Origin of the sequence: Pseudonocardia adelaidensis (genome assembly GCF_039543345.1) — a bacterium.
GTDB classification, from domain to species: Bacteria; Actinomycetota; Actinomycetes; order Mycobacteriales; family Pseudonocardiaceae; genus Pseudonocardia; species Pseudonocardia adelaidensis.
Window position 1 is genome coordinate 1 of sequence record NZ_BAABJO010000041.1, and the last position, 56,718, is coordinate 56,718.

At 73.9% G+C, this 56,718-nt stretch carries 52 protein-coding genes and 1 tRNA gene (1 of these 53 only partly in view); 36 read left to right on the top strand and 17 right to left on the bottom strand.

Going from position 1 to position 56,718, the window contains the following annotated elements:
• The coding region (locus tag ABEA81_RS36425; RefSeq protein ID WP_345611773.1) for an integrase core domain-containing protein at positions 1-115 on the top strand (115 nt) is incomplete at its 5' end.
• Positions 116-128: 13 nt separating this feature from the next.
• On the opposite strand, the gene ABEA81_RS36430 is transcribed toward ABEA81_RS36425, so the two are convergent.
• Entirely contained in the window at positions 129-749 is a 621-nt protein-coding gene (locus tag ABEA81_RS36430) for a helix-turn-helix domain-containing protein (RefSeq protein WP_345611650.1), read from the bottom strand.
• 118 nt (positions 750-867) lie between these two features.
• Between ABEA81_RS36430 and ABEA81_RS36435 the strand changes: the two genes are divergently transcribed.
• The gene (locus ABEA81_RS36435) at positions 868-1,767 is read left to right on the top strand and encodes an EamA family transporter (RefSeq protein WP_345611652.1); all 900 of its coding nucleotides are present in this window, start codon (positions 868-870) and stop codon (positions 1,765-1,767) included.
• 1 nt (position 1,768) lies between these two features.
• Here ABEA81_RS36435 and ABEA81_RS36440 read toward each other — a convergent pair whose 3' ends face one another.
• Positions 1,769-3,355 carry a dolichyl-phosphate-mannose--protein mannosyltransferase gene (locus ABEA81_RS36440; RefSeq protein WP_425570809.1) on the bottom strand — a complete coding sequence of 529 codons (1,587 nt, stop codon included), beginning with the start codon at positions 3,353-3,355 and terminating at the stop codon, positions 1,769-1,771.
• A gap of 48 nt (positions 3,356-3,403) precedes the next feature.
• Between ABEA81_RS36440 and rsmI the strand changes: the two genes are divergently transcribed.
• The 5 genes from rsmI (at position 3,404) to ABEA81_RS36465 (ending at position 8,174) form a co-directional block, all read left to right on the top strand.
• A complete protein-coding gene (rsmI, locus tag ABEA81_RS36445) occupies positions 3,404-4,258 on the top strand; it encodes a 16S rRNA (cytidine(1402)-2'-O)-methyltransferase (RefSeq protein ID WP_345611653.1) in 855 nt (284 codons plus the stop codon).
• A 43-nt stretch (positions 4,259-4,301) separates the two neighbouring features.
• Positions 4,302-4,802, top strand: coding sequence for a LysR substrate-binding domain-containing protein (locus ABEA81_RS36450; protein WP_345611654.1), 501 nt, complete (start codon positions 4,302-4,304; stop codon positions 4,800-4,802).
• 66 nt (positions 4,803-4,868) lie between these two features.
• Positions 4,869-5,972: a hypothetical protein gene (locus ABEA81_RS36455; protein WP_345611656.1), complete on the top strand. Its 1,104-nt coding sequence runs from the start codon at positions 4,869-4,871 to the stop codon at positions 5,970-5,972.
• Positions 5,969-7,579 carry a substrate-binding domain-containing protein gene (locus ABEA81_RS36460; RefSeq protein WP_345611658.1) on the top strand — a complete coding sequence of 537 codons (1,611 nt, stop codon included), beginning with the start codon at positions 5,969-5,971 and terminating at the stop codon, positions 7,577-7,579. Before ABEA81_RS36455 ends, ABEA81_RS36460 begins: the two co-directional genes overlap by 4 nt.
• Positions 7,572-8,174, top strand: a complete 603-nt coding sequence (locus ABEA81_RS36465) for a hypothetical protein (protein ID WP_345611661.1) — start codon at positions 7,572-7,574, stop codon at positions 8,172-8,174. The genes ABEA81_RS36460 and ABEA81_RS36465 overlap by 8 nt, the downstream gene beginning before the upstream one ends.
• A 103-nt stretch (positions 8,175-8,277) precedes the next feature.
• On the opposite strand, the gene ABEA81_RS36470 is transcribed toward ABEA81_RS36465, so the two are convergent.
• The 3 genes from ABEA81_RS36470 to ABEA81_RS36480 all read right to left on the bottom strand — a co-directional run bounded on the left by ABEA81_RS36470 (position 8,278) and on the right by ABEA81_RS36480 (position 11,214).
• Positions 8,278-9,333: a polysaccharide lyase family 7 protein gene (locus ABEA81_RS36470; RefSeq protein WP_345611663.1), complete on the bottom strand. Its 1,056-nt coding sequence runs from the start codon at positions 9,331-9,333 to the stop codon at positions 8,278-8,280.
• 205 nt (positions 9,334-9,538) lie between these two features.
• Complete coding sequence (locus ABEA81_RS36475) at positions 9,539-10,735, bottom strand: cation:proton antiporter (RefSeq protein ID WP_345611664.1); 1,197 nt, start codon at positions 10,733-10,735, stop codon at positions 9,539-9,541.
• Positions 10,735-11,214, bottom strand: coding sequence for a cation:proton antiporter regulatory subunit (locus ABEA81_RS36480; protein WP_345611666.1), 480 nt, complete (start codon positions 11,212-11,214; stop codon positions 10,735-10,737). The genes ABEA81_RS36475 and ABEA81_RS36480 overlap by 1 nt, the downstream gene beginning before the upstream one ends.
• Before the next feature lie 41 nt (positions 11,215-11,255).
• Between ABEA81_RS36480 and ABEA81_RS36485 the strand changes: the two genes are divergently transcribed.
• From ABEA81_RS36485 to ABEA81_RS36540, 12 genes are all read left to right on the top strand, one after another.
• Positions 11,256-11,819: a Uma2 family endonuclease gene (locus tag ABEA81_RS36485; protein ID WP_345611667.1), complete on the top strand. Its 564-nt coding sequence runs from the start codon at positions 11,256-11,258 to the stop codon at positions 11,817-11,819.
• A gap of 44 nt (positions 11,820-11,863) precedes the next feature.
• Positions 11,864-13,657 carry a methionine--tRNA ligase gene (gene metG, locus ABEA81_RS36490; RefSeq protein ID WP_345611669.1) on the top strand — a complete coding sequence of 598 codons (1,794 nt, stop codon included), beginning with the start codon at positions 11,864-11,866 and terminating at the stop codon, positions 13,655-13,657.
• Positions 13,658-13,718: 61 nt separating this feature from the next.
• Positions 13,719-14,594, top strand: a complete 876-nt coding sequence (locus ABEA81_RS36495; protein WP_345611671.1) for a TatD family hydrolase — start codon at positions 13,719-13,721, stop codon at positions 14,592-14,594.
• Between the two features lie 208 nt (positions 14,595-14,802).
• Positions 14,803-16,914, top strand: coding sequence for a transglycosylase family protein (locus ABEA81_RS36500; RefSeq protein ID WP_345611672.1), 2,112 nt, complete (start codon positions 14,803-14,805; stop codon positions 16,912-16,914).
• 16 nt (positions 16,915-16,930) lie between these two features.
• A complete protein-coding gene (gene rsmA, locus ABEA81_RS36505) occupies positions 16,931-17,785 on the top strand; it encodes a 16S rRNA (adenine(1518)-N(6)/adenine(1519)-N(6))-dimethyltransferase RsmA (RefSeq protein WP_345611674.1) in 855 nt (284 codons plus the stop codon).
• A 53-nt stretch (positions 17,786-17,838) separates the two neighbouring features.
• Positions 17,839-18,801 (top strand): 4-(cytidine 5'-diphospho)-2-C-methyl-D-erythritol kinase, encoded by a 963-nt coding sequence (locus tag ABEA81_RS36510; RefSeq protein WP_345611676.1) that lies wholly within the window; start codon positions 17,839-17,841, stop codon positions 18,799-18,801.
• Complete coding sequence (locus tag ABEA81_RS36515) at positions 18,801-20,609, top strand: ABC-F family ATP-binding cassette domain-containing protein (RefSeq protein ID WP_345611678.1); 1,809 nt, start codon at positions 18,801-18,803, stop codon at positions 20,607-20,609. Before ABEA81_RS36510 ends, ABEA81_RS36515 begins: the two co-directional genes overlap by 1 nt.
• A 265-nt stretch (positions 20,610-20,874) precedes the next feature.
• A complete protein-coding gene (locus tag ABEA81_RS36520; protein ID WP_345611680.1) occupies positions 20,875-22,305 on the top strand; it encodes a HAMP domain-containing protein in 1,431 nt (476 codons plus the stop codon).
• A complete protein-coding gene (gene pgsB / locus ABEA81_RS36525) occupies positions 22,302-23,498 on the top strand; it encodes a poly-gamma-glutamate synthase PgsB (RefSeq protein WP_345611682.1) in 1,197 nt (398 codons plus the stop codon). Before ABEA81_RS36520 ends, pgsB (ABEA81_RS36525) begins: the two co-directional genes overlap by 4 nt.
• A complete protein-coding gene (locus tag ABEA81_RS36530) occupies positions 23,498-23,980 on the top strand; it encodes a poly-gamma-glutamate biosynthesis protein PgsC/CapC (RefSeq protein WP_345611684.1) in 483 nt (160 codons plus the stop codon). Before pgsB (ABEA81_RS36525) ends, ABEA81_RS36530 begins: the two co-directional genes overlap by 1 nt.
• Positions 23,977-24,999: an NlpC/P60 family protein gene (locus tag ABEA81_RS36535; RefSeq protein WP_345611686.1), complete on the top strand. Its 1,023-nt coding sequence runs from the start codon at positions 23,977-23,979 to the stop codon at positions 24,997-24,999. The genes ABEA81_RS36530 and ABEA81_RS36535 overlap by 4 nt, the downstream gene beginning before the upstream one ends.
• Positions 24,996-25,886 (top strand): hypothetical protein, encoded by an 891-nt coding sequence (locus ABEA81_RS36540; protein ID WP_345611687.1) that lies wholly within the window; start codon positions 24,996-24,998, stop codon positions 25,884-25,886. Before ABEA81_RS36535 ends, ABEA81_RS36540 begins: the two co-directional genes overlap by 4 nt.
• 99 nt (positions 25,887-25,985) lie before the next feature.
• Here ABEA81_RS36540 and ABEA81_RS36545 read toward each other — a convergent pair whose 3' ends face one another.
• Complete coding sequence (locus tag ABEA81_RS36545; protein WP_345611689.1) at positions 25,986-26,969, bottom strand: LacI family DNA-binding transcriptional regulator; 984 nt, start codon at positions 26,967-26,969, stop codon at positions 25,986-25,988.
• 365 nt (positions 26,970-27,334) lie between these two features.
• Between ABEA81_RS36545 and ABEA81_RS36550 the strand changes: the two genes are divergently transcribed.
• The 5 genes from ABEA81_RS36550 to ABEA81_RS36570 all read left to right on the top strand — a co-directional run bounded on the left by ABEA81_RS36550 (position 27,335) and on the right by ABEA81_RS36570 (position 33,082).
• Positions 27,335-28,807, top strand: coding sequence for a HAMP domain-containing protein (locus ABEA81_RS36550; protein WP_345611690.1), 1,473 nt, complete (start codon positions 27,335-27,337; stop codon positions 28,805-28,807).
• Positions 28,804-29,997 (top strand): poly-gamma-glutamate synthase PgsB, encoded by a 1,194-nt coding sequence (gene pgsB / locus ABEA81_RS36555; RefSeq protein ID WP_345611692.1) that lies wholly within the window; start codon positions 28,804-28,806, stop codon positions 29,995-29,997. The genes ABEA81_RS36550 and pgsB (ABEA81_RS36555) overlap by 4 nt, the downstream gene beginning before the upstream one ends.
• Positions 29,997-30,479: a poly-gamma-glutamate biosynthesis protein PgsC/CapC gene (locus tag ABEA81_RS36560; RefSeq protein WP_345611776.1), complete on the top strand. Its 483-nt coding sequence runs from the start codon at positions 29,997-29,999 to the stop codon at positions 30,477-30,479. Before pgsB (ABEA81_RS36555) ends, ABEA81_RS36560 begins: the two co-directional genes overlap by 1 nt.
• On the top strand, positions 30,476-31,501 hold the full coding sequence (locus ABEA81_RS36565) for an NlpC/P60 family protein (RefSeq protein ID WP_345611694.1): 1,026 nt from the start codon (positions 30,476-30,478) through the stop codon (positions 31,499-31,501). The genes ABEA81_RS36560 and ABEA81_RS36565 overlap by 4 nt, the downstream gene beginning before the upstream one ends.
• A gap of 93 nt (positions 31,502-31,594) precedes the next feature.
• Positions 31,595-33,082, top strand: a complete 1,488-nt coding sequence (locus tag ABEA81_RS36570; RefSeq protein WP_345611696.1) for a glycosyltransferase family 39 protein — start codon at positions 31,595-31,597, stop codon at positions 33,080-33,082.
• A gap of 4 nt (positions 33,083-33,086) precedes the next feature.
• On the opposite strand, the gene ABEA81_RS36575 is transcribed toward ABEA81_RS36570, so the two are convergent.
• Entirely contained in the window at positions 33,087-33,524 is a 438-nt protein-coding gene (locus ABEA81_RS36575) for a nuclear transport factor 2 family protein (RefSeq protein ID WP_345611697.1), read from the bottom strand.
• Between the two features lie 83 nt (positions 33,525-33,607).
• Between ABEA81_RS36575 and ABEA81_RS36580 the strand changes: the two genes are divergently transcribed.
• The gene (locus tag ABEA81_RS36580) at positions 33,608-34,165 is read left to right on the top strand and encodes a TetR/AcrR family transcriptional regulator (RefSeq protein WP_345611699.1); all 558 of its coding nucleotides are present in this window, start codon (positions 33,608-33,610) and stop codon (positions 34,163-34,165) included.
• 290 nt (positions 34,166-34,455) lie between these two features.
• Here the strand turns inward: ABEA81_RS36580 and ABEA81_RS36585 are convergent, their stop codons facing one another.
• Positions 34,456-35,799 (bottom strand): dipeptidase, encoded by a 1,344-nt coding sequence (locus ABEA81_RS36585; RefSeq protein ID WP_345611700.1) that lies wholly within the window; start codon positions 35,797-35,799, stop codon positions 34,456-34,458.
• 43 nt (positions 35,800-35,842) lie between these two features.
• Here ABEA81_RS36585 and ABEA81_RS36590 point away from each other — a divergent pair, with 43 nt between their 5' ends.
• Complete coding sequence (locus tag ABEA81_RS36590) at positions 35,843-37,519, top strand: fatty acyl-AMP ligase (protein WP_345611702.1); 1,677 nt, start codon at positions 35,843-35,845, stop codon at positions 37,517-37,519.
• Here the strand turns inward: ABEA81_RS36590 and pth are convergent, their stop codons facing one another.
• The 4 genes from pth to glmU all read right to left on the bottom strand — a co-directional run bounded on the left by pth (position 37,520) and on the right by glmU (position 41,504).
• The gene (gene pth / locus ABEA81_RS36595; RefSeq protein WP_345611704.1) at positions 37,520-38,104 is read right to left on the bottom strand and encodes an aminoacyl-tRNA hydrolase; all 585 of its coding nucleotides are present in this window, start codon (positions 38,102-38,104) and stop codon (positions 37,520-37,522) included.
• 1 nt (position 38,105) lies between these two features.
• Complete coding sequence (locus tag ABEA81_RS36600) at positions 38,106-38,756, bottom strand: 50S ribosomal protein L25/general stress protein Ctc (RefSeq protein WP_345611705.1); 651 nt, start codon at positions 38,754-38,756, stop codon at positions 38,106-38,108.
• Positions 38,757-39,021: 265 nt separating this feature from the next.
• Positions 39,022-39,993, bottom strand: a complete 972-nt coding sequence (locus tag ABEA81_RS36605) for a ribose-phosphate diphosphokinase (RefSeq protein WP_345611707.1) — start codon at positions 39,991-39,993, stop codon at positions 39,022-39,024.
• 5 nt (positions 39,994-39,998) lie between these two features.
• The gene (gene glmU, locus ABEA81_RS36610) at positions 39,999-41,504 is read right to left on the bottom strand and encodes a bifunctional UDP-N-acetylglucosamine diphosphorylase/glucosamine-1-phosphate N-acetyltransferase GlmU (RefSeq protein ID WP_345611709.1); all 1,506 of its coding nucleotides are present in this window, start codon (positions 41,502-41,504) and stop codon (positions 39,999-40,001) included.
• A gap of 242 nt (positions 41,505-41,746) precedes the next feature.
• Here glmU and ABEA81_RS36615 point away from each other — a divergent pair, with 242 nt between their 5' ends.
• Both ABEA81_RS36615 and ABEA81_RS36620 read left to right on the top strand, forming a co-directional pair.
• Entirely contained in the window at positions 41,747-42,220 is a 474-nt protein-coding gene (locus ABEA81_RS36615; protein ID WP_345611710.1) for a L,D-transpeptidase, read from the top strand.
• 140 nt (positions 42,221-42,360) lie between these two features.
• A complete protein-coding gene (locus ABEA81_RS36620) occupies positions 42,361-42,798 on the top strand; it encodes an OsmC family peroxiredoxin (RefSeq protein ID WP_345611712.1) in 438 nt (145 codons plus the stop codon).
• Positions 42,799-43,237: 439 nt separating this feature from the next.
• On the opposite strand, the gene ABEA81_RS36625 is transcribed toward ABEA81_RS36620, so the two are convergent.
• Positions 43,238-43,308 (bottom strand) — tRNA-Gln (locus ABEA81_RS36625).
• 183 nt (positions 43,309-43,491) lie between these two features.
• Between ABEA81_RS36625 and ABEA81_RS36630 the strand changes: the two genes are divergently transcribed.
• The 5 genes from ABEA81_RS36630 to ABEA81_RS36650 all read left to right on the top strand — a co-directional run bounded on the left by ABEA81_RS36630 (position 43,492) and on the right by ABEA81_RS36650 (position 48,550).
• Complete coding sequence (locus ABEA81_RS36630; RefSeq protein ID WP_345611713.1) at positions 43,492-44,430, top strand: acyl-CoA desaturase; 939 nt, start codon at positions 43,492-43,494, stop codon at positions 44,428-44,430.
• A gap of 243 nt (positions 44,431-44,673) precedes the next feature.
• Entirely contained in the window at positions 44,674-45,897 is a 1,224-nt protein-coding gene (locus ABEA81_RS36635) for a class I SAM-dependent methyltransferase (protein ID WP_345611778.1), read from the top strand.
• Complete coding sequence (locus ABEA81_RS36640; RefSeq protein ID WP_345611715.1) at positions 45,894-46,772, top strand: sugar phosphate nucleotidyltransferase; 879 nt, start codon at positions 45,894-45,896, stop codon at positions 46,770-46,772. The genes ABEA81_RS36635 and ABEA81_RS36640 overlap by 4 nt, the downstream gene beginning before the upstream one ends.
• Before the next feature lie 13 nt (positions 46,773-46,785).
• Positions 46,786-47,466, top strand: coding sequence for a PIG-L deacetylase family protein (locus ABEA81_RS36645; protein WP_345611717.1), 681 nt, complete (start codon positions 46,786-46,788; stop codon positions 47,464-47,466).
• 58 nt (positions 47,467-47,524) lie between these two features.
• Entirely contained in the window at positions 47,525-48,550 is a 1,026-nt protein-coding gene (locus tag ABEA81_RS36650) for an NAD-dependent epimerase/dehydratase family protein (RefSeq protein ID WP_345611719.1), read from the top strand.
• A gap of 101 nt (positions 48,551-48,651) precedes the next feature.
• Here ABEA81_RS36650 and ABEA81_RS36655 read toward each other — a convergent pair whose 3' ends face one another.
• On the bottom strand, positions 48,652-49,110 hold the full coding sequence (locus ABEA81_RS36655) for a hypothetical protein (protein ID WP_345611721.1): 459 nt from the start codon (positions 49,108-49,110) through the stop codon (positions 48,652-48,654).
• A 130-nt stretch (positions 49,111-49,240) separates the two neighbouring features.
• Between ABEA81_RS36655 and ABEA81_RS36660 the strand changes: the two genes are divergently transcribed.
• Positions 49,241-49,513: a DUF2277 domain-containing protein gene (locus ABEA81_RS36660; RefSeq protein ID WP_345611723.1), complete on the top strand. Its 273-nt coding sequence runs from the start codon at positions 49,241-49,243 to the stop codon at positions 49,511-49,513.
• On the opposite strand, the gene ABEA81_RS36665 is transcribed toward ABEA81_RS36660, so the two are convergent.
• A complete protein-coding gene (locus ABEA81_RS36665) occupies positions 49,431-50,624 on the bottom strand; it encodes an MFS transporter (RefSeq protein ID WP_345611780.1) in 1,194 nt (397 codons plus the stop codon). The genes ABEA81_RS36660 and ABEA81_RS36665 overlap by 83 nt on opposite strands.
• A 98-nt stretch (positions 50,625-50,722) precedes the next feature.
• Here ABEA81_RS36665 and ABEA81_RS36670 point away from each other — a divergent pair, with 98 nt between their 5' ends.
• Positions 50,723-51,220 (top strand): Lrp/AsnC family transcriptional regulator, encoded by a 498-nt coding sequence (locus tag ABEA81_RS36670; protein WP_345611725.1) that lies wholly within the window; start codon positions 50,723-50,725, stop codon positions 51,218-51,220.
• A gap of 78 nt (positions 51,221-51,298) precedes the next feature.
• Here the strand turns inward: ABEA81_RS36670 and ABEA81_RS36675 are convergent, their stop codons facing one another.
• The gene (locus ABEA81_RS36675) at positions 51,299-52,528 is read right to left on the bottom strand and encodes a PQQ-dependent sugar dehydrogenase (RefSeq protein ID WP_345611726.1); all 1,230 of its coding nucleotides are present in this window, start codon (positions 52,526-52,528) and stop codon (positions 51,299-51,301) included.
• A 72-nt stretch (positions 52,529-52,600) separates the two neighbouring features.
• Between ABEA81_RS36675 and ABEA81_RS36680 the strand changes: the two genes are divergently transcribed.
• Positions 52,601-55,927, top strand: coding sequence for a S41 family peptidase (locus ABEA81_RS36680; RefSeq protein WP_345611728.1), 3,327 nt, complete (start codon positions 52,601-52,603; stop codon positions 55,925-55,927).
• 134 nt (positions 55,928-56,061) lie between these two features.
• On the opposite strand, the gene ABEA81_RS36685 is transcribed toward ABEA81_RS36680, so the two are convergent.
• Positions 56,062-56,718, bottom strand: partial view of an LLM class flavin-dependent oxidoreductase gene (locus ABEA81_RS36685; RefSeq protein WP_345611730.1) — the 3' portion only. It continues 288 nt past the right edge of the window; 657 of the gene's 945 nt are visible here — the last part of the coding sequence; its start codon lies off the right edge, out of view — the gene reads right to left on this strand; its stop codon occupies positions 56,062-56,064.

Below are 56,718 nucleotides of genomic sequence, written 5' to 3' on the forward strand. Positions count from 1 at the left end.
CAGCAACGCCGAGCGCGCTGCCGCGCTTGCCTCATGGGTCAAGTACTACAACACTCGACGCCGCCACAGCGCACTCGGCGGGCTCCCACCGATCAGCCGCCTGCCACCAACCTGATGGCCGAGTACAGCTAGGGCGGCGGGAGCTCGGCCTCGGCGATGCTCGTCGGGGGCACGAGGCCGGCGTCGCCGGGCTGCAGCACCACCATGACGAACCGGACCGGCCCGTCTCCGATGCCCGAGTAGCGGTGCGGCGCATGGGCCTGGAAGAGCACGGTGTCACCGGTGTCCAGGTGCTGCTCGGTGGCGCCGACGCGAAGGCCGAGGCGGCCGGACAGCACCGACAGCACCTCCTGGGTGCCCATCGGGTGGGCCTCGCCGTCGAAGCCGTCGCCGGGCTGCAACGTCCAGTCCCACAGCTCGACGACGTCCGGCGGGTCGGTGCCGATCCGGAACACGGCGTTGCTGCCGGCCGCGCTGCTCCACAGCCTCGCGGCTTCGGCGGCCCGCCTGATCACGACCCGCGGCTCCGCGTCGCCGTCCACGAGCGACGCGACGCCGACCCGCAGCGCCGCGGCCAGGGAGACCAGGGTGGCGATGCTCGGGTTGCCGCGCGCGGTCTCGATCTGGATGACGGTGCCGCGGCTGACGCCGGCCGCGGCGGCCAGCGCGTCGATCGTCATCCGCCGCTGCTGGCGCAGGGCGCGCACGTTGCGGCCGACGGCCGTGGCCACGTCCTCCGGGGACTGCATGCGGACAGTCTGCCGTACCTCGGGGGATAGTTCGTTGTACTCCGGTGCTCTCCTCGGCTAGCGTCAACTTCGCTGTCCTGTCGAGTCCGCTCCGTTGAACCCCCGAACCGAGGTCGCAGTGTCCGTGCCGTTCGCCCTGCCGTCCGCCGTCACCTACGGCATCGCCGACTTCAGCGGCGGGCTCGCGGCACGACGAGCGCCGGTCCTGGTCGTCACGGTGGTCGCGCAGGCCGCCGGGCTGCTGAGCCTGCTGCTCGTGATCGGCGTCGTCGCGGGGCGGCCGTCGGCGGCCGCGTTCGGCTTCGGGGTGCTCGCCGGGATCGCCGGGGCCGGTGGGCTGCTGCTGTACCTGAGGGCGCTCGCCGTCGGGCCGATGGGCGTGGTCGCGCCGCTGTCGGCGGTGATCGGCGCGGGGCTCCCGCTCGCCGTCGGGCTGGTGGGTGGTGAACGGCTCGGGCCGGTGGGGGTGTTCGCCGTCGGCCTCGCGCTCCTCGCCATCCTGCTGGCGACCACCGGCACCCGGAACGACCGGGCCGCCACCACCGGCGTGCTGCTCGGCCTCGCCGCAGGCGCGGGCTTCGGCCTGTTCTTCGTCGGGGTGCACGCCGCCCCCGCCGACTCGGGGCTGTGGCCGCTGCTCGCCGGCCGGCTCGCCTCGGTGACGCTGCTCACCGGGCTCGTCCTCCGCCACCACCTGCCGCTGCCCACCCGCAGCCGTGCCGCGAGCCGCACGCCCGGAACGGGAGGGTCCGCTGGCGCGACGGAGCGGGATGCCCGCTCGCGTGGGCGCACCCTGGCGCTGATGGTGGTGAGCGGCGTGTTCGACACGGTCGCGAACGTGCTGTTCCTCGTGGCCGCGCGCGTCGGCGACCTGGGCATCAGCGCCGTGGTGGTGTCGCTCTACCCGGTGGTCGTGGTGCTGCTGGCCCGCGTGGTGCTCGGCGAGCGCCTCACCCGCACCCAGCTGCTGAGCGCCGTGCTCGCCCTGACGGCGAGCGCCTTGCTGAGCGCGGCCTGACCTACTGCCGCCAGGACGGCAGCCAGAGCTGGGTGTCCCACATCTGCGGCGTGATGGGCACGCCCATGAGGATGGGCCACAGCCAGGCGAAGTTCGCGACGACCAGTCCCGTCCAGAGGCCGACGACGAGCAGGCCGGTCTGGCGGCGCTCCCGCCCGGCGCCGGCCGGGCCGAGCACCGCGCCCATGGCCAGCACGGTGGCGAGCACCAGGAACGGCGCCACCGGCGCCATGTAGAAGTAGTACATCTGGCGGGCCATGTTGGCGAACCAGGGCAGGATGCCCGCCGCGTACGCGAGCAGCACCGCGGCGTAGCGCCAGTCGTAGCGGGTGAGCGTCTGCCACAGGGCGAAGCCGAGCACGATGACCGCGGGCCACCACAGCGCCGGGGTGCCGATGAGCATCACCGCGCTGATGCAGTCGCTGCGCCCGCAGCCGGTGACCCGTTCGCCCGATGCGTAGTAGTACAGCATCGGGCGCAGCCCCATCGGCCACGTCCACGGCTTGGACTCCCACGGGTGCACCCCACTGGCCTCTGTGGTCAGCCCGGCGTGGAACTCCAGCACCTTGCCGCTGTAGTACCACAGCGAGCGCAGCGCGTCGGGCATGAACGACCACGGTCCGCCGGTGCCCACGTCGATGCCGACGGCGTAGCGGTCGGTGGCGGTCTCGCTGCGGAACCACCCCCACCACGACCCCAGGTAGGCCAGCACCGGGACGACGGCCAACGCCCACACGGCGGGCCCGAGGTCGCGGCGCAGTGTGCCGACCCACGGCCGCAGCACCCCGGCGGCGCGGCGGGCGTCGACGTCGAAGAGCAGGACCAGCAACGCGAAGCCGGCCACCCAGTACGACCCGGACCACTTGACCGCGCAGCCCCAGCCCAGCAGCGCACCGGCCAGCAACCGCCACCACCGCACGCCCAGCCGCGGCCCGTACGGGGTGTCGCCGATGCGGCCCTCGGTGAGCACCAGCGCCATCCGGGCGCGCACGTCGTCGCGGTCGCACAGCACGGCGGCGAACGCGGCGAGCACGAAGAACGCCGAGAAGCTGTCGAGCATCCCCATCCGCGACTGCACGTGCGAGAGGCCGTCGCAGATCAGCAGGATGCCCGCGATCCCGCCCAGCAGCGTCGAACCGGTGAGCCTGCGCGCGACCCGGATGACCAGCAGGACCGTGAGCACGCCGGCCAGCGCCGACGCCGCGCGCCAGCCGAACCCGTCGTAGCCGAACAGGTACTCGCCCACGGCGATGAGCTGCTTGCCCAGCGGCGGGTGCACCACGAGCTCGTAGCCCGGGTTGTCCTCCACCCCGCCGTTGCGCAGCATCTGCCACGCCTGCGGCACGTAGTGCTTCTCGTCGAACACCGGGGTGCCGCCGTCGGTCGGGTAGCCCAGACCCGCGAAGCGCACCACGCCCGCAACCAGCGTGAGCGAGATCGTGACGATCCAGCCGCGCAGCCGGTCGGTCGGCGGAGGGGGCCCCAGCACGGCGGTGGGGTCGAGCGGGCGTTGCGGCACGTCCGGGCTGGTGCCGAGCGGCCGGACTCCCGCGATGGGCGGCTCGCCCGCGGCCTGCCGGGTGCGCACCCCCTCGACCCCCCGGCTGACCACGCACCCGATCGTAGGCTGTGGCCCGTGTCCACTGGCTCAGGTCCCGGGCGGCTGGTGCTCGCCGCCACCCCGCTCGGCGACGCCCGCGACGCCTCGGGGCGGCTGCGCGATGCGATGGCCACGGCGGACGTCGTCGCCGCGGAGGACACCCGGAGGTTCCGCTCGCTCGCGGCCGCGCTCGGCGTCACCGTCGCCGGGCGCGTGATCAGCCACTACGACGCGGTCGAGGCCGCCCGGTTGCCCCGCCTGCTCGACGACGTCCGGTCCGGCCGGACCGTGCTCGTCGTGACCGACGCCGGGATGCCCGCCGTGTCCGACCCCGGCTACCGGCTGGTCGCCGCCGCCGCGGCGGCCGACCTCCCGGTCACGTGCCTGCCCGGTCCGTCGGCCGTGACCACGGCGCTCGTGCTGTCCGGCCTGCCGGCCGAGCGGTTCTGCTTCGAGGGCTTCGCCCCGCGCCGCGACGGCGAGCGGCGGCGCTGGCTGGCGGGCCTCGCCGCCGAACAGCGGGCGGTGGTGTTCTTCGAGTCCCCGCACCGGCTCGCCGACACCCTCGCCACGGCCGTCGACGTGCTCGGTGCCGCTCGTTCGGCCGCCGTGTGCCGGGAGCTGACCAAGGTGCACGAGGAGGTGCTGCGCGGGCCGCTGGGCGAGCTCGCGGGGTGGGCGGCCGATGGCCCGGTCCGCGGAGAGATCACCGTGGTGCTGGCCGGGGCGGCGCCCGCGGAGGCGCCCAGCGTCGAGTCGCTGGTGGGCGCGGTGCAGGAGCGGGTGGCCGACGGCGAGCGCATGAAGGACGCGGTGGCCGCGGTCGCGGAAGCCGCGGGCGTCAAGAAGCGGGAGCTGTACGCGGCCACGCTCGCCGCCGGCGGGTCGTGAGTGGATACGAGTGCTCCGGCACCCGTATCCACTCACGGCCAGGATGTGCAACGCATCAGGGTCAGGTGGGGCCTTAGCCCGCGCCCGTGCGCTCGATCGCCTCGGCGATCCCGGTCCCGGACGGGTGCGGCTGTTCCCGGTGGCGCGCGGCCCGATGGTCCTGCTGTGCCACCCCGGGCACCCCGTGGCGACGGGCGAGCCGACGTGGGCCGACCTCGGCGCCCAGGTCTTCGTCGACTTCCCGCCCGAGTGGAGCATCCGCGAGCTCGGCGACCGGGCGTTCGCCCAGGCCGGGCAGCCGCGCGAGGTGGAGCTCGAGGTCGACGACGTGCACGGCCTCATCGACCTCGTCCGCCACCGGCTCGGCGTCGCGATCGTCCCGGAGTCGGTGGCCCGCAAGAAGAGCGCGGCAGGTCTCGCCGTCCGGCCGCTGCCCGGCGCCGTCGAGATCGACTGGGAGGTGGCGGCGCGGTCGGCGCCGACGAGCGGGCGGGCCCCGCGGCGCTGGAGCTCTGCCGCATCGCCCGGGCGAGCACCGGGGTGAGCTGCCGGCACGAAGTCGGGGCCTGAAGTTCACTGCTCGTTCAATCGAACGGGCGACGATCACGACATGACCGCTCCGGCGGGCCGGCGTTCCGGCAGGCGGGTCCTCAGCTGGTTGCTCGCGCTCGCCCTGCTGGGCGTGATCGGGTTCGTGGTGCTCCGCGACATGGGCGGGCGGGAGCCGGATCCACCGGCGCCGACGGTGGTCACCGGTGTCATCGGCTCGGAGAAGGCCGCGTTCTTCGGTGACGAGCGTGTGCGGGCGGCGTTCCGGGCCCACGGCCTCGAGCTGCGGGTCGACCCGGCCGGATCGCGCCAGATCGCCACCACCGTGCGGCTCGACGGCTACGACTTCGCCTTCCCCTCCAGCTCGCCCGCCGCCGACAAGCTGCTCGCGCAGCACCCCGTCGCGCGGACGTACGCCCCGTTCTCCTCCCCGATGGCGGTCGCGACGTTCGCGCCGATCGTCGACCTGCTCAGGCAGGCCGGCGTCGTCGCGCCCGGCAGCACCACGTTCGACGTTCGCCGGTACCTGGACCTCGCCGCCGCCGGCACGCGGTGGGACCAGCTGCCGGGCAACACCGCCTTCCCGGCGCGCAAGGACGTGCTGCTCTCGACGACCGCGCCGTGCCAGTCCAACTCCGCGGCCATGTACCTCGGCATCGCCTCCTACGTGGCGAACGCCGACGGGGTGGTCGCCGACCGGGCCGTCGCCACGCGGGTGACCCCGGCCGTCCAGCCGCTCTTCCGCGACCAGGGCTACCTGCCGCCGACCACGGAGGTGCTGTTCGAGGACTACCTCTCGGCCGGGATGGGGCGGGTCCCGATGGCGCTGGTCTATGAGGCGCAGTACCTCGCCGAGGAGCTCTCTGCGGACCCGGTGCTGCCCGCCGACGGACAGCTGCTCTACCCGAGCCCGACGATCTTCTCGCGGCACACGCTCGTGCCGCTCACCCCGGCGGGCGACCGCGTGGGGGAGCTCCTGACCACCGATCCGCAGCTCGTCGCGCTCGTCGCGGAGCACGGCTTCCGGCCCACCGACCCCCGCGCCTTCGCCGCCGCGTTCCGGGACCGCGGGTTGCTGGAACCGCCGCCGCTCGTCGACGTGGTGGAGCCGCCGTCCTTCGACACCTTGGAGGGGATGTTGACGTTGCTCGGGTGCACCCCGTGAGGCGGGTCGCCGTCGCGGCCGTCGCGGCACTCACGCTCGTGGCCGGATGCGGTGGCGGCGAGGGGAGCGCGCCGCCGGTGGACGTGGGGCCGTCCGACGCCCCGGTCACGTTGCGCGTGCTCGCGGGCAGCGAGCTCCTCGACCTCGAACCGGTGCTCGCCGACGCGGGTGAGGCCACCGGGGTGCGGATCCAGCTCGACCCCGTCGGCACCCTCGACGGCGCGCAGGCCGTGGCGTCCGGGGCCGTGGAGGCCGACCACGACGCGATCTGGTTCTCCTCCAACCGCTACCTCGCGCTGCAACCCGGTGCCCAGGCGCGGCTCGGCACCGCGACCGACATCATGTCCTCGCCCGTGGTGCTCGGCCTGCGGCGGTCGGTGGCAGAGCGGCTCGGCTGGGTCGGCCGTCCGGTCACCTGGGCGGAGATCGCGGCGGCGGCGGGCGCGCGGCGGTTCACCTACGGGATGACGGACCCGTCCGCGTCCAACTCGGGCTTCTCCGCCGTGGTCGCCGTGGCGACGGCGCTGGCAGGTGCCGGGTCGGCGCTCACGCTGCAGCAGGCGGAGTCGACGGTGCCCGCCCTGCGCGACTTCTTCGCCGCCCAGACCCTCTCCGCCGGGTCGTCGGGTTTCCTGCAGGAGGCGTTCGTCCGGCGGGCCACCGGCGCCGATCCCGGCGAGCCGGTCGACGGCCTGATCAACTACGAGTCCGTGCTGCAGGGGATGAACGCGGACGGCTCGCTCCCCGAGCCGCTCGAGCTGATCCGGCCCGCCGACGGTGTGGTCACGGCCGAGTACCCGTTCACCGTGCTCGCCGCCGCACCGCCGGAGGCGCGGGACGCGTACCGCAGGCTCGTCGAGCACCTGCGCACGCCGGACGTCCAGCGCGCGATCGCCGAGCGCACCCACCGGCGGCCCGCGTTGCCCGGCGTCCTTCCCACCCCGGCGGACACGGCGGTCGAGCTGCCGTTCCCGGCGCAGGCCGACGTCGTCGACGCGCTGCTCACCAGCTACTTCGACAAGCTGCGGCGGCCGTCACGCACGATCTACGTACTGGACACGTCCGGCTCCATGAACGGGGACGAGCGCATCGGCGCGCTGCGGCGCTCGCTCGCCGGGCTCGCCGGGGCGGACTCGTCGCTCACCGGCCAGTTCCGCCGGTTCCGGGGCCGGGAGCAGGTCACGCTCCTGCCGTTCTCCTCCGCGCCGGCCTCGCCGGAGACGTTCACCGTGGCCGAGGACGACGCGGGCCCGGACCGGCAGCGGATCGCCGACGCCGGAGCAGCCCTCCAGCCGGGCGGCGGAACGGCGATCTACGACAGCCTGCGGGAGGCGTACCGGATCGCGGACGAGCAGATCGCCGCCGACCCCGACCGCTTCACCTCGATCGTCCTGATGACCGACGGTGAGAACACCAGCGGTACCGATCTCGACGGGTTCCGCGCCTTCGCCGGCTCCCGGCCGGCGGTGCCGGTGTTCTGCGTGCTGTTCGGGGAGAGCAACGCCGAGGAGATGGAGGAGGTCGCCCGGCTCACGGGCGGCCGCACGTTCGACGCGCGCACCGCACCGCTCGCGGAGGTCTTCAAGGAGATCCGCGGGTATGTCTGACCGGATCCGCCGCTACCTCGGCTCGCGGAAGAACATCGCGGGCATGGTCGGCGCGCTGACCGGCGTCGGGTTGCACCTCGCCGGCGTGATCGGCGACATCTGGCCCGTCGTCGCGGCCGGGCTGTACGGGGTGGGTGCGCTCGTCGGGCCGGGCGACCCGCCGCCCGACCCGACCGGAACCCGCCTGACCGACGCGCTGCGCTCGGAGGCCGCCGCACTGCTGTGGCGGGTGCAGGGTCAGTCCGGTGCGCTGCCGGAGGGCGCGGCCGCGCAGGTCGGCCGGATCATCGGCGCCGTCCGGCTGGCGCTCGACCGGCTCGACCAGGTGGCCGACCGGGAGACCGACCGGATCGCGGCACCCGAACGCCTCGCCGACGCGGCCGAGATCGTCCGCGTCGAGCTGCCCGAGTGCCTCGAGACCTACCTCGGCCGGGCCCCGACGACCCCCGAGGAGCCGGCGGCCCGGGAGCTGCTGGCCCAGCTGGGGCTGGTGGCCGGACGGGTCGATCGGTTGGTCGCGCAGGTCCCCGACGTCCACGCGCGGCGGGCCGAGGACCTGACGCGGGAGATGCGCCGGCGGCACGAGCGGCCGTAGGTCGCCGCACACACCGCGGCGGTGCGGCACACATGGCCCGGCATGCGTGCAGAGCCCACACGTTGTGTGTGGTCACGGGCCGGGGTGCGGCTGCCCGGTCGACTCAGCTGTGGGTGATCTTCAGTCCGTAGATCACGACCTGGCCGACGTCCGACGCGTCGGCGCCCTTGCTGGGGTTGGAGTTCACGTACGCGCCGGCCTTGAAGTAGTTCCCGGATCCATTGATGGGGAGGGTGGCCCTCAGCGCACCGTTGAACCAGACCTTCACCTCGCCCCCGGCGGACTGGATCTTCACGCGGAACCGCTCGCCGAGCTTGTAGGCGGGGTCGAGCACGACGTCCTTGTCCCCGTCGGCGTACTTCACCGTGAGCCGGCTCCCGGACAGGTGGATCTGCATGACGTCGTCGTCGCCGCCGTGGATCTGGGCGGAGATGACGTCCGGCTTGGTGGCGGGCGTCTTGGTGATCGCCTCTTCGAGCTCCATCGTGTGCGTGCCGGAGTTGCCGTCCCAGCCGGCGTTCTCGCCGCCGATCATCTCCCGCAGCTCGGAGCGCGGGTAGTGGCTGTTCTCCGTGGTGGCGCCGCCCGCGTTCGCGGTGAACACGACGCCGTCCTTCGCGTCGTTGAGCTGGAACCACTTGCTGGTGTAGGTGGCGAGGTCCTTGGTGTCGATCGTGTCCGGGTGGCCCTCCGACCCGGTGGGCAGGGTGAGGTACCACTTGCTGGGGTCGATGATCTCCGCGGGGAACCGGGCGGCACGCGCCACGGCGGCCCCGAGCCCGTCGCCCTCCTGCCCGTCCTGCTTCTTCTCGGCGTCGTCCTCGGGCGGTGCCTCGGAGGTGGGCGGTGGCGCCTCGGTGGTCGGCTCGGGCTCGGGCTCGGGGGGCAGCAGCTCGGGGACGGGCAGCTCCGGCGTGGGCAGGTCCGCCAGGTCGCGCGAGGCGAGGTTGACGTCCTTCTCCGCGGGCGGGCCGAGCGCGCCCGCGACCGAGAGCATGCTGCCGATGACTGCGATCACCGCCGCCATGGCGACGGCGACGAGGATCGTGCTGTGGTGCGGCGCGGAACGCGCGCCGCGCGTGTGGTCGCCCTGCTCCGACTGCTGTTCGTACGGAGCGGACGGCGCGCGGCGGGTTCCGGGGAAGCGGTGCCGGGCCACGAACCTGCCTTCCGGATCGACGACCGGCTCCGGACGGCCGGCTCGGGGGTGCCGGGCGGGGTGGGGAGTCCCCGTGTCCGTTTCGTGACCGGTCCGGTCGAGAGGAAAGCTATCCGCGAGTTCGGCACCGGTTGCCTGCGCACCGGCGAGAGGAATGATCTCTGCGATGAGCGGTTCCCGTACTAGGCCATTCGGCCTAACGGGGTCAGTTGCCGGCAGAAGGGGCCGGAGCCGTCGACGGGCGGCGGGCCCGCACCCACCGCGCCGCGGGCTCCACCAGCCGCGCGGCCACCGGGCCGATCACCGCCATCAGGAGCACGTAGGTGGTGGCGAGCGCGGTCAGGGTGCTGTCCACGGCGGCGTACCCGACGGCCAGCCCGGCGATGACGATGGAGAACTCCCCGCGTGCGATGAGCGCGGCCCCAGCCCGGGCTCGCCCCAGTGCGCCGATGCCCACCCGCCCCGCGGCCCACCAGCCGGTCACCAGCTTCGTGAGCGTCGTCGCGACTGCGAGGACGACGGCCCAGCCGAGCACCGGCGGGATCGACGCCGGGTCGGTGTTCAGCCCGAAAACCACGAAGAACACCGCGGCGAACAGGTCGCGCAGCGGTTCGAGCAGCTTGGTGGCGTTCTCCGCGGTGGACCCGGAGATGGCGATGCCGAGGAGGAACGCGCCGACCGCCGCCGAGACCTGCATCGCGGAGGCGAAGCCCGCCACCAGCAGCGCGAGGCCCAGCACCTTGAGCAGGAACACCTCGCGGTCGGGCGAGTCGACCACGGCGGAGACGAACCGCCCGTAGCGCAGCGCCACCACCAGCACCACGGCGAGCACCGCCACCGAGATCCCGACCGCGCCGAGCGCGCCGGTGAGCGTCACCCCGACCAGCACCGCGGTGAGGATCGGCAGGTACAGCGCCATCACGAGGTCCTCGAACACGAGGATCGACAGCACCACCGGGGTCTCGCGGTTGCCGAGCCGGCCGAGGTCGCCGAGCACCTTCGCGACGATCCCGGACGACGAGATGTACGTGACCCCGCCCATGACGAGCGCCCCGACCGGCCCCCAGCCGAGGATCAGCGCCACGGCCGCGCCGGGCACCGCGTTCAGCACGACGTCGAGCACGCCCGCCGTCCACGAGCGGCGCATGCCGTCGATCAGCTCGCTCGCCGAGTACTCCAGGCCGAGCAGCAGGAGCAGCAGGATGACGCCGACCTCGCCCGCGATCGCCGTGAAGCCCTCGATGCCGTGCAGCGGCACCACGCCGCCCGTGCCGAAGAACAGGCCGCCGAGCAGGTAGAGCGGGATGGGGGAGAGGCCGATCCGGCCGGCCAGGCGGCCGAGGAGCCCGAGCGAGAAGAAGACGGCCCCGAGCTCGACCAGCTCGAGAGCGGTGTCGGCCATCAGCCGCCGCGCTTGAGGATCTTGATGGCGTTGTCGAGCCCCTCGGACGTGCCGACCGTGACCATGAGGTCGCCCGCGGTCAGGGTGAAGTCCGGCGTCGGGCTCGGGTGCACCTGTCCGGCGCGCATCACGGCGACGACGGAGACGCCCGTGCGGGTGCGCAGGGCGGTGTCACCCAGCGTGCGGCCGTCGAACGGCGGGCCGACCGGCAGCTGCCGGGTGTGGATGCCGGGGAGGTCGCGGTGCTCCTCCCTGAGCTGCGCGACGAGCTGCGGGGCGCCCAGCAGGTTGGCCAGCGCGCCGGCCTCCTCGGCGGTGAGCGGGAGCTCGGCGAGGCACGCATCCGGGTCATCGGACTTGGAGACGATCAACTCGATCTTGCCGTCCCGGTGGGTGACGACGCCGATCCGCCGGCCGTTGCGCAGCGCGAAGTCCTTGCGCACACCGATGCCGGGCAGGGGCGTGACCTCTACGTTCACGTTCGCCCACGGTAGTCGACGCAGGTCGCTACCCTCTGCCCATGCGGGTCGTGATGTACGAGGCGCCGCCTGACGTCGAGGCGATGCTCGCCGAGCGCCGCCGGCTGGGCCTGGACAAGCGCGACGAGATGTGGGACGGGGTACTGCACATGGTCCCGCCGCCGGGAGAGGCGCACGCCGAGTTCAGCAGCGAGTTCTTCCTGGCGGTGGGTCACCTGGCGAAACGACGTGGGCTCGTTCCACGGATGGAGACGGGACTTTTTCGCGCCGTTGATGACTACCGGGTGCCGGACCAGCTGTACCGCCGTCCTGATCAGGGCAGTGACCGCGGGGCGGAGGGTGCGGAGCTCGTTGTCGAGGTCCGGTCGCCGCGGGACGAAACCTACGAGAAGATCGACTTTTACAGCGGGCTCGGCGTTCGCGAGATGATCGTCGCGCACCCGATGGAGCGGCGGGTCGAGCTGGTCCGCGCCGTGGGAGGCCGCTTGATGCCGGTCCAGCCCGGACCCGACGGCGCGCTCGGGTCCGAGGTGCTCGGGATCACCCTCCGCACGATCGACGGCAAGCTCGAGATCACCTGGGACGGCGGGTCGGCCACCGTCTGACCGGGCCCGAAACCCGGATGCGGCCCGGGCATAGGCTGGAGCGCATGAGCTCCCACGTGCTGACCGCCGTGGCCTGGCCCTATGCCAACGGCCCGCGGCACATCGGACACGTCTCCGGCATCGGTGTGCCCTCCGACGTGTTCTCCCGGTACCAGCGCATGGTCGGCAACCGGGTGCTCATGGTCTCGGGCAGTGACGAGCACGGCACCCCGATCCTGGTGCAGGCCGAGAAGGAGGGCCTCACGCCGCAGCAGACCGTGGACAAGTACCACCGCGTGATCGCGGAGGACCTGCGCGGGCTCGGCGTCACCTACGACCTCTACACCCGCACCACCACCGGCAACCACTCCGACGTCGTGCAGCAGATCTTCCTGGCGCTGCACCGCAACGGGTACGTGGTGCCGAAGACCACCACCGGGGCGATCAGCCCGTCCACCGGCCGCACGCTGCCCGACCGCTACGTCGAGGGCACCTGCCCCATCTGCGGGTACGACGGCGCGCGCGGCGACCAGTGCGACAACTGCGGCAACCAGCTCGACGCCGCCGACCTGATCAACCCCCGGTCGCGGATCAACGGCGAGGTGCCGCAGTTCGTCGAGACCGAGCACCTGTTCCTGGACCTGCCCGCGTTCACCGAGACGCTCGGCAAGTGGCTGGCGTCGAAGACGGGCTGGCGGCCGAACGTCCTGAACTTCACCAAGAACCTCGTCGACGACATGCGGCCGCGGCCGATCACCCGCGACCTCGACTGGGGTGTCACGATCCCGCTCGACGGGTGGCGCGAGCAGCCGCTCAAGAAGTTCTACGTGTGGTTCGACGCGGTGATCGGCTACTTCTCGGCGAGCGTCGAGTGGGCCCGGCGCACCGGCGACCCCGATGCGTGGAAGGCGTGGTGGAACGACCCCGCGTCCGAGCTCGTGTACTTCATGGGCAAGGACAACATCACCTTCCACGCCCAGATCTGGCCCGCTCTGCTGCTCGGCCACAACGGGCAGGGCGACCACGGCGGCGAGCCGGGGCCGTACGGGGAGCTGAACCTGCCGTCGGAGATCGCCTCGAGCGAGTTCCTCACCATGAGCGGTTCGAAGTTCTCCACCTCGCGCGGCACCGTGATCTACCTGAACGACTTCCTGCGCGAGTACGGGCCGGACAGCCTGCGGTACTTCATCGCGGCGGGCGGACCGGAGACGCAGGACGTCGACTTCACGTGGGACGAGTTCGTGCGCCGGATCAACTTCGAGCTGGCCAACGAGTGGGGCAACCTCGTCAACCGGTCGATCTCCATGGCCCACAAGAACAACGGAGCCGTCCCGGCGCCCACCGCGCCCGCGGCCGCCGACGCCGAGCTGCTGGCGCTGTCGAAGGCCGCGTTCGACACCGTGGGCGGGCACCTCGCGCGCTCGCGCTTCCGGGCCGGCATCAGCGAGGCGATGAAGGTCGTCTCCGCGGCCAACCGGTACCTGTCCGACCAGGAGCCGTGGAAGCTGAAGGACGACCCGGGCCGCCGCGACGCGGTGCTGCACACCGCGCTGCAGGTCGTCCAGGACGCCAACACGCTGCTCACACCGTTCCTGCCGCACTCGGCCCAGCAGGTGCACGAGGCGCTGGGCGGCACCGGGGTGTGGGCATCGCAGCCGGAGCTGCAGGACGTCGAGGACCTCGACATCCCCGGCCGCATCAACCCGATCCTCACCGGCGACTACACCAAGGAGCAGGCGCGCTGGGAGTCCACGCCGATCGAGGTGGGCCGCCCGCTGGAGAAGCCCACCCCGATCTTCCGGAAGCTCGACCCCGATCTCGCCGAGACGGGACCCGAGTGGGCTCCGATCGCGAAATGAGGTCGTGAGTGAATACGAGTGCTATAGCCCTCGTATCCGCTCACGGGGGCCGGAGGCCCGGGTGAGCGAGCGCCGGGAGGCGCCGCCGCCCCCGGAGCCGCTGCCGGTTCCGACCGTCGACGCGCACACCCACCTCGACGCGTGCGGATGCGTGAACGCGGAGGACGTGCGCGCCGCGATGGACCGGGCCGCGGCGGTGGGCGTCACGCGTGCGGTCACCGTGGCCGACGACCTCGCCTCGGCGCGGTGGGTGGTGCAGGCCGCGCAGTGGGACGACCGGGTCGTGGCCGCCGTCGCGCTGCACCCGACGCGCACGGCCGCGCTCACCGAGGACGACCACGCCGAGATCGAGCGGCTCGCCCGCGACCCGCGGGTCGTCGCGGTGGGGGAGACCGGCCTCGACTACTACTGGGACTACTCGCCGCCCGTCGCCCAGCAGGAGTCGTTCCGCAGGCACATCGACCTCGCCAAGCGCCTCGGCAAGCCGCTGATGATCCACGACCGGGACGCCCACGACGACGTGCTGCGCATCCTGCGCGAGGAGGGTGCACCGGACACGGTGGTGTTCCACTGCTTCTCCGGCGACGCCGCCATGGCCCGTGAGTGCGCCGACGCCGGTTACGTGCTGTCGTTCGCGGGCCCGGTCACGTTCCGCAACGCCCGCGCGCTCCGGGAGGCGGCGGCCGTCGTGCCGGAGGGGCAGCTGCTCGTCGAGACGGACGCTCCGTTCCTCACTCCGCACCCGCACCGCGGGAGGGCCAACGAGCCGTACTGCCTGCCGTGGACCGTGCGTGGCCTCGCGGACCTGCGGGAAGTTCCGGACGACCGGGTGGCGGCCGCCGCCGGCCACAACGCCGAGCGGGTGTTCGGGCTCGCCGAGCTGCCGCCCGCCGCGGTGCCCGGGGCACCCACCGGCGACACCTCGCGCTCGGCGTAGGGCGCGGGCCGTTCGGCGCTGCCCGCGTGTCGGGATTAGACCTCGGTGCTCACAGCCCGTTACGGTTCTGTGATCGCAAGCCGGGGTGGGGAAACGCTCCCCAGCTAGAGCGGGCACGGTGGTCCGGGGCGCTCCCCCTTGATCACGGCCTCCGGGCCACCGTGACCGCGACTCCTCCCCTGCCCGGTCCGACGAGGTCTGGAAGCCCGTGGTCGACGTCCCAACGCGTGCTCGGCGAGGTGCCGAAGCCCGCGCCCGGCTCTCCGACGCGGAGGCCGGGGACGACCCGTACGCGGCCTGGTACGCGGGCGGTGACCCGGAGGCTCCCGAGGCGGTCGTCACGTCGGCGCTGGAGGTCGTGCCGCCGGCCGCGCCCGCGGCCCGGTCCACCCTCACGCGCTCGCGGGCCCACCGCCGCGCCCAACCGGCCGGGCCCGACGACCGGGGCATCGCCACCGGGCAGTTCCGGCCGATCGTCACGCGCCCGACGGACGGCTCGGCCGACGACGCGTCCGCCGACCCCGTCACCGGGGAGCTGCCCGCCGTCGCCCCGGACGACGTCACCGGCCCGCTCCCGGTCGTGCCGGCCGAAGACCCGGCACGACCGCCGATCGTCGAGCACGGCACCGGCGCCCGCCCCGCCGTCGAGCAGACCGGGCGTCGGCGCGCGGCCCGGCACACCGGTGCGTATCCGGCAGCAGGTCGCACCGGCACGCACCCCGTGGCCGCCGGCACCGGCGCGCACCCCGCGGTCGAGCGCACCGGGTCGCAGGCCGCCGCGCCGTCCGTCGACCGTGCCGGTGGGCCGCCCCGCGCGGGCGCCACCGAGATCACCGGCCCCCAGCCCGCCATCGGTGACGCCGACCGGGCCGTCGGCACCTCCTCCCGGCACGGGTCCGGCGCGCCGGAGCTGCCGCGCGTCACCGCTCCGGCCTGGACGGCGTACCTGAACGACGCGCCCACCGGGCCGATGCCGGTGATCACGGACGAGTCGTTCACGCACCCCTTCGGGGCGGTCACCGCGCCGGTCGAGGTCGTTCCGGCGGCACCGGCGCCCGCCGAACCGGCGCCCGCCGAGCCTGCCGAACCCGCAGCGCCCGCCGCACTGGCACCCGCACCCGTCGCGCCCCGGCCGCGCCCCGCCCCCGCGCCCGACGTCGTGCCCCGGCGCTCCCGCCGCGACCGGCGCCTGGCCGAGGAGGCCCCGCAGCGCGGCGGCCTGCTGTTGCGCTTCACGGTCGTCGCCGTCGTGCTCGCGATGCTCGCCGGCGGGGCGGCCGCGCTCGCCGTCGACAAGACGATCACGGTGACGATAGACGGCAAGGACCGGATCGTGCACACCTTCGCGGGCGACGTCGCATCGGCGCTCGAGGCGGCCGGCATCGACGTCACGCCGCAGGACCGCGTCGAGCCCGCACCGTCCACCGAGATCGTCGACGGCGACGAGGTGATCTTCACCCACGCCCGCACGCTGACCCTCGTGGAGGGCAGCTCGCAGCGCGACCTGCCGATCCCCGCCACCACCGTGGAGGAGGCGATGCAGATCCTCGGGCTGGAGGCCAGCCCGATCCAGATGTCCGCCTCGCCGTCCACGCAGATCCCCCTCGACGGGTTCCGGCTGGAGCTGCGCGTCCCGCGCACCGTCACGTTCACCGACGGCACGGGGGCGCCCGGGCCGGTCACCACGATGTCCGGCACGGTCGCCGGGCTGCTGGCCGAGAAGGGCATCCAGCTCGGGCCGGACGACGTCTCGGTCCCGTCGGCGGACACCCCGCTCACCGAGGGCCTCGACGTCCACATCGTGCGCAACGGTGAGGGCGAGGTGGTCGAGGTCCGGCCGATCGCGCCGCCGGAGCAGGTCATCGAGGACCCGGAGCTCCCACGGGGCAAGCGGGTGGTCGTCGACCGCGGGGCCCCCGGCGAGCGGACCGCGATCATGCGCGTCTACGTGCAGAACGGGCAGGAGACCCGTCGCGAGCAGGTCCGGGCCGGCAGCGTGACGCAGCCGAAACCCCGGGTCGTGCGGCTCGGCACGAACGACAGCCTCAGGGCTCCCGTGGTGGCCGACGGCAGCGTGTGGGACCGCCTCGCGAAGTGCGAGGCCACCGGGAACTGGGGGGTCAACTCCGGCAACGGCTACTACGGCGGCCTCCAGTTCGACGCCGGCACCTGGCGCGCGTACGGCGGCACCGACTACGCCCCGCTCCCGCACCAGGCCTCGCGCGAGGAGCAGATCGCCGTCGCGTCACGGGTGCGGGACGACCGGGGCGGCTACGGCGCGTGGCCTGCGTGCTCCCGCCGGCTCGGCCTGCCGCAGTGACCGTCATCCTTCCCGGGTGAGCGACGCGCAGTCCCGGCTACTGGGGCCCGCCGAGGTGCGGGCGCTGGCCGCCCAGCTCGACCTGCGGCCGACGAAGCGGCTCGGGCAGAACTTCGTGCACGACCCGAACACGGTGCGGCGCATCGTGAAGGCCGCGGAGCTGGAACCGGACGACGTGGTCGTGGAGGTCGGCCCGGGGCTCGGGTCCCTGACGCTCGCCCTGCTGCCGGCCGTGCGGGCCGTGCACGCCGTGGAGATCGACCCGGTGCTCGCGGCTCGCCTCGCCTCGACGGCCGCAGACCGGGCCCCCGCGCTCGCCGACCGCCTCACGGTGACCGCCGCCGACGCGCTCCGCCTGCGCGCGTCGGACCTGCCTCCGCCCGTCCCGACGGCGCTCGTCGCGAACCTGCCCTACAACGTCGGTGTGCCGGTGGTGCTGCACCTGCTGGCCGAGCTCCCGCTGCTGCGGCGGGGGCTGGTGATGGTGCAGTCCGAGGTGGCCGAGCGGCTCGCCGCCGCACCGGGCAGCCGGGCGTACGGGGTGCCGAGCGCGAAGCTCGCCTGGTTCGCCGCGGCCCGCCGCGCCGGGCCGGTTCCGCGCGCGGTGTTCTGGCCGGTGCCCAACGTCGACTCCGGCCTGCTCGCGTTCGACCGCCGCGACCCGCCGCCGGGTGACCGCGAGACCGTCTTCCGCCTGATCGACGCGGCGTTCGCCCAGCGCCGCAAGGCCCTTCGCTCCGGGCTCGCGGGCTGGGCGGGCTCCCCGGCCGCCGCCGAGGCGGCCCTCCGCGCCGCCGGCATCGACCCCCTCGCCCGAGCCGAGACCCTCTCCGTCGCGGACTTCGCCCGCCTCGCCGCGGCCCGCGGGTGAGGCGGCGAGGCGGGTCGCGGCACGTCCGGGGTGGACGCACGTAGGGTTGACCGGTGCTCGCCGCCGTCCCACCACCGGTCACCGTGCGTGTGCCTGCCAAGATCAACCTGCATCTCGCGGTCGGGCCGCTGCGCGCCGACGGCTACCACGACCTCGTCACCGTCTTCCACGCGGTGAGCCTGTTCGACGAGGTCACGGTCGCGGCGAGCGATGCACCGGGGATCGAGGTGCACGGCGAGGGCGTGTCCGAGGTACCGGCGGACGAGACGAACCTCGCATGGCGGGCCGTCCAGGTCCTCGCCGAGAAGGCCGACCGCGAGCCGGACGTGCGACTGGTGCTGCGCAAGGGCATCCCGGTGTCGGGCGGCATGGCGGGCGGCAGCGCGGACGCGGCGGCGGCGCTCGTGGGGCTCTCGGCGCTGTGGAAGCTCGACCTGTCCCGGGACGAGCTGTCGGTGCTCGCCGCCGAGCTCGGCAGCGACGTCACGTTCGCGCTCTACGGGGGCACGGCCGTCGGCACGGGGCGCGGCGAGCAGATCGTCCCGGTGCTCTCGCGGCACACGCAGCACTGGGTGATCGCACTGCACCGCGGCGGTCTCGCGACGCCCGCCGTGTTCCGCGAGCTCGACCGGCTGCGCGGCGACGGCCCGCCGGCGGAGCGGCCCGTGGAGCCGGTGCTGGAGGCGCTCGCAGGCGGCGACCCGCGGCAGCTGGCGCTCAGCCTCGGCAACGACCTGCAGGCCGCGGCCGTGAGCATGGCCCCCGACCTGCGCCGCACGCTGCGCGCCGGGGTGGCGGCGGGTGCGCTCGCCGGGTTGGTGTCCGGCTCCGGCCCCACCTGCGCCTTCCTGTGCACGGGCGCGGAGGCGGCGCTGGACGTGGCCACCGAGCTGGCCGGGGTCGGCGTGTGCCGCACGGTCCGCATCGCGCACGGTCCCGTCCCCGGTGCGCGCGTGGTCGACCACGACCCGCCCACCAGCCCGCCGCCCGCATCCTGGCCCCCGGTGCGTGCCTGATGGCCGGCCAGAACCTCGTCAACCTGGAAACCGTCACCGCGCACGTCCCCGGCGACGCCTCCCGGGTGTTGCTGAACGGTGTGTCGCTCGGGGTGGAGCAGGGCGAACGGATCGGCGTCGTCGGGCTCAACGGCGGCGGCAAGACCACGCTGCTCGACATCATCACCGGCATCCGCCGGCCCGACGGCGGCCGCGTCAGCCGCCTCGGCGGCCTCAACCTCGCCCACCTGACCCAGTCCGACGTGCTGCCCGAAGGCGCCCGCGTGCGGGATGTCGTACTGGCCGCGTGGGCCGGTGCCGCGGAGCACGAGTGGGCGGGCGACCCGAAGGTGCGCGACGTCCTCGACGGGCTGGGCATCACGTCGACGCTGGCTCCGCAAGCTTCGCTCGGTGACCTCGACCGCGGCGTCGAGGGCCTGTCCGGCGGCGAGAAACGGCGCGTCGCGCTCGCGGCCACGCTCGTCGGCGACCCGGACCTGGTCGTGCTCGACGAGCCCACGAACCACCTCGACGTCGAGGGCATCACGTGGCTCGCCGAGCACCTGATCGCCCGCCGCTGCGCGGTCGTGGTCGTCACGCACGACCGGTGGTTCCTCGACGCGGTCTGCACACGCACGTGGGAGGTCGCGAACGGCCGGGTCGAGAGCTACCTCGGCGGCTACGCCGACTGGGTCTACGCCAGGGCCGAGCGCGCCCGGCAGGCCGACGCCGCCGAGGCCCGCCGCCAGAACCTCGCCCGCAAGGAGCTGGCGTGGCTGCGCCGCGGGGCGCCCGCCCGCACGTCGAAGCCGCGGTTCCGGATCGAGGCGGCGGAGGCGCTGATCGCCGACGTGCCGCCGCCCCGCAACGCGGTGGAGCTGCTCGGTTTCGCCACCAACCGGCTCGGGCGCACGGTGCTGGAGCTGGAGGACGCCACCGCGGTCGTGGCCGGGCGCACGCTGCTCGACCGCGTCACCTGGCGGGTCGGCCCCGGCGACCGGATCGGGATCGTCGGCGTCAACGGCTCGGGCAAGACCACGCTGCTGCGCAGCCTGAGCGGCGAGCGTCCGCTCGACGGCGGGCGGCTGGTGCGCGGGCGCACGGTCCGGCTCGCCCAGCTCACGCAGGAGCTCGTCGACCTGCCCGCCGGCATGCGGGTGCTGGAGGCCACCGAGCAGGTCTCGAAGTACGTGCGGCTCGGCAAGGCGGAGCTGTCGGCGTCGCAGGTGCTGGAGCGGCTGGGCTTCCCGGCGGCGCGACAGTGGACACCGGTCGGTGACCTGTCGGGTGGCGAGCGGCGGCGCCTGCAGCTCACCCGGCTGCTGATGGCCGAGCCGAACGTCCTGCTGCTCGACGAGCCCACCAACGACCTCGACGTCGACACACTCACCCAGCTCGAAGACCTCCTCGACGGCTGGCCCGGCACGCTCGTCGTCGTCAGCCACGACCGCTACCTCGTGGAACGGGCCTGCGACACGGTGGTCGCACTGCTCGGGGACGGGAAGATCACCCACCTTCCCGGCGGGATCGACGAGTACCTGCGGCGACGCGCCGAGGCCGCCGGCACCCCCGCGGCCGCCCCCGCGCCACAGGCGAGGCCCGCGTCGAACGCGGCCCAGCAGCGCGCCGCCCGCAAGGAGGCCGCCCGGCTGGAGCGGCGCATGGAAGCGCTCGCCGCCACCGAGGAGCGGCTGCACGAGCAGCTCGCGGAGGCGGCCACCGACCCCGAGCGGCTGATGGCGCTCGACCGCGAGCTGAAGGCCGTGGTCACCGAGCGGGAAGCGGTGGAGCTGGAGTGGCTCGCCGCCGCGGAGCTCGCCGAGTCCTGAGCGGTTCCACCCCGGTTGGGTGACGCCCGCGACCGGATGCGACCGTGTGTCTACTCACGATGACCGGACGCTGCGTCATTCGGGCTACAGCGTCACGCTATCGTGACGACTTGGACCTGTGCTCGTGACATGACGGGGCCGGCGGGGTGGACACCGACGTCCGCCACGCACCGCCGGCAGCCCGAGGAACGTTCGAAGGGACAGCTCGTTGAGCACCCCCTGCTCCCCGCCGACGATCCCGTTGCCCGCGCAGACGATGCCCGACATGCGGTTCCCCCCGTTCCCGGAGCCGCGGTCGTCGTCCGGGGTGAGCGGTGGCCCGCTCGTCGCGCTGGCCGCGCTGCTGGCCGGCGCCGCCGCGCTCTCGGCCATCGCGCTGCTCGGGGGCGGTTGGCCGGACTGGTGGATTCCGGGCGGCCTCGCCCTGGTGGCCCTCGCCGCGTACGCGCTGCTGTGGGGCGCACTCGTGCGTCCGGTCCGGCGGTTCGCCGCGGCGATGGCCCGCATGGCCGCCGAGGACCGGGTCGACGTGGTCCCCAGGGCCCGCACCGCCGAGCTCGACCGCATCGCGGTGGCGCTGTACCGGTTCCGCCGCGTCCGGCCCGGGCGCCGGGGCGCCCGCGTCCATCACCGGGTCCCGCTCGCCGCCGCGCTGTGCCTGGTGGCCGTGCTCGTGCTGGGCTGGGCGATACCGGCCGCGGTCGCTACGGTCGGCGGCGTCGAGCCCAGGACCGACGCCGTCATCCGGGAGGCGGCCGTGAGCGCGGCCGCCGAGGCGGAGGACCTGCACGGCGCGCTGCGCGCCGGGTTGGAGCGCGTGCAGCAGGCCGCGGGCCTGCCGACCGGCGGCGCCGTCACCGACCCCGCCGCCACCGCGACCCAGGTGCTCGAGGCCGAACCGCTCTTCCGCTCGGTCACGGTCGTGGATGCGTCCGGTCGGCCGGTCGTGACGGCCGGGACGCCGGCGACCGCCGAGATCGAGGTCCCGCCCGGGGGCCCGCGGGTGGTGCAGGCGAACAACGCCGGGAGCGAACCGCTCGTGCGCGCATCCGCCCCCATGTGGGACGGCTCCAGCGCGCTGGTGGCCGAGTTCGACCCGCGCGCGCTGAACGCCGTGATCCGCGGTCCGGGCGGGCACACCCAGGTGGTCGACGGGCAGCAGGCCACCGTGCTCGACAGCGGCGGGTACACGGCGTTCGCGCCGCTGGACGACCCGGCGCTCGGGGCGCTCGCCGCCGCCGCGTCCGGGGGCGCACCCGCCGCGGACGCCGCCGGGGACGGACGGGTGGCCGCGGCCCAGCGTGTCGCGGCGACCGGCACCCCGACCGATCTCGGCTGGGTGCTCGTCGAGGACCAGGACGTCGCCGTCGCCGCGTTCGCGAGCGACGGGAACCGGCGCGCGGCGCTCGTGGCGATCGTCGCGGCGGCGAGCATCGCCTGCGCGGCGCTCGGCTGGACGGCGGTCACGGTCGTCGCGCCGGCCCGCAGGCTCGTCCGGCACGTCGAGCGGCTCGCGGCCGGGGAGACACTTGCGCCGCTCGCCCCACAGCGCCTCGACGAGATCGGCACGTCCGTCGAGGCCACGAACCGGCTGGCGGCCACCCGCACCGTCGGGGCGCCGCCGAGCAACCGGGTGATCCGGGGCGGCGCCCGGCCGCTGGACACGCGCGGACCGAGGGCGGTGGCCCGCGCGTGACGTTCCTGTTCGGCGTGTACGTCGCGGGTTGCCTGCTGCTGTTGCTGGCCGGTGTGGTCGAGCAGCGCAACCACCACCGGCGGCTGCACTCGATCCCGCAGCGGATCGTCGTGAACGGCATCCGCGGCAAGAGCTCCATCACCCGGCTCTGCGCCGGCGCCATGCGGGGCGGCGGGTTGCGGATCGTCGCGAAGACGACCGGCACGGCGGCCCGCTTCATCCTCCCCGACGGCACCGAGGAGCCGGTGCACCGCAAGTTCGGGATCGCCAACGTCGTCGAGCAGATCGGCATCGTGCGCCGGGCCGCGGCATGGCGGCCGGACGCGCTGGTGATCGAGTGCATGGCGGTGCTGCCCGACCTGCAGGAGATCAACGAGCGGAAGCTGGTGCGCTCCACGATCTGCGTGATCTGCAACGTCCGCGAGGACCACCTCGACGAGATGGGGCCGACCCTGGACGACGTCGCCCGCTCGCTGTCGCGGTCGATGCCGAAGGGCGGGATCTGCGTCACCGCGGAGCGCGACCGGCTGCACATCCTGCAGGAGGAGGCCGACCGGCGCGGCTGCCGGCTGGTGGCGGTGGACCCGGAATCGGTGCGGGACGACGAGATGGAGCGGTTCCGCTGGATCACGTTCAAGGAGAACGTGGCGATCGCGCTGGCCGTCGCGCAGCTCACCGGGATCGGGCGCGGCGAGGCGATGGCGGGCATGGTGGCGGCGCGCCCCGACCCCGGCACGGTCACCGTCGAGACCTACGCCACCGACCGCGGCCGGATCGCGTTCGCCAACGTGTTCGCCGCGAACGACCCCGAGTCGACGCTGATGAACATCGCGTTGCTGCGCGACCGCGGGATGATCTCCGCTCCGCTGACGATGGTGATCAACTGCCGGCCGGACCGCGTCGAGCGCAACGGGCAGATGGGCGAGCTCACGGGCCAGGTGCGCCCGCAGCGGATCGTGCTGATCGGCGAGCAGACCCACACCGCGCGCGGCCGCGTGCCGCGCGACCTCGCGGATCGCGTGGTCGACCTCGGCGGCGCGCTCGACCTGAACGCGTTCCTTCACGCGGTCGCGATCGGGCCGGACGGCACGGGCTCCGTGGTCACCGCTGGCAACATCCACGGCCAGGGCGAGGTGTTGCTGTCGCGGATCGCCGAGCTGCCGCGACCGCGCGCCGACGTCAGGGCCGCCTGATGCTGGCCGGTTCCCTCGCTCCGCAGGCCGCCACCGTCGCGCTCGCGATCGGCCTGCTGTTCGCACTCGTCTGCTACCTCACCACGAACCTCTCGCCCGGCGGCATGATCACCCCCGGCTGGCTCGCGCTCACGCTGGTGGAGGACGCGCGGAAGGTGGCGGTGATCGCCGCCGTCACGGTCGTCACCTACTTCTGCCTGCGCGGCCTGCAGCGCGCCGTGATCCTCTACGGCAAGCGGCTGTTCGCCGCGGTGATGATGCTGTCGGTGCTGCTGTCGACCGGCCTGTTCCTCGTGGTGCAGCGCGACTACCCGCTGATCTTCGCCCACGAGACGCTCGGGTTCGTCATCCCGGGCCTGGTGGCCTACCAGCTCGTGCGGCAGCCTGCGGTGGCCACCGTGCTGGCGACGTCGGCGGTGAGCCTCGCGAGTTACGGCGTGCTGGCGAGCGGGCTGGTGCTCGGGGCGGTGACCGCTCTGTGACAAGGGGGTCCGGGCTCAGGGCCCGGCGCGTCCTCATGGGCGTGCTGGCGGTCGTCGTCGGCGTCAGCGGGATCGTGGTCGGCCGGCTCCGCGACGAGCCCGTGGCGCCGGGGCAGGCACCGTCGCGGGTCGCGGCCGCCTCGGCCGACCTGCGCTTCCTGCGCCGGGACGCGCCGGCGGGCACCACCGTCGTCGACACCGCGGGCACGGTCCTCGCCACCCTCACCGACGGCGCCCGCACGGCCACCCTCGACGGGCCGGAGCGGACGTTCGCCGAGCCGCAGTTCGGCGGCGTACCGGTGACCACCCGGGTCTGGGTCCGGCTCCTGCCCCACGAGTGGAGCGCAGGCGCGGAGGGGGAGCCGTGGTTCCGGCCGTGGCTGCAGCAGAACCTCGACAGCACGGAGCCGGACGTCCTGGGTGTGGCCGCCGAGTACCTCGACAAGGCGCCCGATGCGCGGGACGCCGACGGCGTGCGCGTCCGCGGCGACGCGCGGTTCGGCCCGCCCGGCCCCAACGGCGGGCCGTCCCCCGAGAACTCCGACTTCTTCGACTACCTCGGCATCCGCTGGCGCTTCGCGGACGACGTGGCGCGCCGGCCGGACCCGGAGCGCTACGGGGCCGTGGACTGCTCGGGGTTCGTCCGGCTCGTCTACGGCTACCGCGAGGGCTACCCGCTGGTCGCCACCGAGAAGCGCGGCCCCGGGCTGCCGCGGCGCGCGCGGTCGATGTCCGAGGTCGGCCCGGGGGCCGTCGTCCTCCCCGACACCGGCGCCCCGCCGTCGAACCTCGCGGCGCTGCAGGCCGGGGACCTGCTCTTCTTCGACCTGGACCAGGCGCCCGACCGCCGGATCGACCACGTCGCGATCTACCTGGGCCGGGACGCCGCCGGGCAGCACCGCTTCGTGTCCAGCCGGCGGATGGCCAACGGCCCGACGCTCGGCGATCTCGGCGGCACCTCCGTGCTGGACGACGGCGGGCACTACGCCAGGTCGTTCCGGGCGGCGAAGCGGCTGTGACCCGGACGCGCACCATGGTGGGCGTGCTCGTCCTCCTCGCGATCGCCGCGGTCGCGGCGCTCCTCGCCGTGTTCACGCCCCGCGGGGCGCCGCCTGCGCCGCCGTCGCTGGAGGCGCACGTCAGGGACTTCACCGACCGGCTCAGCCCGCGCGGTCCCTACCGCCCGCCGCAACCCGCAGAGCGCGACGCCGTGGTCGAGGCCGTGGCGGTGCTGGTCGGGTCCGGGACGGACCGGGCCGCCCAGGGGGCGCTCCAGGACGCCGGGTTCACCGTCGGGACCGCCCGGAACGCGGCGGGCGCCGAGTTCCTCGTCGCCCGCAGCGATCCGGAGTCGGAGCGGTCGTGGGGCCTGATCGCGCTCCCGCTGGGCCGGACGCCGCGGCTGCTCGTCGAGGTGCCCCACCCGAACGCCGACTACGACACCGAGAACGTCGGCACGGCCGTGCTCGCCGAGGCCCCGGACGCCGTGTACCTGCAGGCCGGGGCGCACCGCAGGGCCGACGACGAGCGCGCCGACGTCGCGCACGAGGAGGACTCGCTGTTCCACGCGCTGGCGGTGGACCTCAGCACCCGGCTGCGGCTCCCGCAGCTGCAGCTGCACGGCTTCGCCGACCGGGACGACCTCGGCGCGGACGTGGTGCTCGGCGGTGGCCCCGACGACCCGGCTCCGGCGGTCCGGGCGCTCGCCGACCGGATCGAGGGTGCGGGCCTCGCGGTGTGCCGGGCGTGGGAGGGCCGCTGCAGCGAGCTGGAGGGGCGCACGAACGTGCAGGGCCGGGCCGCCGCGCTCTTCGGGCTGCCGTTCGCCCACGTCGAGATGAACGTGGAGACCCGCTCCCACCCGGAGAAGGTGGCCGCGGCGCTGGCCACGCTCGGGGGGTCGTGAGTGGATACGAGTGCCCGGCACTCGGATCCGCTCACCGTCCTCCCTCGCTGCGCTCGCTCGGCCACTTCGCGGCCCACGCTGTGTCTACGCTGCGCTCGCTCACGGGTCAGGTGTGCGGTCCGGCTCGTTGCCCAGCACGATCGTCCGGTGCGGCTCCCTGCTGCCCTTGATGCGGTCGAGCAGGAGCGTGGCGGCGGTGGCGCCGATCGTGCGGGCCGGTAGCGGCACGACGTCGATCCCGGCCGGGCCGAGCGGGAAGTAGGGCAGGTCCCCGAAGGCGGCCATTCCGAACGCGGGCGGGCGCAGCCCGTGGTCCTCGAGGGCGCGCAGGGCGCCGACGGCCATGAGGTTGTTGGCCACGAACACCGCGTCCGGCGGGTCCGGGTGGGTCAGCAGCCGCTCCATCGCCGCCCGCCCGCCTGCCACCCGGTAGTCGGCGTGCACGAGGTAGCTCCGCGGATCCGACCCCGGCGACCGCTGCGTGAACACCTCGCGCCAGCCCGCGCTGCGCAGCTGCGCGGTCTCGGCCGCCTCCGGTCCGGTCACGCACGCGACCCGGACCGCCCCGCGCTCGTAGAGGCGGGTGGTGGCGGCCCGTCCACCGGCCAGGTTGTCCGCCACCACCGAGTCGACCGGCGACCCGTGCAACGCCCGGTCCACGGTGACGACGGGGCGGCCGCGCTCGACCAGCGCCGTCACGTCGCTGCCGCCGCCCGCCGGCACCAGGATCACCCCGGCCATGTGCTCGGCCACCGCGATCTGCAGGTGCCGCACCTCCCGGTCCGGGTCCTCGTCGCTGTTGCAGAGCACCACCGAGAAGCCCGCCTCACCGGCGACGTCCTCCACCCCGCGGGCGAGCGCGGTGAAGAACGGGTTCTCGATGTCGGCGACGACCAGCCCGATCACGTTCGAGGTCTGCATGCGCAACGCCCGCGCGGTGCGGTTGGGCGTGTAGCCCAGCTCCCGCGCCACCCGCAGCACGAGCCCGGCCTTCTCCGCCGAGACGTTCGACCCGTTGAACACCCGGGACACGGTGGCCGCCGACACGCCCGCCCGGGCCGCCACGTCGTAGATCGTCGCCATGGCCCCCGCTCTTCTCGAGGCCCGCAGTCTACGGCGCTCTCGATGGCCGCGGTGCAATCGATTTCGCAGGGCGGGAGGCAGATTCGGCCCACCGCCTGTTACATCCGCAGGCGTCCCGGACCGTGCTGGGGGGACCGTTCGCCGATCCGCCGCGGCGTCACTCTTTCGAGTGAATAAGGTCGTCCTCCGCTCGCCGGTTCCACGACTCCCGGTCGCCGCTCGATCACCGAACCGCACGGTTCGCGGTGCATCGTCACGATATCGTGATCGGACAGAATCGATCTTGTGACGGAATGGGGCCGGCGGGGCGCGGACGCGGGGGCGCGCCCCGCCGGCACCCGGAAGAAAGCGAAGGGACACGCTCGTTGAGCACGCCCTGCCCCCCGCGGACGATCCCGCCCGACATCGAGATGATCGCGGGCCCGTCCACGATGCCGCTCCCCATGCGGGTGATCTCCGCCCCGCCGTTCACGCCCTTCCCCCAGACCGCCTTCCTGGCCGGGGTGGGCGGCGGGCCGCTCGTCGCGCTGTTCGCCATGCAGGCCGGCGCCGCTGCGCTCAGCGCCATCGCGGTCGCCGGTGACGGCAGGTGGCCGGACCTGCTGATCCCCGGCACCCTCGTGCTCGTCGCCGCGGTCGGACACGTCCTGCTGTGGGGCGGCCTCGTGGTGCCGGTCCGGCGGTTCGGGGACGCGACGGCACGGATGGCTGCCCAGGCCCGGGTCGACCTGGTGCCACGCGCGCGGATCGCCGAGCTGGACCGCATCGCGCTCGGGCTGTACCGGCTCGACCCCGGCGCAGTCAGCCGGCGCAGCTCCCGCCCCCGTCGCCTCCTCGTCCCGCTCGCCGCTGCGCCCTGCCTGGTCGCCCTGCTCGTCCTCGGCTGGGTGGTGCCGGTCGCGATCGCGACCGTCGGCGGAGCTGCGCTGCCCGCCGAGGAGGTCGTCCGTGCCGCGGGCGTGCGGGCCGGCGAACGGGCCGCGGAACTGGACGCCGCGCTGCGTGGCGGGCTCACCGCACTCGAACGGGCGGCCGACCCGCCGACCGGCGGCGTCGTCGCCGACCCCGGCACCACCGTCAGCGGGATCCTCGCGGCGGAACGGCTGTTCCGGTCGGTCGCGGTCGTCGACCGGTCGGGCCGGCCGATCGTGACCGCGGGTCCGGCGCTCGACGAACCGTTCGCCGTCCCGCCCGCCGAGCCCCGGGTCGTGCAGGCCAACACCTCCGGGAGCGAGCCGCTCGTCCGGGCGTTCGCCCCGATGGGCGACGGCACGACCGCGCTCGTGGCCGAGTTCGATCCCCGCACGCTGAACGACGTGATCCGCGCCGCGGGCGGCAACACCCGGGTGGTCGACCCGCGGCGGTCCACCGTGCTCGACAGCGGCGGGTACACCGCGTTCGAACCGCTGGACGACCCGGCGGTCGGGGCGCTCGCGGCGAGCCTGTCCGCGGACGTGCCCCGGGCCGAGCAGCCGGTGGACGGGCGGGCGGCCGCGGCCCGGCTCGTGAGCGCCCCGGGCGCGCCCACCGATCTGGGATGGGTGCTCATCGAGGAGCGCGACGTCGCGGTCGCCGCGCTGGCCGACGACGGCAGCAGGCGCGGCACCCTCGTCGTGATCGCGGTGACCGCGAGCCTGGTCCTGGGCGCGCTCGCGTGGACCGCGGTCACGGTCGTCCTGCCTGCCCGCAGGCTGGCCCGGCACGTCGAGCGCCTGGCCACCGGTGACGACGTGCCCCCGCTGGCTCCGCAGCGCCTCGACGAGCTCGGAACCGCGGTCGCGGCGACCAACCAGTTCGTCGTGGTGCACACCGGTCCGGCCGCGGAGGTCGGCCCGTGACGTTCCTCTTCGGCGTGTACGTCGCCGGCTGCCTGTTCCTACTGGTCGCCGGGCTGGTCGAGCAGCGCGGCCACCACCGGCGCCTGGCCTCGATCCCGGAGCGGATCGTCGTCAACGGCATCCGCGGCAAGAGCTCCATCACCCGGCTGTGCGCGGGGGCGCTGCGCGGTGGTGGGCGGCGGACGGTCGCGAAGACCACCGGCACGGCGGCCCGCTTCATCCTCCCCGACGGCACCGAGGAGCCGGTGCACCGCAAGTTCGGGATCGCCAACGTCGTCGAGCAGATCGGGATCATCCGCCGGGCCGCGGCATGTGGACCGGACGCGCTGGTGATCGAGTGCATGGCCGTGCTCCCGGAGCTGCAGGAGATCAACGAGCGGAAGCTGGTGCGCTCCACGATCTGCGTGATCTGCAACGTCCGCGAGGACCACCTCGACGAGATGGGGCCGACCCTGGACGACGTCGCCCGCTCGCTGGCGCGGTCGATGCCGCAGGGTGGGGTGTGCGTCACCGCGGAGCGCGACCGGCTGCACATCCTGCGGGAGGAGGCAGGCAAGCGGGACTGCGAGCTCGTCGTCGTGGACCCCGAGTCCGTCCGGGACGACGAGATGCAGCGCTTCCGCTGGATCACGTTCAAGGAGAACGTGGCCGTCGCGCTGGCCGTCGCGCAGCTGTGCGGGGTCGGCAGGGGGGAGGCGATGGCCGGGATGGTCGCGGCGCGTCCGGACCCCGGCACCGTCACCGTGGACGCCTACGTCACCGGCCGCGGTCAGCTCGTGTTCGCGAACGTCTTCGCCGCGAACGACCCCGAGTCCACGCTGATGAACATCCACCTCCTCGAGGACCGCGGGCTGCTGTACGACCCGCTCACGGTCGTGATCAACTGTCGCCCGGACCGCGTCGAGCGCAACGGGCAGATGGGCGAGCTGACCGGCCGGATCCGGCCGGACCGGATCGTGCTGATCGGGGAGCAGACCCACAGCGCCCGGATCAGGGTGCCGCGCGAGCTCGCCGACCGGGTCGTCGACCTCGGTGGCGACCTCGACATGGACGTGTTCCTGGACGCCGTCGCGTTCGGGCCCGGGGGACACGCGTGCGTGGTCACGATCGGCAACATCCACGGGCAGGGTGAGGTGCTGCTCTCCCACGTCGCCGCGCTGCCCCGGGCCGTGGCCGCCGAGGCGGCGTGATGTTCGCCGCCATCCTCGCGCCGCAGGCGGCGACCCTCGCCCTCGCGATCGGGCTGCTGTTCGCGTTGATCTGCTACCTCACCACCAACCTCTCGCCGGGCGGCATGATCACGCCCGGCTGGCTGGCCCTCACGCTCGTGGAGGACGCGCTGAAGGTCGCGGTGATCGCCGGTGTCACGGTGGTCACCTACGCCGGGGTGCGCCTCCTGCAACGGCTGGTGATCCTCTACGGCAAGCGCCTGTTCGCGGCCGTGATGATGCTGTCGGTGCTGCTCTCCACCGGCCTGTTCCTGCTGGTCCAGCGGGACTACCCACTGCTCTTCGCGCACGAGACCCTCGGCTTCGTCATCCCGGGCCTCGTCGCCTACCAGCTGGTGCGGCAGCCGCCCGTGGCCACCGTCCTCGCGACGTCGGCGGTGAGCCTCGCGAGCTACGGGGTGCTCGCGAGCGGGCTGGTGCTCGGGGCGGTGTCCGCCCAGTGAACGGCCGGACCAGGCTCCTCCTCCGGCGCGCGCTCATGGGCGTGCTGGCCGTCGGGGTGGGCGTCGGTGGGATCGTGCTCGGGGCGGAGCGGCAGGGGGCACCGGTGGCCCCGATCGCGGCATCGCCGGGTCCCGCGCCGGCGTCGAGCGAGCTGCGTTTCGTGCGCCGCGACGGGCCCGCTCGCACGACGGTGGTCGACGCGGCGGGCACGGTGCTCGCCACCTTCACCGACGGCGCGCGCACGGTCACGCTCGACGGGCCGGCGCGCACGTTCGCCGAGCCCCAGTTCCCCGGCCGGGCGGTGACCACCCGGGTGTGGGTGCGGCTGCTGCCCCAGGAGTGGCGCCAGGGGGACGAGAACGCGCCCTGGGTGCGTGACTGGCTGCGGACCTTCCTCGGCAGCACCGAACCCGACGTGCTGGCGTTCGTGCGGGACTACCTCGACGGGGCGCCGGAGGAACGGGATGCCCGGGACGTGCGGTTCAAGGGCGACGCCTCCTTCGGCCCGCCTCCGCCGCCGGGCAGCCCGCCCATCGAGAGCAACGACTTCCACGACTACCTCGGCGTCGGCTGGACGTTCGCGGACGGCGCGCGGCGCGAACCCGACCCGAAGCGCTACGGCACCGTCGACTGCTCCGGCTTCGTCCGGCTCGTCTACGGCTTCCGGGCCGGGTACCCGCTGATCCCCACCAACGAGCGCGGACCGGGACTGCCGCGGCGCGCGCGGGCGATGTCGGAGAACGGCCCGGGCGTCACCCTGTTGCCCGACACCGGCGGGATCCCGACCGACCTCGGCGTGCTGCAGGCCGGCGACCTGCTGTTCTTCGACCTGGACAAGACGGCTGACGGCCGGACCGACCACGTGGCGATCTACCTGGGACGGGACGAGGCCGGCGGGCACCGGTTCGTCTCCAGCCGGGTGCGCGCCGACGGGCCGACCCTCGGCGACCTCGGCGGGACGTCCCTGCTCGATGACGGGGGGTACTACGCGCGGTCGCTCCGGTCTGCGAAGCGGCTGTGACCGTCCCCGAGGTGGATGCGCGGGTCAACCGATCGATCGAGCCGCTCCCCGCGACGCCGCCCTAGCGTCGAGCCTGGATCGAGGGGGGACGTCGTGACGACGGTCGAACAGCAGGTGCCGGTGCGGGAGCTGCCCGCGTTCTCCCGTGGGCCCGTGCTCGCCGTGTCCGCGGCGGTCGGTGCGCTGCTCACGGCCGTGAGCGGGCGGTACGGCTACTTCGGCGACGAGCTGTACTTCGTCGCGGCGGGCCACCACCTCGACTGGGGGTACGCCGACCAGCCCCCGTTGCTGCCGCTCGTCGCGCTGCTGATGGAGTCGATCGCGCCCGGCTCGGTGGCGGTGCTGCGCATACCGGCCACGCTCGCGATCATGGCGGCGGTGGTGCTGGCCGCGCTCCTCGCGCGGGAGTTCGGCGGGGGCAGGCGGGCGCAGCTGCTCGCCGCGGGCGCGGTGGCCGTCTCACCGGGGTTCCTGGGCACGGGCCACCTGCTCGCCACGTCCACCCTCGACCCCGTCGCCTGGATCGCGCTCACGTACCTGCTGGTGCGCTGGGTCCGCACCCGTTCGGACCTGCTGCTCCTCGCCGCCGGGATCGTGACCGCGGTCGGGCTGCAGGTGAAGTTCCTGCTCGTCGGGTTCTGGGCCGTCGCGCTCGTCGCGGTGTTGTTCTGCGGGCCGCGGGAGCTGCTGCGCAGGCCCGCCCTGTGGCACGGCGGCGCGATCGCGGTGCTCGTGACGGTCCCGACCCTCATCTGGCAGGCGCGCAACGGCTGGCCGCAGCTGGAGATGGGCCGGGTCGTCGCCGGCGAGAGCGGCTACGCGGGCGGCATCCCCGGCTTCCTCCCGCTGGGGTTCGTCGGGTCGGGTGTGCTGGTCGGATCGGTGCTCGGCGTGGCCGGTGTCGTCCAGCTGCTGCGGTCACCCGAGCACCGCTTCCTCGGCGTCACGGCGCTGGGCGTCGCCCTGCTCTTCATGCTCGCGGGCGGCAGGCCGTACTACATCGCCGGAGTGCTGCCGCTGCTGTGGGCCGCAGGCGCGGCCCGGGTGGAGCGGCGGCGACCCGCCGCGTGGTGGCGCTGGGTACCCACCTGGCCGGTCTACGCGCTCACCGCGGTCGCGCTCCTGCTGGCGAACGTGCTGCCGATCCGGCCTGCGTCGGTGCACGCCGACCAGCCGGTGCAGATCGGCGACTTCCAGCGCGACGAGATCGGCTGGCCCGCGATGGTGGCCGACGTGCAGGCGGCCTACCGGGCGCTGCCGCCGGAGGTGGCCCGGGACGCCGTCGTCGTCACGGGCGACTACTGGACCTACTCGGCCGTCCAGCGGTTCGCCCCCGAGCTGCCCTCCTACAGCTTCGCGCGCGGCGCTGCCTGGTTCGGGATCCCACCGGAGGGGTCGGGGGCCGTCGTGTTCGTCGGCGACCCGTCGGCGATCGCCCCCGCCTTCCGCGCGGTGACCCGCGTCGGGGAGCTCGACAACGACGAACGCGTCGCGAACCTCGTGCAGGGCACCCCGATCCACGTGCTCGACGGCCGGCGGGTGCCGTGGGCGCAGCTGTGGGCGTCCGCGCGGCACCTGTGAGCGGTCAGGCGGCGGTGAGGGCGGCGACCAGGTCCTGGGTGCGGCCGAGCACGGACGCCATCGCGATCGGGTCCATGTAGTCGTCGTACTCCGCGATCTCCCCGTCCCGGACGCGGACCACCCCGAGCGCGCGGAAGCGGTACGGCCCGCCGATGGCGCGCGAGTGCCCGTGGTGCTCGATCTCGACGACGACGACCTCGGGGTCGTCGGTGCCGCGGACGATCATGTCGACGCCCTCGATCTCGAGCAGTGACCGCCGGCTGGACGCGGCACTGTGGTACTCGCGGATGGTGTCGCGCCCCGCCAGCTCGCGGGGCATCCCGGGAGGCGCGAACGGGTAGCGCAGCACCCCGTCCTCGGCGAAGAGGTCGCCGAAGACCACGCCCTCCCCGGCGACCATGCGACGAACATCTTCCACGACATCCCGCGGGCTGCGGCTCATGTGCTCCTCCAGATCGGAAACTAGAATCGGAACGATGACCCCGCTCCGACGATACGGAACGCCCGCCCCGGTTAGCAACACCCATGGCTGAGCGAGTGCTGCGCGCCGACGCCCGCCGCAACCGCGAGCGCGTGCTCGAGGCCGCCCGGCGCGCGTTCGCCGAGCAGGGCTACGCGGTGCCGCTCGACGAGATCGCAGCGGCGGCGGGCGTCGGCCCCGGCACCGTCTACCGGCACTTCCCCACGAAGGAGGCGCTGTTCGAGGCCGTCTCGGTGGCCAACGTCCAGGACCTCGCGGCCGACGCGCGCTCCCGCGCCGAGGCTGCCGATCCGGGACTCGCCCTCGACGGCTTCCTGGACCGGGTGGCCGAGCAGGCGCTGGCCAAGCGCGATCTTCCCGACGCGTTCGCCGGAGCGGGCGCGGACGCCATGGCCGCGGCCCGGGACGAGATGCGCGACGCGCTGGCCGCCCTCCTCGGCAAGGCGCAGGAGGCAGGCGCTGCCCGCCGAGACGTGTCCGTCACCGACCTGATCGCGCTGCTCAAGGGCCTGCTGTACGCCGTGCGCACCGACCCGGACCCGGACATCCGGCACCGGCTGCTCGCCGTGGTGCGCGACGGGCTCCGACCGAAGGAGGGATGAGGATCAACCTTTCGACCGATCCGGTGACGCGGCGAGCGGCCTAACGTGATCAGCGTGCGGGCCGGGCTGGGGGGCCCGGGACGGGGAGTCCCGCACCGCGCGGCCGGCCCCTGCCGTTCGACGGCGGCAGCGGGCCGGTCAGCACGCCGTCTCGCCGCGCACGCGGCACCCAGGGCTCACCGTGCGGCTGTCGGCGATCACGGACAGGTGGTGGTCGTCGGTCGATCTCCCGTCGATCTCCGAGAGCAGCCATCAGCCCTTGGCCATCGAGAGGGTGGCCGGCGGCGCAACTACCGGCGAGCCAGCTCGGCCAGCATCAGCGCCTCGGCCAGCACGGCCCGGCCGAACATCGCGAGGTCGAGGCTCTCGTCGATGCCGTGCCAGCGGCTCGCCGGGTCGCCGACGCCGGTCACCAGCACCGCCGCACCCGGGAACTGACGAGCGAACTCCGCGATGAAGGGGATCGACCCGCCGATCCCGGTCTCGACCACCGGGTTGCCGTAGGCCTCCGCGAAGGCGCGCCGGGCCGCGTCGTAGGCGGTGCCGGACGCCTCGATCGTGAACGGCTCGGCGATCCCCGGCTCGAGCCGGACCACCACCTGGGCACCCCACGGCACGTTGGCCTCGAGGTGGTCGGCGAGGGCCCGCTGCGCCTTGGCGGCATCGTCGCCGGGCGCGAGCCGCATGCCCACGCGGGCCCTGGCCCTCGGCAGCAGCACGTTCGACGCCTCCGCCACCCGCGGGGCGTCGATCCCCAGCACGGCGACCGCGGGCTTCGCCCACGCGCGCGTCGGGATGCTGCCGCTGCCGATCAGCTCCACACCGTCGAGCAGGCCGACGTCGGCGCGGAAGACGGACTCGTCGACGTCGGGGGCCTCGGAGGTGCCGTGCACGAGCCCGGGCACGGCGACCTCGCCGTTGGCGTCGTGCAGGGTGGCGAGCGCGCGGCACAGCGCGGTGAGGGCGTCGCCGACCGGGCCGCCGTACACCCCGGAGTGCGCAGGCCGCTCCAGCATCGCGACCTCGACCGTGACGTCGACGAGCCCGCGCAGGCTCGTGGTGAGCGCCGGCACGTCGACCGCGGGGTTGGCCGCGTCGGCGATCACGATGACGTCGCAGTTCAACAGATCCCGGTGGGTCTGCAGCAGTGCGGGGAGCGTGGGCGAGCCGGACTCCTCCTCACCCTCGACGAACAGGGTGACGCCCACCGGCGGGCGGCCGCCGTAGGCGCGCAGCACCGCGAGGTGGGTCATCACGCCGGCCTTGTCGTCGGCCGCGCCGCGGCCGTAGAGCCTGCCGTCGCGCTCGACCGGCTCGAACGGCGGGCTGGACCAGAACTCGTCGCCGCCGGTGGGCTGCACGTCGTGGTGGGCGTAGAGCAGCACCGTGGGGGTGCCGGCCGGTCCGGGGAAGTGCGCGACCACGGCCGGTGCGCCGCCGTCGGCCGCGATGATCGTGACCTCGGCAGCGCCCGCGTCGCGCGCCAGGTCGGCGACGGCCTCGGCGCTGCGGCGGGTGTCCTCGGCACGGGCCGGATCGGCCCAGATGCTGGGGATGCGGACCAGGTTCTCGAGGTCGGCACGGGCGCCGGGGAGAACGGCAGCCACGGAGGCAGCCACGGACTGCTCAGACATGTGCCCGGATACTAGTGTCGGGAAAGGCCGTAGGTTGGTGACCATGTCCCGGTTCCTCGCGATGTTGCTCGACTCCGCCGCGCGCTCGCCCCGTGGCATGACCACCGGTGAGCCGAAGGAGCCGGTCCGGCACACCTGGCCCGAGGTGCACGCCACGGCCCGCCGGATGGCGGCAGCGCTGCGCTCCGGCACCGACGGGGTCCCGCGGCTCGAGCACGGCGCGGCGGTCGGGGTGCTCGCGGGCGAGCCGGTGTCGATCGCTCCCGCCGCGCAGGCGGTGTGGCTGTGCGGGGGCAGCGTCACGATGCTGCACCAGCCGACCGCACGCACCGACCTCGCGACGTGGGCCGAGGACACGATGTCGGTGCTGCGGATGATCGACGCGCGGCTCGTGCTGCTCGGCGCCCCGTTCGACGCGCTCGCTCCGGTGCTCACCGAGCGGGGCATCCCGTTCCGCACGCTCGACGGCCTGGCGGGCGCTGCGGCCGAGGTGGACCCGGACGCCGCCGTCGCCGCCGAGGACGACACGGCGCTCCTGCAGCTCACGAGCGGGTCCACGGCCGAGCCCAAGGCCGTGCGGATCACGCACCGCAACCTCCACGCGAACATCGGCGGGATGGTCGTTGCGTCGAAGCTGGACGTCGAGCGGGACGTGATGGTGTCCTGGCTGCCGCTCTTCCACGACATGGGGATGGTCGGGTTCCTCACCGTCCCGATGACCACTGGGCTCGAGCTCGTGACGGTCACGCCGACCGACTTCCTCGGCAGGCCGCTGCTCTGGGCGGAGCTCATCTCGAAGTACGGCGGCACCGTCACGGCGGCGCCGAACTTCGCCTACGCCGTGCTGGGCCGCCAGCTCGCACGCGCGGAGGAGGGCTCGCTCGACCTCTCGACGCTGCGCATCGCGCTCAACGGGGCCGAGCCGATCGACCCGGACGCGGTCGAGGCGTTCACCAGCGCGGGCGCGAAGTTCGGGCTGCGGCCGGAGTCGGTGCTCGCGGCGTACGGGATGGCGGAGACCGCGCTCGGGGTGTCGTTCGCACCGGTCGAGACGGGCCTGCAGGTCGACACGGTCGACGCGGACCAGCTGGAGTCGCACCGGCGCGCGGTGCCCGCAGGGGATGCGCCCGCCCGTCGGTTCCCGCGGCTCGGCCCGCCGCTGCCGGGCATCGAGGCCCGCGTCGCCGGCGACGACGGCCGGGTGCTCCGGGAACGGGAGGTGGGCGTGCTGCAGCTGCGCGGCGACTCGGTGACCCCCGGATACCTCACCGTCGACGGCCCGATCGCCACCCAGGACGCCGACGGCTGGCTGGACACCGGCGACGAGGGCTACCTCGTCGGCGGGGAGGTCGTCGTCTGCGGCCGGCGCAAGGACGTGATCATCATGGGTGGCCGCAACATCTATCCCACCGACATCGAGCGGGCCGCGGCCACCGCCGCCGACGTGCGGGCCGGCAACACCGTCGCCGTCCGCGTGCTCGCGGGCGCCGAGGGCGGGCGGCACCGCGAGTCCTTCGCCGTGGCCGTGGAGTCGCGCAAGGCGGGCGACCACGAGGCCGAGCAGCTGATCCGCAAGGACGTGACCGGCCGCGTGGTGTCCGCGGTGGGTGTGCGGCCAGCCGAGGTCGTCGTGCTCGCACCGGGGACGCTCCCCAAGACGCCGTCCGGGAAGCTGCGGCGCGCGGCCACCGCGGACCTGCTGCGCTCCCGCGCGGGCTGATCAGCCGGACAGCGCGTGGAACCGGTTCTGCGCCGGCTCCAGGCCGTCGGAGAGCAGCGCCTCCGCGGCGTCGGCCGCGAGGTCGACCGCGAACTCCAGCTCCTTGCGTTCCGTGCCGGAGAAGCGCTTGAGCACGAAGTCGGCGGGGTCCTGCCGGCCCGGCGGGCGGCCGATGCCGAACCGGACGCGCAGGTAGTCCTTCGTGCCGAGTGACGCGCTGATCGAGCGCAGGCCGTTGTGGCCGCCCTCGCCGCCGCCACGCTTCAGCCGGACCACGCCGAAGCCGAGGTCCAGGTCGTCGTGGATCACGACGAGGTCCTCGACCGGCACCGAGAAGTAGCGGACGAGCCCGGCGACGGGCCCGCCCGACACGTTCATGTACGTGCGCGGTTTCGCGAACACCACCCGCCGTCCGGCGAGCCTGCCCTCGAGCACGTCCGCGTTGCTGCGGTGCTTGGAGAACCGGCCGCCGCCCGCCCGCGCGGCGAGCAGCTCGACCACGCCGAACCCGACGTTGTGCCGGGTGTCGGCGTAGTCCGGGCCGGGGTTGCCGAGCCCGACGACCAGAGCGGGGCCCGGCGGCATCTCAGCTCTCCGAGCCGGTGGGCTCCCCGGCACCCTCGGCGGCGGCCGAGGGCGGCTCCTCGACGACGCCTGCGGCCTCGAGGTCGACCTCGCCCTCGAGCTGCGCCTCGGTGGGCGACGGCACGACGTGGACGACGAGCAGCTCCGGGTCGGCCTTCAGCTCGGTGCCCGCGGGGAGCTGCACGTCGGAGGCGTGGATCTGGGAGCCGACCTCCAGGCCCTCCACGGAGACCTCGATCTGCTCGGGGATGCTCGAGACGTCGGCCTCCACCTCGAGCGTGTTGAGCTCCTGGGTGACCATGGTGCCGGGAGCGGCGTCGCCGGTGACGACGAGCTGGACCTCGACGCCCACCTTCTCACCGCGGCGGATCACCAGCAGGTCGACGTGCTCGATGTACGGGCGGATCGGGTGCGTGACCACCGTCTTGGTGAGGGCGAGCTGCGTCTCGCCCGCGATGTTCAGCGTCAGCACGGCGTTGCGCCCCTGGTCGCGGATCACCCGGGCGAACTCGAGCTGCGGGAGCGAGAGGTGCTGGGGGTCGGTGCCGTGCCCGTAGAGCACGGCGGGGATCTTTCCGGCGCGACGGGTGCGGCGGGCGGCGCCCTTGCCGAACTCCGTGCGGGTCTCGGCGTCGATACGGGCCTCGGCCACGGTGGTCTCCTCGATCGGTACTGCTGCGGTGGACGCGCGCGACGAGGCAGACCGGTCGGGCCGGAACTGCGTCGATCACGGCGGGCCAGCGTGCACCCACCCTCGCCGCGGAACGGTCATCAACGATACGCGATCGCCCGTCGGCCTTCGCGTCCCGGGGTACCGGCGCGGGCCGGCCGCTGACACATGAACTTCGGCGCTCGCACACCAACTGCAGTCGGTGTGCGAGCGCGCGTGTTGGTGTGTGAGCGGGAGGCTCGCCTCGTCAGGCGTTGCCGTCGAACAGGCTCGTGACCGAGCCGTCGTCGAAGACCTCGTGGATGGCGCGGGCGAGTAGCGGGGCGATCGACAGGACGGTCATCGTCGGGAAGCGCTTCTCGTCCGGGATGGGCAGGGTGTCGGTGAAGATCACCTCGCGGGCCCCGCACGCGGCCAGGCGGTCCGGGGCCGGGCCGGAGAGCACGCCGTGCGTGGCGGCCACGACGACGTCCTTCGCGCCGGCCGTCAGGAGCACCTCGGCCGTCTTCGCCACCGTGCCACCGGTGTCGATCATGTCGTCGATCACGACGCAGAGCCTGCCCTCGACGTCGCCCACGACGCGGTTGGCGACGGCCTCGTTCGGCCGGCGCGGGTCCCGGGTCTTGTGGATGAACGCCAGCGGCGTGCCGCCCAGCGTCTCGGCCCACCGCTCGGCCAGCCGGACGCGGCCGGAGTCGGGGGAGACGACGGCGAGCAGCTCGTCGGCGTAGGTGCGCTTGATGTGCTCGGCGAGCACGGGCAGCGCGAAGAGGTGGTCGACCGGGCCGTCGAAGAAGCCCTGGATCTGCGCGGTGTGCAGGTCGACGGTCATGATCCGGTCGGCGCCCGCGACCTCGAACATGTCGGCGATCAGCCGCGCCGAGATCGGCTCGCGGCCGCGGTGCTTCTTGTCCTGGCGGGCGTAGCCCCAGAACGGCATCACGACCGTGATCCGCTTGGCCGACGCCCGTTTCAGCGCATCGACCATGATCAGCTGTTCCATGATCTGGTCGTTGATCGGCGCGGAGTGGGACTGGAGCACGAAGGCGTCGCAGCCGCGCACCGACTCCTCGAACCGGACGAAGATCTCCCCGTTGGCGAACGAGTACGCCGACTGGGGCGTGATCGTCACGTCGAGGTGCTTCGCCACCTGCTCGGCCAGCTCAGGGTGGGCCCGCCCGGAGAAGAGCATGAGGTTCTTCTTGGGCGTCGCCGACATCGCGCTCACCGTGCTGTGCCTCCGTGGACGTCGATGGCCGGGTCGGCCGCGCGGGCGGCGGCCTCGGCGGCCGGGGTGCCGGGCCGCTTGCGGGCGACCCACCCCTCGATGGTGCGCTGTGACCCGGCCGACACGGCCAGCGCCCCCGGTGGGATGTCCTCGCGCACGACGGTGCCGGCCCCGGTGTAGGCGCCGTCGCCGATCTGCACGGGTGCGACGAACGTGTTGTCCGACCCCGTCTTCACGTGCGAACCGACCACCGTGCGCTGTTTGCGTACCCCGTCGTAGTTCACGAACACCGAGGACGCCCCGATGTTGCTGTGCTCGCCGATCGTGGCGTCGCCCACGTAGGTGAGGTGCGGCACCTTGGTGCCCGGCCCGATGTCGGAGTTCTTCACCTCGACGAAGGTGCCGATCTTGCCGCGCTCGCCGAGCCGCGCGCCGGGACGCAGGTAGGCGAACGGACCGACGGACGCGCCCGGCCCGATCTCCGCGTCGCCGCCGTGGGTGCGCACGACCACGGCGCCCGCGCCGACCGCGCAGTCGGTGAGCGTGGTGTCCGGCCCGATCTCGGCGCCGCCCGCCACCGACGTGGCCCCGTGCAGCTGGGTGCCGGGGTGCAGCACGACGTCCGGCTCGAGCCGCACCTGCACGTCCACCCAGGTCGTCGCCGGGTCGACGACCGTGACGCCGGCGCGCATCCAGCGCTCGAGCAGCCGCCGGTTGAGCTCGGCGCGCAGCGTGGCCAGCTGCACGCGGTCGTTGACGCCCTGCACCTGCCAGGCGTCGCGGCAGCGCACGCCGTGCACGTCGACGCCGTCGTCGTGGGCGATCTTGACGAGGTCGGTGAGGTACAGCTCGCCCTGGCTGTTGGTGTCGCGCAGCCGGTCGATCGCGGACAGCAGGAACGCGGCGTCGAAGGCGTAGACCCCGGAGTTGATCTCACGGATGGCCCGCTGCTCCGGGGTGGCGTCGGCCTCCTCCACGATCCTGGTCACGGTGCCGTCGGACTCGCGCAGCACCCGCCCGTACCCGGCGGGGTCGTCGACGTCGCTGGTGAGCAGGGTGAGCGGCACGCCCGTCTCGGAGTGGTGGGCCACCAGCGCGGCGATCGTGGCCGGCTCGAGCAGTGGTACGTCGCCGTAGGTGACGACGACCGGCCCCGTGACCTCGTTCGGCAGCGCGTCCAGCGCGCAGCGGACCGCGTGGCCGGTGCCGCGGCGCTCGCGCTGCTCCGCGGCGAGCACCGGCCGGGCGAGCTCGCCCTCCATGCCGGTGATCGCCTCCCGGACCTGCTCGGCCGCGGCCCCGACGACCACGACGAGGTGCTCCGGCTCGAGCGCGGCCACCGCGTGCACCGCGTGGCCGAGCAGGCTGCGGCCTGCTATGGGATGGAGGACCTTCGGGACGGCGGACCGCATCCGGGTGCCCTCACCCGCCGCCAGCACGATGGCCGCGGCGGGCCGGGACGGTGTGGCGTCGGACGATCCTCGCCCGTGCGGGTCGAGCATGGAGTCCACTCCTGGTTGTGGCCGGGACCGGCCCGACAGGGGGACGGCGATACCGCATCCGGCGCGGCTCGACGCGCCCGTGCCGGCGGTCGGGACCGGCCGATCGTACGGGTTCATCCGAGCGGGTGCCGCTGCCCGGTGAGGCCTCGTAACCGGGACGGATGTCGGTCGTTGTCCGAGCCGGACACTCTCCGTGCCGGGATCGTCACGGATCGGCACGGGTATCGACTCGGAAGGCTTCGATGGGCAAGCACAGCAGGGCAGCACGCCTGCGCGCGCGTTCGCTGTTGGCGGCAACCGTGCTGGTCGTTCTCGGCGGGTTCGGGGCTGCCGGCACCGCCGATGCGGACGATGGCCTCGTCGAAGGCACCCCCTGTACCGACGACGTGCGCGCGTGCGTCGACCTCGGCTCGAAGCGCGCGTGGCTCATCGACGACGGGGCGGTCGTGCGCGGCCCGATCCAGGTCGCCGTCGGCGGTCCCGGCCACGAGACGCCGAAGGGTGACTTCCGCGTGGAGTGGAAGGACACGAACCACCGCAGCGTCGAGTACGACGGTGCGCCGATGCCGTTCGCCGTCTTCTTCGCGGAGGGGGGCATCGCGTTCCACGAGGGCAGGCTCGACACCCCGTCGAAGGGGTGCGTCCGCCTCGGGCACGAGGACGCGATCGAGTTCTACGACTTCCTCGAAGTCGGCGACGCGGTCGAGGTCCACTAGCCCGCGGCCGGCCCGGCTCGGGCCGCCGGAACGACCACTCGGCGTAGATCGCCCACCGGTCGGCTCACCGGATGTGTCATCCGGGAATGCCGTGGCGAGTCAACAGTTGTCAGGGTGAGCGACGACGAGGAGGAGGCACCATGCCGACGCGTACCGCCCGGACGGCCTGGAACGGAGACCTGCAGAACGGGTCCGGCCAGGTCGAGCTCACCAGCAGCGGCGTCGGGACCTACGACGTCAGCTTCCCGAAGCGGGCCGCGGAGGACGCCGACGGCACGACCAGCCCGGAAGAGCTCATCGCCGCAGCACACTCGTCGTGCTACTCGATGGCGCTCTCGGCGGAGATCGCGCGTGCCGGGGGCACGCCGCAGTCGCTGGACGTCACCGCCGCCGTCACGCTGTCGCCGGACCCCGCGGGAGGGTTCCGGATCTCGGAGATCGCGCTCACCGTCCGCGCCGAGGCCGAGGGCCTCGACGCGGCCGGCTTCGAGACGGCGGCCCAGGCGGCGAAGGACGGGTGCCCGGTCAGCAAGGCGCTGACCGGAACCACGATCACGCTGGACGCCGCCCTGGAGTGAGCGGCGCCGGTGGATCTCGAGGGGCGAAGGAGTTGGACATGAGGTGCACGGGGAACGGGCGTCCGCCCGAGCCGCCGCCGCGTCCCGGCGGCCGCTGAACCCACCCACGACGAACGGCCCACCGGTCGGCTACTGGCCGACGGGTGGGCCGTTCGTCGCGTTCCGGGGGGCTCACGGAAGGGGTGTGGATCGACGCGGCGTGTCACCTCGTCGATCCCGGCCGGGTGCCGTTCACTGGGCGCGGGTACCCGATCGGGTTACACGACGCCTACTCGGACACGCTGCGGAGGTCTGCCCGTGGCAGGAACAGTCGGAACGATCCTGGCCGACGGGGGTCACGAGGGAGGTGGTGGAGGACTCTTCGCGCTGCTCATCATCCTGCTGGTGCTGTATCTGCTGTTCCGCAAGTGACGGTGTCGGCTCGCGGTCCGAGCTGCTGCTCCGCCGCCAGGATTCGAACCTGGACCATCGGAACCAAAATCCGAGGTGCTGCCGTTACACCACGGCGGACAGGCCTTCATCCTGGCACGGGCCGGGAACCGGTTCGCACCGTGCCGCGTTGGGTGGGGCAGGCGGCGACGTCTGCGCGCTTCGGGCGGTTCGCCGGGAGTTCGCGTTCGATGGCGGTGGACGACACGGCGATCCCCTAGCCTCAGCGCCCGAGACCGGTGTCGGACCAGCCCGAGGAGCCAGATGACCGTCACGGCCGAGGACCCGCTCGATGCCGGTCCCCACCCGGTGTTCGCCGGGCGGCGCACGGCGTTCCAGCACGCGCTGATCTACGTGTTCGTCGCGGGGCCGATGGTGGCGCTCGTCGCCGTCGTCCCGCTCGTGTGGGGCTGGGGGGTCGACTGGCACGACCTGCTGTTGCTCGCCGTGTTCTACGTGATCGCGGTGCTGGGCATCACGGTCGGGTTCCACCGGCACTTCACGCACAAGTCGTTCAAGGCGAAGCCGTGGCTGCGGGTCGCGATGGCGATCACCGGCTCGCTCGCCGTGCAGGGCAACGTCCTCAACTGGGTGGCCGACCACCGGCGCCACCACGCGTTCTCCGACCGCGAGGGCGACCCGCACTCGCCGTGGCTCCACGGCACGTCCCCGCTCGCGGTGGCGCGCGGCTTCCTGCACGCGCACATGACGTGGTTCTTCGACCGGAACGAGACCAACCACCGCCGCTTCATCCCCGACCTGCTCGCCGACCGCGCGATCGTGCGGGTCAGCCGGACGTTCGGGGTGTGGGTGGCGGTCAGCCTGCTGCTGCCCGCGGCGCTGGGGGCGTTGCTGTCCTGGTCTTGGGGGGGCGCGATCACCGGGTTCTTCTGGGGTGGGCTGGTGCGGCTCGCGGTCTCCAACCACGTGACGTGGTCGATCAACTCGATCTGCCACATGGTGGGGGAGCGCCCGTTCCGCTCCCGCGACCGCTCGCGCAACTTCTGGCCGCTCGCGATCCTGTCCATGGGCGAGTCGTGGCACAACCTGCACCACGCCGACCCGACGTGCGCCCGCCACGGGGTGCTGCGCGGCCAGATCGACATCTCCGCTCGGCTCATCTGGGTGTTCGAACGTCTCGGCTGGGCGTACGACGTGCGCTGGCCGACCACGCGCAGGCTGGCCCGCCTCACCGCGAGCTGACACCCGTGCCACGAGCCTGACCAGGCCGAACCCGGGCGGGCGTCGGTAGCGGCCCGCAACGGCCGGTGCCGGGCGTGTCGCCCCACCCGGGGCCGGGCACCGCGCGGAGCGTGGAACACTGACGGCCGTGCGCGTGGAGAGAGTGTGCAGCGACGCGACAAGCGGGGGTTCGACGCAGTGCTGACCGACAACGCTGCCCAGTCCGACGCGGAAACGCTCGGGCCGGGCGTCGACGGCCCGGCCCTGACCTGCCGGCTCTGCGGGTCCACGCAGCTGCGGAGCTTCCTCGACCTGGGAGCCACCCCGCCCTGTGAGCGGATCCTCACGGCGGAGGAGACCGAGGCACCCGAGGTCACCTACCCGCTGCACGTGCGGGTGTGCGGCCGGTGCCTGCTGGCCCAGCTCCCGCCGCTGATCACGCCCGAGGACACGTTCACCGAGTACGCCTACTTCTCGTCGTTCTCCACCTCGTGGGTGGAGCACGCCCGCCGGTTCGTCGACGACGCCGCGGCGCGGCTGGGGCTGGGGCCCGAGTCGTTCGTCGTCGAGGTGGCGAGCAACGACGGCTACCTGCTGCAGCACGTCGTCGAGCGGGGCATCCGCTGCCTGGGCGTTGAGCCGTCGGTCAACGTCGGCGAGGCCGCGCGGGAGAAGGGCGTGCCCACGCTCACCGCGTTCCTCACCCCGGAGACCGGCGAGCGGGTGCGCGCCGAGCACGGGCCGGCCGACCTGGTGTGCCTCAACAACGTCTACGCCCACATCCCGGACGTCATCGGGTTCACCCGCGGGCTGCGGTCGATGGTGGCCGACGGCGGGTGGGTGTCGATCGAGGTGCAGCACCTGCTCACGCTCGTGGAGCGCACCCAGTTCGACACGATCTACCACGAGCACTTCCAGTACTACACGCTGCTCACCGGCCAGCGCGCCCTCGCCAGCGGCGGCCTCGCGCTCGTCGACGTCGAGCTGCTCGACACCCACGGCGGGTCGATCCGGATGTGGGCGCGGCCCACCGAGGCGGCAGGTGAGCCGTCGGAGCGGGTGCGCCAGGTGCTCGCCGCCGAGGAGGCCGCCGGGTTGCACACCGCGGAGGGCCACGACGGGTTCGCCGAGGCCGTCTCGCGGGTGCGCGACGACCTCGTCGCCTTCCTCGTGGACGCGCGGCGGGCCGGGAAGACGGTCGTCGGCTACGGCGCCCCCGGCAAGGGGAACACCCTGCTGAACTACTGCGGGATCCGGCCGGACCTGCTCGCCTACACGGTCGACCGCAACCCCTACAAGCACGGCAAGTTCACCCCCGGCATGCGCATCCCCGTGCTGGAGCCGGAGCGGATCGCCGCCGACCGGCCGGACTACGTGCTCGTCCTGCCGTGGAACCTGCGTGACGAGCTCGTCGAGCAGCTGTCGTACGTGCGCGAGTGGGGCGGCAAGCTCGTGTTCCCGATCCCCGAGCTCGAGGTGGTCTCGTGAAGGTCGTGCTGTTCTGCGGTGGGTACGGCATGCGGATGCGCGACGGCGTCTCCGACCTGCCCAAACCCATGCACCCGGTGGGCCCGCGGCCGCTGATCTGGCACGTGATGCGCTACTACGCCCACTTCGGGCACACCGACTTCGTGCTGTGCCTCGGGTACGGGGCGCACCACATCAAGGACTTCTTCCTGACCTACTCCGAGACGGCGTCCAACGACTTCGTGCTCCGCGGCGGGGACGTGCACCTGCTCGGCAGCGACATCTCGGACTGGACGATCACGTTCGTCCACACCGGCCTCGACTCCCCGATCGGGGAGCGGCTGCGCCGGGTGCGCCGGCACGTGGCGGGCGAGGAGATGTTCCTGGCCAACTACGCCGACGTGCTCACGGACCTGCCGCTGAACTCCATGGTGGACAGGTTCCGCCGCTCGGACGCGGTGGGCGCGCTGCTCGCGGTTCCGCCGCAGTCGGCGTTCCACTGCGTGGACGTCGGCGACGACGACCGGGTCGCGGGGATCACCACCCTGCAGGAGATGCCGCTGTGGGAGAACGGCGGCTACTTCGTGCTGCGCCCGGAGATCTTCGACTACCTGCCCCAGAACGGGGACCTGATCATGGACGCGTGCCGGCCGCTGGCGGAGGAGGGCCGCTTGCTGGCCTACCGGCACCGCGGGTTCTGGCAGCCTGCCGACACCGTGAAGGAGCGGCACGCGCTCGAGGCGTCGTACACGGCGGGCAACCGGCCGTGGATGCTCTGGGAGCGGGGCGCCGACAACGCGGTGGACGCCGGCGACGACCCGGACCTCGTCACCCCGGAGCACGACCCCCTGCAGGCCGCCATCGCGGCCATGCGCGGCTCCCTCGTCGAGCGCTGACCGAGGTCCGCCCGTGCTGAGCCTCCTGCCCGAACGCCTCGACCGGATGCTGCTGCTGGGCGCCCACTGCGACGACATCGTGATCGGCGCAGGCGGCGCGCTGCTGGAGCTGTGCCGCGCCCACCCGGGTGTCAGCGTCACGGCGCTCGTGCTCACCGGCGGGGGGTCGCTGCGCGAGGAGGAGGAGCGCGCGGCGCTGACCGCCTTCTGCCCGGGCGCGAACCTCGACGTCACGGTCCTCGACCTGCCGGACGGGCGCGTGCCCACCCGCTGGGAGCGGGCGAAGCTCTCGCTCGAGGAGCTGCGCACGCACGGCGAGCCGGACCTCGTGCTCGCCCCGTCGGCGCACGACGCCCACCAGGACCACCGCACGCTCGCCGAGCTCGTCCCGACGGTGTTCCGGGACCACCTCACGCTCGGCTACGAGATCCTCAAGTGGGACGGTGACCTGGCCCAGCCCTCCGTGTACCTCCCGCTCGCCGAGCCCGTGCTGCGCGAGAAGATCGCCAAGCTGCACGAGCACTACGGTTCCCAGCGCGACCGGGTCTGGTTCGACGCGGAGACGTTCGGCGGCCTGGCGCGGATCCGGGGCGTGCAGTGCCACGCCCGCTACGCCGAGGCGTTCCACGTTGCGAAGATGGTGCTCGGCGTGGCGCCGCTCCCGAGTGGCGACCCCATGGAAGGCATCCGGTAACGGGCCAGGGGAACGGCTCGACGGAAGAGACGACGACGACCGAAGGGAACGACCACTCGTGCGCATCCTGCTGACCGGCCACCAGGGCTACCTGGGCACCGTGATGGCCCCGATCCTCACCGCGGCAGGGCACGAGGTGACCGGCCTGGACAGCGGCCTGTTCGCCGACTGCGTCCTCGGCACCCTGGACGTCCCGGACGTCCACGGCCTGTCCACCGACCTGCGCGACGTCACCACCTCGCAGCTGCAGGGCTTCGACGCCGTGGTGCACATGGCGGCGCTGTCGAACGACCCGTTGGGCTCGCTGGCGCCGGAGATCACCTACGACATCAACCACCACGCCTCCACCCGCCTGGCCCGGCTGTCGAAGGAGGCAGGCGTCAAGCGGTTCGTCTACGCCTCCACCTGCTCCGTCTACGGCGCCCAGTCCGGCGACGAGCTCGTGGACGAGGACGCGCCGCTCAAGCCCGTCACCCCCTACGCGATCTCGAAGGTCCGCGTGGAGGACGACCTCGCCGAGCTGGCCGACAGCGACTTCGTGCCGGTCTCGATGCGCAACGCCACCGCGTTCGGCTTCTCGCCGCGGCTGCGCGCCGACATCGTGCTGAACAACCTCGTGGGGCACGCGATCCTGACGAACGTGGTCAAGGTGCTCTCGGACGGCACCCCGTGGCGCCCGCTCGCCCACGCCGAGGACATCGCAGGCGCCGTGGTCGCCGCGCTCGCCGCGCCCGCCGACGTGGTGCGCGCCCGCGCCTACAACGTGGGCACGGAGAAGAACAACCGCACCGTCGCCGAGATCGCCAAGGCCGTCGTGGACGCCGTCCCCGGCTCGGAGCTCCTGATCACCGGCGAGGCCGGCAACGACCCGCGCTCCTACCGCGTCGACTTCGCGCGCGCCCGCAAGGAGCTCGGCTTCGAGGCGCAGTGGTCCATCCCGGACGGCGCCGCGCAGCTGGCGAAGGAGTACAAGGAGCGCGGCCTCACCCAGGAGGCGTTCGACAAGAAGTTCACGCGCCTCGCCGTCCTGGCCGCCCGGCAGCAGAGGGGCGAGCTGGACGGGAAGATGCGCGTGGTCTCCTGACCCCTGGCTCATTTTTCGGGTGTCGCGTAGCAGCGGGGCGGTCACGAAGATGACCGTCCAGTCCTGGGCGTGAACGCGGTTCAGGCGGTCGCGGTCGCGGTTCAGCGCCCAGGACTCTCCGTCGCGCCAGTCGCCGTCGTACTCGACGGCCACCTGTGCTCGGGGAATGCGAGATCGACCCGCGCGATCCGCTCGCCGTCGCCGTCCTCGATCCAGTACTGGGGCACCGGGGCCAGGCCGTCCATGACCAGGAGCACCCGCATCCGCGAATCCGGTAGGGACTCGGCACGGTCGTCGGTCAGCTCGAGGGCCTGCCGGGCGGCGACGATCCCGTTGTCCGAGCGCGTCGCCAGCATCCGCTCGACGGCCGGACGCTCGACCTTGCCCGCCCGCAGCACGGCGTCCAGATCGGCAACGGCGTCGGGCAGCGGACGCCCGAGCAGCAGGTCCAGTGCCATCCGCATCGGGGTGGCGAGGCGCCCACCGGCCCACGGCTCCCGGTCATCCGGTTCGAGCTCGGTGCGCCGAACGCTCAGGCCCGCCCGGTACCCGAGGCGCATCTCGAGCGGTGCGACGACCTGAACCGGATCCTCCGGCCAGCTCAGGTGAACGCGACGAACAGTGGCCGTACTGCTCTCAGAACGCCCCGAGAACAGCAGCAAGGCTCCGACGTGCGGCAGGATTGAGCCCATGTGCCGCAACATTCGGACCCTGCACAACTTCGAGCCGCCCGCCACATCGGACGAAGTCCGGGCCGCGGCGGTGCAGTACGTGCGGAAGGTCAGCGGGGCGGCCAAGCCGTCGCAGGCCAACGAGGCTGCGTTCGCGCGGGCCGTCGACGCCGTCACCGAGGCGACCGAGCGGCTCCTCGGGGAGCTCGTCACCACGGCGCCGCCGAAGAACCGCGAGGTCGAGGCGGCGAAGGCGCGGGAGCGGGCGGCGCTGCGCTACGGGACGCGCTGACGCGGGCCCGCCACGCCGCGGCCACCACGAGCGCGGCGACGGCGGCACCGGCCGAAGCGAGCAACCCGTAGCCGCCGCCGCTCATCACCACGCCGGACGCCGCGCCGCCGCCGGCGGCGGCCATCCCCATCGCGACCTCGCCCCAGCCCTCCCGGCGCGGGCGTTCGGCGGCGGGAACACCCGCGGTGAGCAGGGTGCTGCCGGCCACCAGGCCGAGGTTCCACCCGACGCCGAGCAGCGCGAGCGCCAGGCCGAGCGCGAGGGGCGCGCCCGCGGCCGCGGCGGCGAGCAGCGCCGACGCCGCGAGCACCGCCCCGGCGAGCGCCGTGGTCGGCGCCGGGCCCCACCGGTCGGCGAGCCACCCCGACAGCGGCGACGGCGCGAACATCCCGGCGATGTGCAGGCTCACGACGAGCCCGATCGCCCCCAGCCCGACGCCGAGGTGGTGCAGGTGCACCGGCGCCATCGTCATCACCCCGACCATCACCAGGTTCGCGAGCGCCAGCACCGTGAGCCCGCGCGCGGGCGTGCCGCCCGGGGCCGTCGCGCCCGGGTCCGGCTCGCTCGCCGGTGGGCGCGCCGGCAGGCGCAGCAGCAGGCAGGCGGCCCCGGCGAAGCACACCGCGGCCACGACGTACGCGCCGGCCAGGCCGGGCAACGCGAACGCGCGGCCGAGCGCGTCCGCCGGTACCAGCAGGTTCGGTCCGGCCACCGCGCCCACGGTGGTTGCCGCGAGCACCGTGGCCATCGCCCTGGCCCGTGCCCCCTCCGGCGCCCCGTCCGCGGCCGCGTACCGGCCGAGCATCACGGCGGCCGTTCCCGCGCCGAGCAGGAGGGTGCCGGCCAGCAGCCCGAGCAGGTCTCCGGCCAGCACGACGACGGCGCTCCCTGCCGTCGCCACCCCCAGCCCCACGGCGAGGGCGCGCGAGCGCCCGAACCGGCGGCTGGCCGCCGACATCCCCAGCGCGGCCGCCGCCGACCCGACCACGAGCACGGCCTGCGGCAGCCCGGCCACGGCGTCCGAGCCGCCGAGGTCGCGGGCGAGGAGGGCCGCCGCCGCCCCGCCGAGGGACTGGGCGAGGCCGCCGAGCAGGCTCGCGATCCACAGCATCGTCACCAGGAGAACGGTAGGAAGGACGAGCGCCCCCGCGAAGGGACGCCGCGGGGGTCCGACCACCGTCCCGGTTCACGAACGCGAGGAGTTTCGCCGTGGACGCTTCACGATCGTTCGAGCTCGACGACGTCGACTGGCGGCTGCTCGACGCGCTGCAGGCCGATGCCCGCCAGTCGTACAACGCGCTGAGCAAGCGGGTGCACCTCTCGCCGCCGGCCGTCGCGGAGCGGGTGCGCAGGCTGGAGGCGGCGGGCGTGATCACCGGCTACCGGGCGACGGTCGATCCGGCCCGGGCCGGGCAGCCGCTGCTGGCGTTCATCCAGCTGCGCTGCTCGCTGGGGCACTGCCTGCTCAAGACGACCAAGGCCGAGACCTACCCGGAGGTCGTGGAGATCCACAAGCTGTCCGGCGAGCACTGCACGATGCTCAAGCTGCGGGCCGCGTCGCTGGCCCACCTCGAGGGTGTGATCGAGCGGATCGGCGAGCACGGCCAGATCAACACCTACGTCGTGCTCTCCACGGCGTACGAGGGGCGGCCGGTCACCGCGGTGGCCCCCGATCGCCCGGTGACGCGCTCGGAGGGCTGGAGCTGATGGCGGGCCACCGGGTCAGCAGAGCCACTTTCATGTCATGTGGCGTCAGCAAAGCACTTCGCTGACCTCGTGGGGGCGCTAGATCGGCGTCACCCGCAGCACCTGGTCGTCGTCGCCGTTCGACGTCGAGACGTACAGCGCCCCGTCCGGGCCGAGGCGTACCGCGCGCAGCCGGCCGAACGTGCCGTCGAGCGGCGCGGGCGTGCTGACGTCGGCAACGGCGCCGTTCGGGCCGATGGTCATCAGCACCAGCTTCTCGCCGCGGAGCGCCCCCACGGCCAGCGCGCCGTCCAGGTCGCCCCACTGGGGGCCGGACAGGAACGCGGCGCCGCTGATCGCCTCGACCGGGCTGCCCGAGCTCCACATGGCGGGCACGGCGTCGGGGAAGCGCTGGAGGTCGGTCATCGGCACGGACTCGTCGTAGCCGCCGACCCGGCCGCCCTGCGAGGGGTCCCAGCCGTAGTTGGCGCCCGGCTCGAGCCGGTTGACCTCGTCGTCCGTGCGGGGGCCGTGCTCGGCGGTGTAGATCTCGCCACTCCCGGGGCGCACGGCCACGCCCTGCACGTTGCGGTGCCCGTAGGTCCAGATCAGCCGCTGCGCGGGGTTCTGCGCGTCGGCGAACGGGTTGCCGGGGGCGGGCCCGCCGGTGTCGAGATCCACGTGCAGCACCTTGCCCCCGAGCGAGTTCAGGTCCTGCGCGACGGTGGCACGGGCGGTGTCGCCGGTGCCGACGAACAGCGACCCGTCCGGTGCGATCGTCGGGCGGCAGCCGGAGTGGCGGCCGGACGAGTTGATCGGCAGGCCGCCGACGAGCGGGTCAGCCACCCGCGTCGCCGAGGTGCCGTCCGCCGACAGCTCCCACGTGACGAGCCGCACGTCGGTGGCGGTGCCCTTCTCCATGTGGGTCTGGCAGGTGGTGAAACGCCGGGACTCCGCGAAGTCGGGGTGTACCACCATGCCCATCAGACCGCCCTCGCCTCGGACGTACACGTCGCTGAGGTCGGCGTTCACGTCCCGGTCGGTGGCGCCCGGCCCGATGCCCGACAGCAGGGCGATCCGCCCTCCCCGCTCGGTGACCAGCGCCTCGCCGTCGGGGAGGAACCCGATGTCCCAGACGTGGGACAGGCCGCTCGCCACGGCCTCGACCTGCAGTTCGGGTACCCCGGTGCGGGCGGGGGCGACGCCGGCGGGGGCGGTCGTCGTCGGCGCGGCGGCGCTCTCGGCGGGCGCGGGGCCCGGCGCCCCGCAGCCGGCTACGCCGACCGCCGCGACGACGCCCGCCACCAGCACCCGCAGCAACCCCTGCATGGGGCCATCCTGCCGAGGCGGGGGTGAACACGCCGTACGCGGGTCCGGTTGCCACTGGATACGGTCGCCGTCATGCCGTCGAGCTACCTGCGCTACCCCCATCTCCGTGGCGACACGCTCGTGTTCACCGCGGAGGACGACGTGTGGACCGCCCCGCTGTCCGGGGGACGCGCCTACCGGCTCACCGCGGACGAGGTGCCGGTCGCCCACCCGCGGCTGTCCCCGGACGGCGCGCGGGTGTCCTGGACGTCGTGGAAGGACGGTGCGCCCGAGGTCTTCGTGAGCGATGTCGACGGCGGCGGCGCGCGTCGGCTGACGTACTGGGGTGACCCGCGGGCACAGTCGCTCGGCTGGACGCCCGACGGCGACGTGCTGGCGCTGAGCGCCTCCGGCCAGGCGTCCCCGCGGCGCACCTGGGCGTACGCGATCCCACCCGGGGGTGGCACCCCGCGCAGGCTCCCGTACGGGCCGGTGTCGGACGTGGCGCCGGCCGCGAGCGGTCCGACGGTGGTCGTCGGCACGCTCATGGTCCGGGAACCGGCGTGGTGGAAGCGCTACCGCGGCGGCACGGCGGGCAAGCTCTGGTGGGACCGCGACGGTTCCGGTGAGTTCGAGCGCCTCGCGGCCGACATCGACGGGCAGCTCAGCTCGCCGATGATCGTGGGATCCAGGATCGCGTTCCTCTCCGACCACGAGGGGTGGGGCAACGTGTACTCCCTCGGCGGCGACGGCACCGGCCTGCGCCGGCACACCGACCACGGCGGCCCAGGTGCGCCCGCGTTCTACGTGCGGCACGCGAGCACCGATGGGCGGTGCGTCGTCTACGAGTCCGCGGGCGAGCTGTGGATCCTCGACGGGCTGGACGCCCCAGACCCGACCTCACAGCAGCCCCGGCGGCTGGACGTGCGCCTCGGCGGGCCGCGGACGAACCGGGAGCCGTACCGGGTGTCGACGGCGCGGGAGCTCACCTGGGCGGCGCCGGACAAGACGGGACGCACGAGCATCGCGCTGGTCCGCGGCACCGTGCACCGGCTCACCCACCGCGACGGCCCGGCGCGCACCCTGCTCGCCGAACCGGGCGTGCGGGCCCGGCTGGCGCGTCCGCTCGGCGCCGAGCGCGCGGTGTGGGTCGACGATGCCGAGGGCGAGGACGCGATCTGCATCGCCCCGCTCGACGGCCGGGCCGACGGGGCCGAGCCGCTGCGGCGGTTCGGCGCGGGCGAGCTGGGCCGCGTGCTCGAGCTGGCGCCCGCGCCGGACGCCTCCGCGGTGGCGCTGGCCACCCACGACGGCAGGCTCCTGGTGCTCGACGTCGCCGCGGGCGTGCTGCGGCAGGTAGCGCAGGGCGCCGACCGGGAGGTGGCCGACCTCGCCTGGTCGCCCGACAGCGCGTGGCTCGCCTACAGCGACCCGGCGGAGGCGGGCCTCTCGCGGATCATGATGGTCCGGCTGGCCGACGACACGCTCGTGGCCGTCACCGAGCCGCGCTTCGCCGACACCGACCCCGTCTTCACCTCGGACGGCAGGTACCTGGCCTTCCTGTCCCGCCGCAGCTTCGACCCGATCTACGACGAGCACGCGTTCGACCTCACGTTCCCGGCGTCGTGGCGGCCGTTCCTGGTGCCGCTGGCCGCCCGCACGCCCTCGCCGTTCGGGGCGAGCCCGGACGGGCGACCCGTCACACCGGGGGAGGAGGGAACGGCGGACCTGCGGGCACCCGGGGAGGACGAGGAGCCGAAGGAGGACGAGAAGGAGGAGGACACCGCGGCGCCGGAGGTGGTCGTCGACGTCGAGGGGCTCACGGCCCGCGTCGTGCCGATGCCGGTGCAGGCGGCCCGGTACAGCGGGATGCAGGCGGGCAAGGACTGCCTGCTCTGGTACCGCATCCCGGTCTCGGGCGTGCTCGGTGACGCGCTCGCCGACACCGACGACCGCGCCGACCGTCCGGTGCTGGAACGCTTCGACCTGGTGCGCCGCAAGCTCGACGTCATCGCCGACCCGGTGAGCGCGTTCGCCGTGAGCGGGGACGGCACGCGCCTCGTCGTGCGCGACGGCCGGACGCTGCGGGTCCTGCGCACCGACCGGTCCGGCTCCGACACCCCGTCCTCGGGCGACGCCGACGAGTTCGAGGTCGACACGAGCCGGATCGTCGTCACCGTGGACCCGACGGCCGAGTGGCGCCAGATGTTCGACGAGGCGGGGCGACTGATGCGCGACCACTTCTGGGTGGCCGACATGGCAGGCGTCGACTGGGCCGCCGAGCTGGCCCGCTACCGCCCGCTCGTGGACGCCGTCGGTAGCCACGACGACCTCGTCGACCTGCTCTGGGAGGTCCACGGCGAGCTGGGCACGTCGCACGCCTACGTCCAGGCGGGCGGGGCGGGCGACCCGGGTGGCCGGCCGGGCTTGCTCGGCGCCGACCTCGAGCCCGCCCCCGACGGCGACGGCTGGCGCGTGGTGCGGGTGCTGCCGCCGGAGACCTCCGCGCCCGCGGCCCGCAGCCCGCTCTCCGGGCCAGGGGTCGACGTGCGCGCGGGCGATGTGATCCTCGAGGTCGCCGGACGGCCCGTCGACCCCGGCTACGGTCCGGCAGCGTCGCTGCTCTCCGGCGCGGAGAAGCTGGTGGAGCTCACCGTGCGCTCCGGGCCGGAGCGCCCGGACGCGGGGGCCGTGCGGCGCGTCGTCGTCAAGCCGCTCGCCTCGGAGTCGGCGCTGCGCTACCAGGACTGGGTGGCGGGCCGCCGAGCGTTCGTCGCGGACCGGTCCGATGGCAGGCTCGGCTACCTGCACGTCCCGGACATGGCGGCGCCCGGCTGGGCGCAGCTGCACCGCGACCTGTCGCGGGAGACCTCGCGGGACGGCCTGATCCTCGACGTGCGCGGCAACGGCGGTGGTCACACCTCGCAGCTCGTGATCGAGAAGCTGGCCCGCAAGGTGATCGGCTGGGACGCGCCGCGGCACCGCCAGGCCACCACGTACCCGGAGGACGCGCCCCGCGGGCCCGTCGTCGCGCTCGCCGACGAGCTCGCGGGATCCGACGGCGACATCGTCACGGCGGCGATCAAGCGGCTCGGGATCGGGCCCGTCGTCGGCGTGCGCACGTGGGGCGGCGTGATCGGCATCGACAGCCGCTACAGCCTCGTCGACGGCACCGGCGTGACGCAGCCGCGCTACGCCACGTGGTTCGACGACTCCGGCTGGGCCGTCGAGAACCACGGCGTGGACCCCGATGTCGAGGTCGTCGTGCGCCCGCAGGACTGGGTGGCGGGCCGCGACCCGCAGCTGGAGCGCGCCGTGGACCTCGCGCTCGCCGCGCTGGAGGAGCGACCGGCCGTGCGTCCGCCCGACCCGGCCACCCGCCCGTCCCGCCGTCGCCCGGAGCTCCCGCCGCGGCCCTGACCGACGACCGGCCGGTTCGTCGGAACCTAGTGTCCCGAGTCGAAAGTCCACCACGCATCTCGACGGCCCAGCTCCACGCACTCAGCGAGAAGCTGGATCCGCCGATATACGCACCGAACTTCCGACTCGGGACACTAGCCGACGAACGCGCCGCTCGGCGGGCCGACCTGCGGGATCACCTCGGCCGCGAGGCGCTCCATCTGCTCGGCCGGGTCCCCGACGGACGTGAACAGGACGAGCTCGGCGCCCGCGTCGAGCACCTCCTGCACCCCGCGGACGCAGTCGGCGGGGGTGCCCGCGACGGCGGCGGACTCGATCGCCTCGATCCGTCCGCCGTAGATCGAGGCCAGGGCGTCGTTCATGTGGCGCCGGGCGCGCTCCGCGTCGTCGTCCACCAGCGTGTAGATCCGCTTGGCGATGGGGAACGCCGCGGCGTCCCGGCCCTGGTCGGCGAGGAGCCGCCGGACCGTGCGCACCTGGTCGGCGAACCGCGCCGTCGGGGACGAGCCGGCCCCGAAGAACCCCGTGCCGAGCCGGACGGTGCGGCGCAGGGCCGCCTCGGCGCTGCCGCCCATCCAGATCGGCGGATGTGGCTTCTGGAACGGCTTCGGCTGCATCGAGGCGTTCTCGACCTGCCAGAACTCCCCCGCGAAGGTCACGGGGTTCTCCGTCCACAGTGCCTTCATCAGCGCGAGCCCCTCGGTGAACTGCGCGATGTACCGCTGCGGGTCCACCCGGAACGCCGGGAAGATGCCGCCGCGCGGCCCGCCGCTGCCGACACCGACGTCGAG

What these genes read in the sequence shown, in the direction of transcription:
- ABEA81_RS36430 (WP_345611650.1), bottom strand. Translation starts at nt 749, where the DNA reads ATGCAGTCCCCGGAGGACGTGGCCACGGCCGTCGGCCGCAACGTGCGC.
- ABEA81_RS36450 (WP_345611654.1), top strand. Translation starts at nt 4,302, where the DNA reads ATGTGCAACGCATCAGGGTCAGGTGGGGCCTTAGCCCGCGCCCGTGCG.
- ABEA81_RS36455 (WP_345611656.1), top strand. Translation starts at nt 4,869, where the DNA reads ATGACCGCTCCGGCGGGCCGGCGTTCCGGCAGGCGGGTCCTCAGCTGG.
- ABEA81_RS36465 (WP_345611661.1), top strand. Translation starts at nt 7,572, where the DNA reads ATGTCTGACCGGATCCGCCGCTACCTCGGCTCGCGGAAGAACATCGCG.
- ABEA81_RS36475 (WP_345611664.1), bottom strand. Translation starts at nt 10,735, where the DNA reads ATGGCCGACACCGCTCTCGAGCTGGTCGAGCTCGGGGCCGTCTTCTTC.
- ABEA81_RS36485 (WP_345611667.1), top strand. Translation starts at nt 11,256, where the DNA reads ATGCGGGTCGTGATGTACGAGGCGCCGCCTGACGTCGAGGCGATGCTC.
- metG (WP_345611669.1), top strand. Translation starts at nt 11,864, where the DNA reads ATGAGCTCCCACGTGCTGACCGCCGTGGCCTGGCCCTATGCCAACGGC.
- ABEA81_RS36515 (WP_345611678.1), top strand. Translation starts at nt 18,801, where the DNA reads ATGGCCGGCCAGAACCTCGTCAACCTGGAAACCGTCACCGCGCACGTC.
- ABEA81_RS36520 (WP_345611680.1), top strand. Translation starts at nt 20,875, where the DNA reads ATGCGGTTCCCCCCGTTCCCGGAGCCGCGGTCGTCGTCCGGGGTGAGC.
- ABEA81_RS36530 (WP_345611684.1), top strand. Translation starts at nt 23,498, where the DNA reads ATGCTGGCCGGTTCCCTCGCTCCGCAGGCCGCCACCGTCGCGCTCGCG.
- ABEA81_RS36545 (WP_345611689.1), bottom strand. Translation starts at nt 26,969, where the DNA reads ATGGCGACGATCTACGACGTGGCGGCCCGGGCGGGCGTGTCGGCGGCC.
- ABEA81_RS36560 (WP_345611776.1), top strand. Translation starts at nt 29,997, where the DNA reads ATGTTCGCCGCCATCCTCGCGCCGCAGGCGGCGACCCTCGCCCTCGCG.
- ABEA81_RS36575 (WP_345611697.1), bottom strand. Translation starts at nt 33,524, where the DNA reads ATGAGCCGCAGCCCGCGGGATGTCGTGGAAGATGTTCGTCGCATGGTC.
- ABEA81_RS36580 (WP_345611699.1), top strand. Translation starts at nt 33,608, where the DNA reads ATGGCTGAGCGAGTGCTGCGCGCCGACGCCCGCCGCAACCGCGAGCGC.
- ABEA81_RS36585 (WP_345611700.1), bottom strand. Translation starts at nt 35,799, where the DNA reads ATGTCTGAGCAGTCCGTGGCTGCCTCCGTGGCTGCCGTTCTCCCCGGC.
- ABEA81_RS36590 (WP_345611702.1), top strand. Translation starts at nt 35,843, where the DNA reads ATGTCCCGGTTCCTCGCGATGTTGCTCGACTCCGCCGCGCGCTCGCCC.
- pth (WP_345611704.1), bottom strand. Translation starts at nt 38,104, where the DNA reads ATGCCGCCGGGCCCCGCTCTGGTCGTCGGGCTCGGCAACCCCGGCCCG.
- ABEA81_RS36605 (WP_345611707.1), bottom strand. Translation starts at nt 39,993, where the DNA reads ATGTCGGCGACGCCCAAGAAGAACCTCATGCTCTTCTCCGGGCGGGCC.
- glmU (WP_345611709.1), bottom strand. Translation starts at nt 41,504, where the DNA reads ATGCTCGACCCGCACGGGCGAGGATCGTCCGACGCCACACCGTCCCGG.
- ABEA81_RS36615 (WP_345611710.1), top strand. Translation starts at nt 41,747, where the DNA reads ATGGGCAAGCACAGCAGGGCAGCACGCCTGCGCGCGCGTTCGCTGTTG.
- ABEA81_RS36620 (WP_345611712.1), top strand. Translation starts at nt 42,361, where the DNA reads ATGCCGACGCGTACCGCCCGGACGGCCTGGAACGGAGACCTGCAGAAC.
- ABEA81_RS36630 (WP_345611713.1), top strand. Translation starts at nt 43,492, where the DNA reads ATGACCGTCACGGCCGAGGACCCGCTCGATGCCGGTCCCCACCCGGTG.
- ABEA81_RS36655 (WP_345611721.1), bottom strand. Translation starts at nt 49,110, where the DNA reads ATGCGCCTCGGGTACCGGGCGGGCCTGAGCGTTCGGCGCACCGAGCTC.
- ABEA81_RS36660 (WP_345611723.1), top strand. Translation starts at nt 49,241, where the DNA reads ATGTGCCGCAACATTCGGACCCTGCACAACTTCGAGCCGCCCGCCACA.
- ABEA81_RS36665 (WP_345611780.1), bottom strand. Translation starts at nt 50,624, where the DNA reads ATGCTGTGGATCGCGAGCCTGCTCGGCGGCCTCGCCCAGTCCCTCGGC.
- ABEA81_RS36675 (WP_345611726.1), bottom strand. Translation starts at nt 52,528, where the DNA reads ATGCAGGGGTTGCTGCGGGTGCTGGTGGCGGGCGTCGTCGCGGCGGTC.
- ABEA81_RS36680 (WP_345611728.1), top strand. Translation starts at nt 52,601, where the DNA reads ATGCCGTCGAGCTACCTGCGCTACCCCCATCTCCGTGGCGACACGCTC.